This window comes from Rhizobium sp. FG96 (assembly GCF_057808655.1).
The window spans coordinates 57,027-113,083 of the sequence record NZ_JBMDIL010000002.1; the positions used below are offsets into that span (position 1 = coordinate 57,027).

General features: G+C 63.3%; 54 protein-coding genes and 1 pseudogene (2 of these 55 cut by a window edge). 29 read left to right on the forward strand and 26 right to left on the reverse strand.

The window, feature by feature from the left end; genetic code table 11:
- The 3 genes from treY to cueR form a co-directional block, all read left to right on the forward strand.
- Positions 1-551, forward strand: partial view of a malto-oligosyltrehalose synthase gene (treY, locus tag ACODR6_RS03535; protein WP_489020791.1) — the 3' end only. Its footprint begins 1,891 nt before the window's first position; 551 of the gene's 2,442 nt are visible here — the last part of the coding sequence; its start codon lies beyond the left edge, outside the window; it ends in the stop codon at positions 549-551.
- A gap of 95 nt (positions 552-646) precedes the next feature.
- A complete protein-coding gene (locus tag ACODR6_RS03540) occupies positions 647-3,166 on the forward strand; it encodes a heavy metal translocating P-type ATPase (protein WP_489020793.1) in 2,520 nt (839 codons plus the stop codon).
- A gap of 9 nt (positions 3,167-3,175) precedes the next feature.
- Positions 3,176-3,571 carry a Cu(I)-responsive transcriptional regulator gene (gene cueR, locus ACODR6_RS03545; RefSeq protein WP_130280131.1) on the forward strand — a complete coding sequence of 132 codons (396 nt, stop codon included), beginning with the start codon at positions 3,176-3,178 and terminating at the stop codon, positions 3,569-3,571.
- Positions 3,572-3,578: 7 nt separating this feature from the next.
- On the opposite strand, the gene ACODR6_RS03550 is transcribed toward cueR, so the two are convergent.
- Complete coding sequence (locus ACODR6_RS03550) at positions 3,579-3,851, reverse strand: type II toxin-antitoxin system RelE family toxin (RefSeq protein WP_489020795.1); 273 nt, start codon at positions 3,849-3,851, stop codon at positions 3,579-3,581.
- A complete protein-coding gene (gene relB, locus ACODR6_RS03555; RefSeq protein WP_489020797.1) occupies positions 3,835-4,059 on the reverse strand; it encodes a type II toxin-antitoxin system RelB family antitoxin in 225 nt (74 codons plus the stop codon). Before relB ends, ACODR6_RS03550 begins: the two co-directional genes overlap by 17 nt.
- 120 nt (positions 4,060-4,179) lie before the next feature.
- Here relB and ACODR6_RS03560 point away from each other — a divergent pair, with 120 nt between their 5' ends.
- The 3 genes from ACODR6_RS03560 to ACODR6_RS03570 are packed head-to-tail and all read left to right on the forward strand — an operon-like array spanning position 4,180 to position 6,211.
- Complete coding sequence (locus ACODR6_RS03560; protein WP_130280137.1) at positions 4,180-4,719, forward strand: sigma-70 family RNA polymerase sigma factor; 540 nt, start codon at positions 4,180-4,182, stop codon at positions 4,717-4,719.
- The gene (locus ACODR6_RS03565; RefSeq protein ID WP_130280139.1) at positions 4,706-5,473 is read left to right on the forward strand and encodes an anti-sigma factor family protein; all 768 of its coding nucleotides are present in this window, start codon (positions 4,706-4,708) and stop codon (positions 5,471-5,473) included. Before ACODR6_RS03560 ends, ACODR6_RS03565 begins: the two co-directional genes overlap by 14 nt.
- A 21-nt stretch (positions 5,474-5,494) precedes the next feature.
- Positions 5,495-6,211 (forward strand): Bax inhibitor-1/YccA family protein, encoded by a 717-nt coding sequence (locus tag ACODR6_RS03570; protein WP_489020800.1) that lies wholly within the window; start codon positions 5,495-5,497, stop codon positions 6,209-6,211.
- A gap of 148 nt (positions 6,212-6,359) precedes the next feature.
- On the opposite strand, the gene ACODR6_RS03575 is transcribed toward ACODR6_RS03570, so the two are convergent.
- The 3 genes from ACODR6_RS03575 to ACODR6_RS03585 all read right to left on the reverse strand — a co-directional run bounded on the left by ACODR6_RS03575 (position 6,360) and on the right by ACODR6_RS03585 (position 9,678).
- Positions 6,360-7,478: an RHE_PE00001 family protein gene (locus tag ACODR6_RS03575; RefSeq protein ID WP_489020802.1), complete on the reverse strand. Its 1,119-nt coding sequence runs from the start codon at positions 7,476-7,478 to the stop codon at positions 6,360-6,362.
- 77 nt (positions 7,479-7,555) lie between these two features.
- A complete protein-coding gene (hutC, locus tag ACODR6_RS03580) occupies positions 7,556-8,272 on the reverse strand; it encodes a histidine utilization transcriptional repressor HutC (protein ID WP_489020804.1) in 717 nt (238 codons plus the stop codon).
- A 59-nt stretch (positions 8,273-8,331) separates the two neighbouring features.
- Positions 8,332-9,678 carry a formimidoylglutamate deiminase gene (locus tag ACODR6_RS03585; protein WP_489020806.1) on the reverse strand — a complete coding sequence of 449 codons (1,347 nt, stop codon included), beginning with the start codon at positions 9,676-9,678 and terminating at the stop codon, positions 8,332-8,334.
- Positions 9,679-9,794: 116 nt separating this feature from the next.
- On the opposite strand from ACODR6_RS03585, the gene hutI reads away from it, so the two are divergent.
- From hutI to hutC (ACODR6_RS03625), 8 genes are all read left to right on the forward strand, one after another.
- The gene (hutI, locus tag ACODR6_RS03590; protein WP_489020808.1) at positions 9,795-11,045 is read left to right on the forward strand and encodes an imidazolonepropionase; all 1,251 of its coding nucleotides are present in this window, start codon (positions 9,795-9,797) and stop codon (positions 11,043-11,045) included.
- Positions 11,042-12,577, forward strand: a complete 1,536-nt coding sequence (gene hutH / locus ACODR6_RS03595; protein ID WP_489020810.1) for a histidine ammonia-lyase — start codon at positions 11,042-11,044, stop codon at positions 12,575-12,577. Before hutI ends, hutH begins: the two co-directional genes overlap by 4 nt.
- A gap of 1 nt (position 12,578) precedes the next feature.
- The gene (hutU, locus tag ACODR6_RS03600; protein WP_489020812.1) at positions 12,579-14,264 is read left to right on the forward strand and encodes a urocanate hydratase; all 1,686 of its coding nucleotides are present in this window, start codon (positions 12,579-12,581) and stop codon (positions 14,262-14,264) included.
- A 3-nt stretch (positions 14,265-14,267) separates the two neighbouring features.
- A complete protein-coding gene (locus tag ACODR6_RS03605; protein ID WP_489020814.1) occupies positions 14,268-14,843 on the forward strand; it encodes a HutD/Ves family protein in 576 nt (191 codons plus the stop codon).
- Between the two features lie 116 nt (positions 14,844-14,959).
- Positions 14,960-15,907, forward strand: a complete 948-nt coding sequence (locus ACODR6_RS03610; RefSeq protein WP_489020816.1) for an ABC transporter substrate-binding protein — start codon at positions 14,960-14,962, stop codon at positions 15,905-15,907.
- Between the two features lie 66 nt (positions 15,908-15,973).
- The gene (locus ACODR6_RS03615; protein ID WP_449097582.1) at positions 15,974-16,747 is read left to right on the forward strand and encodes an ABC transporter permease; all 774 of its coding nucleotides are present in this window, start codon (positions 15,974-15,976) and stop codon (positions 16,745-16,747) included.
- A complete protein-coding gene (locus tag ACODR6_RS03620; protein WP_489020818.1) occupies positions 16,744-17,529 on the forward strand; it encodes an ABC transporter ATP-binding protein in 786 nt (261 codons plus the stop codon). Before ACODR6_RS03615 ends, ACODR6_RS03620 begins: the two co-directional genes overlap by 4 nt.
- 20 nt (positions 17,530-17,549) lie before the next feature.
- Positions 17,550-18,251: a histidine utilization transcriptional repressor HutC gene (gene hutC, locus ACODR6_RS03625; protein ID WP_489020820.1), complete on the forward strand. Its 702-nt coding sequence runs from the start codon at positions 17,550-17,552 to the stop codon at positions 18,249-18,251.
- A gap of 2 nt (positions 18,252-18,253) precedes the next feature.
- Here the strand turns inward: hutC (ACODR6_RS03625) and ACODR6_RS03630 are convergent, their stop codons facing one another.
- Genes ACODR6_RS03630 through ACODR6_RS03645 form a run of 4 tightly spaced genes read right to left on the reverse strand, consistent with a single transcriptional unit; the run spans position 18,254 to position 21,740 of the window.
- The gene (locus tag ACODR6_RS03630) at positions 18,254-19,066 is read right to left on the reverse strand and encodes a 3-methyl-2-oxobutanoate hydroxymethyltransferase (RefSeq protein WP_489020822.1); all 813 of its coding nucleotides are present in this window, start codon (positions 19,064-19,066) and stop codon (positions 18,254-18,256) included.
- Positions 19,067-19,078: 12 nt separating this feature from the next.
- Positions 19,079-20,302 carry an NAD(P)/FAD-dependent oxidoreductase gene (locus tag ACODR6_RS03635; RefSeq protein ID WP_489020824.1) on the reverse strand — a complete coding sequence of 408 codons (1,224 nt, stop codon included), beginning with the start codon at positions 20,300-20,302 and terminating at the stop codon, positions 19,079-19,081.
- Positions 20,303-20,312: 10 nt separating this feature from the next.
- A complete protein-coding gene (locus ACODR6_RS03640; protein WP_130280165.1) occupies positions 20,313-20,627 on the reverse strand; it encodes a MocE family 2Fe-2S type ferredoxin in 315 nt (104 codons plus the stop codon).
- A 27-nt stretch (positions 20,628-20,654) separates the two neighbouring features.
- Positions 20,655-21,740: a fatty acid desaturase family protein gene (locus tag ACODR6_RS03645; RefSeq protein WP_489020826.1), complete on the reverse strand. Its 1,086-nt coding sequence runs from the start codon at positions 21,738-21,740 to the stop codon at positions 20,655-20,657.
- A 135-nt stretch (positions 21,741-21,875) separates the two neighbouring features.
- Here ACODR6_RS03645 and ACODR6_RS03650 point away from each other — a divergent pair, with 135 nt between their 5' ends.
- A complete protein-coding gene (locus tag ACODR6_RS03650) occupies positions 21,876-22,904 on the forward strand; it encodes a LacI family DNA-binding transcriptional regulator (protein ID WP_489020828.1) in 1,029 nt (342 codons plus the stop codon).
- Between the two features lie 152 nt (positions 22,905-23,056).
- On the forward strand, positions 23,057-23,869 hold the full coding sequence (locus tag ACODR6_RS03655; RefSeq protein ID WP_489020830.1) for a TIM barrel protein: 813 nt from the start codon (positions 23,057-23,059) through the stop codon (positions 23,867-23,869).
- A 1-nt stretch (position 23,870) separates the two neighbouring features.
- On the opposite strand, the gene cobM is transcribed toward ACODR6_RS03655, so the two are convergent.
- The gene (cobM, locus tag ACODR6_RS03660; protein ID WP_489020832.1) at positions 23,871-24,629 is read right to left on the reverse strand and encodes a precorrin-4 C(11)-methyltransferase; all 759 of its coding nucleotides are present in this window, start codon (positions 24,627-24,629) and stop codon (positions 23,871-23,873) included.
- On the reverse strand, positions 24,626-25,864 hold the full coding sequence (cbiE, locus tag ACODR6_RS03665; RefSeq protein ID WP_489020834.1) for a precorrin-6y C5,15-methyltransferase (decarboxylating) subunit CbiE: 1,239 nt from the start codon (positions 25,862-25,864) through the stop codon (positions 24,626-24,628). The genes cobM and cbiE overlap by 4 nt, the downstream gene beginning before the upstream one ends.
- On the opposite strand from cbiE, the gene ACODR6_RS03670 reads away from it, so the two are divergent.
- Positions 25,863-26,633 carry a cobalt-precorrin-6A reductase gene (locus tag ACODR6_RS03670; protein WP_489020836.1) on the forward strand — a complete coding sequence of 257 codons (771 nt, stop codon included), beginning with the start codon at positions 25,863-25,865 and terminating at the stop codon, positions 26,631-26,633. The two genes, cbiE and ACODR6_RS03670, sit on opposite strands and share 2 nt — an antisense overlap.
- On the opposite strand, the gene ACODR6_RS03675 is transcribed toward ACODR6_RS03670, so the two are convergent.
- Genes ACODR6_RS03675 through ACODR6_RS03700 form a run of 6 tightly spaced genes read right to left on the reverse strand, consistent with a single transcriptional unit; the run spans position 26,597 to position 31,379 of the window.
- Positions 26,597-27,361 (reverse strand): precorrin-3B C(17)-methyltransferase, encoded by a 765-nt coding sequence (locus ACODR6_RS03675; RefSeq protein ID WP_489020838.1) that lies wholly within the window; start codon positions 27,359-27,361, stop codon positions 26,597-26,599. The genes ACODR6_RS03670 and ACODR6_RS03675 overlap by 37 nt on opposite strands.
- Positions 27,358-28,089 carry a precorrin-2 C(20)-methyltransferase gene (locus ACODR6_RS03680; protein WP_489020840.1) on the reverse strand — a complete coding sequence of 244 codons (732 nt, stop codon included), beginning with the start codon at positions 28,087-28,089 and terminating at the stop codon, positions 27,358-27,360. Before ACODR6_RS03680 ends, ACODR6_RS03675 begins: the two co-directional genes overlap by 4 nt.
- Positions 28,086-28,718 carry a precorrin-8X methylmutase gene (locus ACODR6_RS03685; RefSeq protein ID WP_489020842.1) on the reverse strand — a complete coding sequence of 211 codons (633 nt, stop codon included), beginning with the start codon at positions 28,716-28,718 and terminating at the stop codon, positions 28,086-28,088. Before ACODR6_RS03685 ends, ACODR6_RS03680 begins: the two co-directional genes overlap by 4 nt.
- A 2-nt stretch (positions 28,719-28,720) precedes the next feature.
- Entirely contained in the window at positions 28,721-30,085 is a 1,365-nt protein-coding gene (gene cobG, locus ACODR6_RS03690) for a precorrin-3B synthase (protein WP_489020844.1), read from the reverse strand.
- Positions 30,086-30,126: 41 nt separating this feature from the next.
- On the reverse strand, positions 30,127-30,885 hold the full coding sequence (cobF, locus tag ACODR6_RS03695) for a precorrin-6A synthase (deacetylating) (protein WP_489020846.1): 759 nt from the start codon (positions 30,883-30,885) through the stop codon (positions 30,127-30,129).
- Between the two features lie 14 nt (positions 30,886-30,899).
- Positions 30,900-31,379, reverse strand: a complete 480-nt coding sequence (locus ACODR6_RS03700; RefSeq protein WP_489020848.1) for a DUF2938 domain-containing protein — start codon at positions 31,377-31,379, stop codon at positions 30,900-30,902.
- Between the two features lie 232 nt (positions 31,380-31,611).
- Between ACODR6_RS03700 and ACODR6_RS03705 the strand changes: the two genes are divergently transcribed.
- The 8 genes from ACODR6_RS03705 to ACODR6_RS03740 all read left to right on the forward strand — a co-directional run bounded on the left by ACODR6_RS03705 (position 31,612) and on the right by ACODR6_RS03740 (position 39,691).
- The gene (locus ACODR6_RS03705; protein ID WP_130280189.1) at positions 31,612-32,184 is read left to right on the forward strand and encodes a GbsR/MarR family transcriptional regulator; all 573 of its coding nucleotides are present in this window, start codon (positions 31,612-31,614) and stop codon (positions 32,182-32,184) included.
- A 4-nt stretch (positions 32,185-32,188) separates the two neighbouring features.
- Entirely contained in the window at positions 32,189-33,892 is a 1,704-nt protein-coding gene (gene cydD / locus ACODR6_RS03710) for a thiol reductant ABC exporter subunit CydD (RefSeq protein WP_489020850.1), read from the forward strand.
- Entirely contained in the window at positions 33,889-35,580 is a 1,692-nt protein-coding gene (locus tag ACODR6_RS03715; RefSeq protein ID WP_489020852.1) for an amino acid ABC transporter ATP-binding/permease protein, read from the forward strand. Before cydD ends, ACODR6_RS03715 begins: the two co-directional genes overlap by 4 nt.
- Positions 35,581-35,653: 73 nt before the next feature.
- Entirely contained in the window at positions 35,654-37,234 is a 1,581-nt protein-coding gene (locus tag ACODR6_RS03720) for a cytochrome ubiquinol oxidase subunit I (protein ID WP_489020854.1), read from the forward strand.
- Positions 37,235-37,239: 5 nt separating this feature from the next.
- Complete coding sequence (gene cydB / locus ACODR6_RS03725; RefSeq protein WP_203430174.1) at positions 37,240-38,391, forward strand: cytochrome d ubiquinol oxidase subunit II; 1,152 nt, start codon at positions 37,240-37,242, stop codon at positions 38,389-38,391.
- Positions 38,392-38,403: 12 nt separating this feature from the next.
- The gene (gene cydX / locus ACODR6_RS03730; protein ID WP_112388881.1) at positions 38,404-38,514 is read left to right on the forward strand and encodes a cytochrome bd-I oxidase subunit CydX; all 111 of its coding nucleotides are present in this window, start codon (positions 38,404-38,406) and stop codon (positions 38,512-38,514) included.
- Between the two features lie 118 nt (positions 38,515-38,632).
- Complete coding sequence (locus ACODR6_RS03735; protein WP_130280201.1) at positions 38,633-38,935, forward strand: hypothetical protein; 303 nt, start codon at positions 38,633-38,635, stop codon at positions 38,933-38,935.
- Between the two features lie 138 nt (positions 38,936-39,073).
- Positions 39,074-39,691, forward strand: a complete 618-nt coding sequence (locus tag ACODR6_RS03740) for a TerC family protein (RefSeq protein ID WP_112712605.1) — start codon at positions 39,074-39,076, stop codon at positions 39,689-39,691.
- Between the two features lie 51 nt (positions 39,692-39,742).
- Here the strand turns inward: ACODR6_RS03740 and ACODR6_RS03745 are convergent, their stop codons facing one another.
- The 6 genes from ACODR6_RS03745 to ACODR6_RS03770 form a co-directional block, all read right to left on the reverse strand.
- Positions 39,743-40,786, reverse strand: coding sequence for a DUF2218 domain-containing protein (locus ACODR6_RS03745; RefSeq protein WP_489020857.1), 1,044 nt, complete (start codon positions 40,784-40,786; stop codon positions 39,743-39,745).
- Positions 40,783-42,759 carry a Fe(3+)-hydroxamate ABC transporter permease FhuB gene (gene fhuB / locus ACODR6_RS03750; RefSeq protein ID WP_489021521.1) on the reverse strand — a complete coding sequence of 659 codons (1,977 nt, stop codon included), beginning with the start codon at positions 42,757-42,759 and terminating at the stop codon, positions 40,783-40,785. Before fhuB ends, ACODR6_RS03745 begins: the two co-directional genes overlap by 4 nt.
- Entirely contained in the window at positions 42,752-43,591 is an 840-nt protein-coding gene (locus ACODR6_RS03755; protein WP_199625887.1) for an ABC transporter substrate-binding protein, read from the reverse strand. Before ACODR6_RS03755 ends, fhuB begins: the two co-directional genes overlap by 8 nt.
- Positions 43,592-43,629: 38 nt before the next feature.
- Positions 43,630-44,409 carry an ABC transporter ATP-binding protein gene (locus tag ACODR6_RS03760; RefSeq protein WP_489020859.1) on the reverse strand — a complete coding sequence of 260 codons (780 nt, stop codon included), beginning with the start codon at positions 44,407-44,409 and terminating at the stop codon, positions 43,630-43,632.
- 82 nt (positions 44,410-44,491) lie between these two features.
- On the reverse strand, positions 44,492-46,657 hold the full coding sequence (locus ACODR6_RS03765; protein WP_489021524.1) for a TonB-dependent siderophore receptor: 2,166 nt from the start codon (positions 46,655-46,657) through the stop codon (positions 44,492-44,494).
- A gap of 165 nt (positions 46,658-46,822) precedes the next feature.
- Entirely contained in the window at positions 46,823-47,707 is an 885-nt protein-coding gene (locus ACODR6_RS03770) for a helix-turn-helix domain-containing protein (protein ID WP_130280211.1), read from the reverse strand.
- Positions 47,708-47,856: 149 nt separating this feature from the next.
- On the opposite strand from ACODR6_RS03770, the gene ACODR6_RS03775 reads away from it, so the two are divergent.
- Together ACODR6_RS03775 and ACODR6_RS03780 are read left to right on the forward strand one after the other, a co-directional pair.
- Positions 47,857-48,315 (forward strand): YbaK/EbsC family protein, encoded by a 459-nt coding sequence (locus ACODR6_RS03775; protein ID WP_112712681.1) that lies wholly within the window; start codon positions 47,857-47,859, stop codon positions 48,313-48,315.
- A gap of 79 nt (positions 48,316-48,394) precedes the next feature.
- Positions 48,395-49,396 (forward strand): Tim44 domain-containing protein, encoded by a 1,002-nt coding sequence (locus ACODR6_RS03780; RefSeq protein ID WP_489020862.1) that lies wholly within the window; start codon positions 48,395-48,397, stop codon positions 49,394-49,396.
- Between the two features lie 4 nt (positions 49,397-49,400).
- On the opposite strand, the gene ACODR6_RS03785 is transcribed toward ACODR6_RS03780, so the two are convergent.
- Together ACODR6_RS03785 and ACODR6_RS03790 are read right to left on the reverse strand one after the other, a co-directional pair.
- Positions 49,401-50,678, reverse strand: coding sequence for an L-fuconate dehydratase (locus ACODR6_RS03785; RefSeq protein ID WP_489020864.1), 1,278 nt, complete (start codon positions 50,676-50,678; stop codon positions 49,401-49,403).
- An 18-nt stretch (positions 50,679-50,696) separates the two neighbouring features.
- Positions 50,697-51,431, reverse strand: a complete 735-nt coding sequence (locus tag ACODR6_RS03790; protein ID WP_489020866.1) for an SDR family oxidoreductase — start codon at positions 51,429-51,431, stop codon at positions 50,697-50,699.
- Between the two features lie 311 nt (positions 51,432-51,742).
- Between ACODR6_RS03790 and ACODR6_RS03795 the strand changes: the two genes are divergently transcribed.
- Positions 51,743-52,072: a hypothetical protein gene (locus ACODR6_RS03795; RefSeq protein WP_413711956.1), complete on the forward strand. Its 330-nt coding sequence runs from the start codon at positions 51,743-51,745 to the stop codon at positions 52,070-52,072.
- 17 nt (positions 52,073-52,089) lie between these two features.
- Here the strand turns inward: ACODR6_RS03795 and ACODR6_RS03800 are convergent, their stop codons facing one another.
- A complete protein-coding gene (locus ACODR6_RS03800; protein ID WP_489020868.1) occupies positions 52,090-55,710 on the reverse strand; it encodes a hydantoinase B/oxoprolinase family protein in 3,621 nt (1,206 codons plus the stop codon).
- Positions 55,711-55,850: 140 nt separating this feature from the next.
- Between ACODR6_RS03800 and ACODR6_RS03805 the strand changes: the two are divergent.
- Positions 55,851-56,057 (forward strand): annotated as a pseudogene (locus ACODR6_RS03805) (winged helix DNA-binding protein) (its annotated part continues 300 nt past the right edge of the window); the annotation flags it as partial.

Consider the following 56,057-nt stretch of genomic DNA (forward strand, 5'->3'; position numbering starts at 1 on the left):
ATCTCAACAGCCTGTCGCAAACGCTGATCAAGCTGACCGCCCCCGGCATTCCCGATGTCTATCAGGGCGCCGAAGGCTTCGACTTCAGCCTTGTCGACCCTGACAATCGCCGCCCGGTGGATTTCAAGGCCTTGCGCAAGACGCTCTCGGCCCATGGCGAGATCGGCGAACTCACGGTGCCGGTGCTGAAACAGCGGATCGTCGAGATCGGCCTGCATCTTCGCCGCCGCCAGCCGAAGCTGTTTGCCGAGGGCCGCTATCTGCCGCTCAGCATCACCGGAAGCCGCCGGGATCATGCCGTCGCCTTCGCCCGCGCGCTTGACGGCGACTATGCGATCACGGTCGTGCCCCGGCTGATGCTCGGCTGGCTGGATCCCGGCGTGTTGTTTTCAGGGCCCGAATTCTGGGCCGATACGGCGATCGAAATCCCGCCTGGTCTCCAGGGCATCAAATGCGATCTGCTGACAGGACGCCATCTCGATCCCGGGGCGCGGTTGCCGCTTGGCGATATTCTCGGCGTTCAGCCGGTCGCCCTGATCGAGCCGGATTGATGATTTTCAGACGGGATGAAAATTCCCGCTTGACCTTCCAGTTGCTGGAAGGTTCATAAGCCTATCCACTGCCCGCTTGGGCAAAGGAGAAGCCTATGGATAATCACGACCATTCCCACCATCACGGCCACGGAGCGCATGATTGCTGCTCCGGCCATAGCCACGGCGCTGGTGCCGAGGCTCCGGTCACGCGCGATCCCGTCTGCGGCATGATGGTCGATCCGAACGCCGGCAAGCCGAGCCTCGTTCATGAAGGACACAGCTACCATTTCTGCTGCGACGGCTGCCGCACGAAGTTTGAAGCGGCGCCGCAGGATTATCTGACTGCCAAGGATCCTGTCTGCGGCATGGCGGTCGACCGCTCGACGGCAAAGCATTTCCTGAAGCATGAGGGCGAGAAGTTCTATTTCTGCTCCCCGGGCTGCAAGGCGAAATTCGAGGCGAACCCGGCGGATTACCGCGACGGAAACCGCCCGGCGCCGAAGCCCATGCCGAAAGGCACGCAATATACCTGCCCCATGCATCCCGAGGTGATCAGCGATCATCCCGGCGACTGCCCGAAATGCGGCATGGCGCTGGAACCGATGGGTATTCCCCCGGCAGACGAAGGCCCGAACCCGGAGCTTGTCGATTTCACCCGCCGCTTCTGGGTGAGCGCAGTGCTCGCCTTTCCGCTGCTGGCGCTGACCATGGGGCCGATGATCGGGCTGCCGCTGCGCGACATGATCGGCGAGGCGCGTGCCGTCTGGCTGGAGCTTGCGCTGGCGACACCCGTCGTGCTCTGGGCCGCCATTCCCTTCTTCCGCCGCGCCTGGGCGTCACTCGTCAACCGCAGCCCAAACATGTGGACGCTGATCGGCCTCGGCGTCGGCACCGCCTATCTCTACAGCGTCGTCGCGACATTGGCGCCCGGCCTGTTCCCGATGAGCATCCGCGGCCACGGCGATACCGTCCCTGTCTATTTCGAGGCCGCTGCTGTTATCGTGGCGCTGGTCTTCGTCGGCCAGCTGCTTGAGCTGAAGGCACGCGAGCGTACGGGATCGGCGATCCGCGCCCTGCTCGACCTTGCCCCGAAGACCGCGCGGCGCATCACGGCCGATGGCAGCGAGATCGATATCGAGGTCGACGACATCGCCAAGGGCGACTGCCTGCGGGTGCGCCCCGGCGAGCGCGTGCCGGTCGATGGACTGGTCAGCGAAGGACAGTCGACTGTCGATGAATCGATGATATCAGGCGAGCCGCTGCCGGTCGAAAAGACCAGGGGCGATGCCGTCACCGGCGGCACGATGAACCGCAACGGCAGCTTCATCATGACCGCCGAGCGCGTCGGCGCCGAGACGACCCTGTCGCAGATCGTCGATATGGTTGCCAAGGCACAGCGCTCCCGCGCGCCGATCCAGGGTGCCGTCGATCGCGTCTCAGCCGTCTTCGTGCCCGCAGTCGTCGCCGTCGCGATCATCGCCTTCGGCGCCTGGATGGCCTTCGGACCCGAGCCGCGACTTGCGCATGCACTGATCGCCGCCGTCGCCGTGCTGATCATCGCCTGCCCCTGCGCCCTCGGTCTTGCAACGCCGATGTCGATCATGATCGCCACGGGACGCGGCGCCCAGGAAGGCGTGCTGATCAAGGATGCGGAAGCGCTGGAGCGCTTCTCCAAGGTCGATACGCTGATCGTCGACAAGACCGGCACCCTGACCGAAGGCAAACCGCGCCTCACCGACGCCGTCGCTCTCGGCGGCATCGGCGAAAGCCGGCTGCTCGCCGCTGCGGCCAGTCTCGAACGCGGCTCGGAACATCCGCTCGCCGAGGCAATCGTTGCCGGTGCCGAAGAGCGCGGCATTGCAACCGCCGACGTCACGTCATTTGAAGCGGTCACCGGCAAGGGTGTGTCCGGCCTGGTCGGCGGCGCGAAGGTCGCGCTCGGAAATGCCGCGATGATGCAGGATCTCGGGATCGATACCTCGGCGCTCTATCAACAGATCATCGCGCTGCGCGAGGAGGGCAAGACCGTGATGTTTGTCACCATCGACGGCAGCCTCGCAGGCTTCGTCGCCGTCGCCGACCGGATCAAGCCGACGACGGCAGCCGCAATCCGGGCGCTGCACGAAAGCGGCCTGCGGATCATCATGGCAACCGGTGACAACGAGCGGACCGCCAAGGCCGTGGCAAGGCAACTCGGTATCGACGAAGTGCGCGCCGACGTCCTGCCAGAGGGCAAGAAGGCGCTGATCGACGAGCTGCATGCCAAGGGCGCCGTCGTCGCCATGGCCGGTGACGGCGTCAATGACGCTCCCGCGCTGGCCGCGGCCGATGTCGGCATTGCCATGGGCACCGGCGCCGATGTGGCGATGGAAAGCGCCGGGATTACCTTGGTGAAGGGCGATCTCAACGGTATCGTCCGCGCCCGCCGTCTGGCGGAAGCGACGATGCGCAACATCCGCCAGAACCTCGGCTTCGCCTTCGGCTATAATGCGCTCGGCGTTCCCGTTGCCGCAGGTATCCTCTATCCGGTGCTCGGCCTGCTGCTCTCGCCGATGATCGCGGCGGCGGCGATGAGCCTTTCCTCGGTTTCGGTCATCGCCAACGCGCTGCGACTGCGCGTGCAGAAACTTTAGGAGACTTCGATGAATATCGGCGAAGCATCCGATCGCTCCGGCCTTCCGGCAAAGACGATCCGCTATTACGAGGATATCGGCCTGATCCGCCCCGAAAGGGGCGGAAACGGCTATCGCGACTACGATATCTCTGACGTCCACAAGCTGCGCTTCCTGCAGCGCTCCCGCGGCCTCGGCTTTTCCGTCGAGGAATGCCGCCAGCTGCTTGCGCTCTATGAAGACAAGAGCCGCGCCAGCGCCGACGTCAAGGACATCGCCCAGACCAAGCTTACCGAGATCGACCAGAAGATCCGCGAGATGATGGAACTGCGCCGCACGCTGGAGCATCTCGTCCACGCCTGCCACGGCAACGACCGGCCGGATTGCCCGATACTGGAGGAGCTTTCGGAGGGGGCGAAGGTCTAGCTTCGCCTCAGCGACGGTAGATCTCTCGGCGATTGCCGATCCTGACAATCAATATCTCGACGATCCCGTCCTCGATATGTGCGATGATGCGGTAGTCGCCGACACGATATTTCCAGAAGCTGCCGAGCTCCGCCCCTTTCAGGGCTTCGCCGATCGAGCGCGGGTCGTCGAGTTTCGCCAGTCTGCCATGCAGGAAAACGAGAATTCGCTTGGCGGCGTCAGACCCAAGTTTGGAGAGCTCGCGCTCGGCGGAACGCTCTAATCTAATCTTCCAGGCCATAAGCCTTCATCAGCTCTTCGAGCGGGACACTGTCGCTCCTTCCGCTGCGGACGTCTTCCAGCCGCTTTTCGGCAAGATAGATGTCTTCGAGATCGTCAAGATATTCGCGAATGGCTTCGCGCGCGTAGAAGCTCTTGCTTCTACCCGTTCTCTTGGCAAGCTCATCGAGCCTTGCTTCGACATCCGCTGGCAATCTGAGGGCAAGCATCGGTGTTCTCCTTGCTATACATGTATAGCAAATTCGATGCCGAGCTTCAATCGAACGAAAAATATCAAGGCACCAAAAATTTTCGGGAATAAATCGCGACCAGCATCCGTATACTCAATCATGGAACGGAAAGAACGCCCATTCGATGTCATCGGACAGCTCGCAGCGCTCAGGCGCTATGCGCGTGCTCTGGTGCGCAATTCGGATGAGGCCGAGGATCTGGTGCATGATGCCCTGGTGCGTGCCTACGAGAAGCGTCAGAGCTTCCGCGGCGGCGGCAATCTTCGGACGTGGCTGCTTTCCATCGTTCACAATGCTCACATCGATCGTGTTCGTCAGAACCGGTCGCTGACACGCAGGCATGACGAAGCGGCCCTCGAGGCGGACCAGTCGCTGCCGGCAGGGCAGGAACACGCCGTGCGCCTCCAGCAGGTTCGCGACGCCTTCTTCAACCTGCCGGAAGAACAGCGAGAGGCGCTGCATCTCGTCGCCATCGAAGACCTGTCCTATCAGGAAGCCGCGGCATCGCTCGGCATTCCCGTGGGTACGCTGATGTCGCGCATCTCGCGTGCCCGCGCCCAGCTTCGGGAATTCGAGGAGAAGACACCGCGCGTTTCGCACCTGCGCTTAATCGGAGGGAACGGCAATGAAAGCAGTTGATCCGATCATCGATACCGATCTCGACGCCTACGTTGACGGCGAGCTCGATGTTGCGCGCCGCATTCAGGTGGAATCCTACCTCTCTGAGAACCCTGACATCGCCGCCAAGGTGATGGCCGATCTCAGCATGAAGGGTGAACTGCGCCTGGCGCTTGCCGGCGAGGATACATTCGGCCGGATCGAGACGCGCGATGCCGCACGCCGCCTGGAGCGTGGCCTTTCCTACGGCCGCATCCTGCATACTGTTCAGCGGATTGCCGCCGTCGCCGTGCTCGTAGCCGCCGGCTGGGTCGCTCATACCTCGTTCGGCGCCTTCACGGCAACGGAAGTGGCTGCTTCTACACCGGCCCCGGCCTATGTCGAAGACGCCGTTCGCGCCTACCAGACGGCGCAGTTGCGCCAGACCATGCCGTCGCAGACGGCACCACATTATAACGCCGACGAAATTCGCGCGGCGACCGCAATTACCATGCCCGAGCTGCCGAAGGGCTGGAAGGTCTCTGATGTTCAGATCTTCCCGTCGGAATTCGGCCCGAGCGTTGAGATGGCTATCCAGGAAGCGGACGGGAAGCAGCTTTCGCTGTTTGCCGTCAGGCCGGGGGCGTTTGCCGTGCAACCGGTTGGTCATCTCGCGCTCGACAATGCAGAAGCCGCCTACTGGCAAATCGGCGAAGTGGCCTATGCCCTCGTTGCCGGTGACGGTGGTTCCAACCTCGATAGGGCGGCCGAAGGCCTTGCCCGTTCGCTGTACTAGTTTGAAACCGAGGAGATCAGAATGAACCAGATCAACCCGCGTTACGGCTACGGCTCTGCCGCCGGCTCGCAGGCCCTCTTCGACGAGGGACTCCGCCAGCATATGCTGCGCGTTTACAATTACATGGGCATCGGCCTTGTCATCACCGGCATCGTCGCCTTCATCGTCGGCTCGACGCCGGCTCTCTACGTGCCGATCTTCCAGTCGCCGCTGAAGTGGGTGGTGATGCTCGCTCCGCTCGCCTTCGTCTTCTTCTTCTCGTTCAAGATCCAGACGATGTCGGCAAGTGCTGCGCAGATGACCTTTTGGGCCTTCTGTGCCGTCATGGGCCTGTCGCTTGCCTCGGTGTTCCTGGTGTTCACCGGCACGAGCATCGCCCGCACCTTCTTCATCGCCGCAACGATGTTCGGCACGACCAGCCTCTACGGCTATGTCACCAAGCGTGACCTGGCGAAGGTCGGCTCGTTCCTGATGATGGGCCTGATCGGCGTCGTCATCGCCAGCATCGTCAACATTTTCCTTGGCTCGTCTGCGCTGCAGTTCGCCATCTCGGTCATCGGTATCGTCGTCTTCGTCGGCCTGACCGCTTGGGACACGCAGAACATCAAGGAACAGTATTCCGAAAACCACGATCAGGAATCGAACCAGAAGCTTGCCGTCTTCGGCGCTCTGTCTCTCTACCTGAACTTCGTCAACATCTTCCAGCTGCTGCTCAACTTCACGGGCGAGCGGGAATAGGACTGCGCTTCTGGGGGCAATGGAAGCGCTAGAGCGCCCGGTCCGCAATCTGTGACAGGATGGCGGGCCGGGCGTTCACCCTTTAAAGGAAAAGGCCGGAGCGAAAGCTTCGGCCTTTTTGCATTCCGGATGGACTTTATAGTGCAGATCAGATGATGCCCCAGGCGCGGTAGCGGCCGCGGCCGGTGATCTCGCGAATGCCGATCTCGTTCAGCAGATTGAGCGCGCCGCGGCTGGTCACCTTCAGCTGCTTGGCGACCATCGCCGACGATACCATCGGCCGCGATAGCACGAACTCCGCCAGTTGCGGCAGGCTGCTGTTCGAGCGGCGATCCCTGAAGCGCAGTTCCATTTGCGTGCGGGCGAGCAGCAGGCGGTCCATTTCCTTGAGGCCGGTTGCAGCACTGTCGCTCATCGCTTCCAGGAAGGCGAGAAGACGGGTGAGCCGGTCACGCGAGCGGCGCCGCTCGTGGCGGACGCTCTTCAAGCCGGCATAGAAGGAAAAGAGGTGCGAGGACACCTTTCCCCGCGCCCGCAGATGGCTGGAGACCAGCAGGCCGCCGAGCCAGGATTGGCGTCGCAGCGGCTCGATCCGCTCCCAAGCGTCGAAAAGAACGGCGGCGGCGAGAACTGGCGGCAGCTCTCCCGCGAGCGGCAGCACGCCGCGCCAATCGGCAAGCCGCTGCCCCTCATCCCATTCGTCATCGCCGAAAAGCCCAAGCGGATCGTCGCTGCGCTTCTCCTTCGGCCGCTCTTCCTCGGCCTCGACGGGCTTGCCCATATGGGCATCGAGCAGCCGCTGCGAGCGGGCGAGTACCGCGTCGATTTCCGCAAGTTCGGCCGAAAGCAGCTGATCGGGCTCATCCGCCTCTTCTGTAGCAGGGACAAAACCCTTGGTCTCAGGTGCCGTGCCCTCGTCCAGCCCCGCCCCTGCCAGTGCGTTGAGACCGGCAGCGCTCAGCGCCCAGGCGGGGTCGGAAGTCCAGATGCGGCGCCGCGCGCGCAGCACGGCATGGGCGATCGTCAGCTCATGGCTCGGCGTGCGGCTGTCCATATGGGCGTCGTGGAGCACGAGATCCTCGACATGCACGAGCTCGCCCGCCACCCAAAGGGCGCCCGCGGCATCGAAGAAATGGCCACGTTCGGCAAAGCCTTCGCCAACCGGCGAGTGCGCCGCCCGTTCATCGACACGCGCCAGCATGTCCTCCGCCTGCACCACGGCAGGCAGAAGGCTTTTCAGAAGGGCATTGTCGATCTCGTAGCGCACGTCATTTTCCGGAAGTCATTTCGACCTTTACTTCCGCTATTTGACCCATGATTCGCAACCGGCGCGCCGATCAAATCTCAGGAAGCCGGGCTGAAACGGGCAACGAGCGCGTGGCGATCACCAGGATAGGTGAAGCGCACATGGGTGACGGGACCGGCATTGCTCCAGGTCCGGCGCTCGACGACGAGGCAGGCGGTGCCGCGGGGAATATCCAGCGCATCCGCCGCGTTGCTGCTGGCGGCCGAGGCGTGGATCTTGTGCTCGGCGGTCGTCCAGGGCACCTGTTTCACCAGCCACGGACCGGGCGCGGTTTCGGCGAAATCCGCGGTCGCCGCATCCGGCACTGTTTCGAGGTTGATCAGGCGTTCCTCAAGGCAGAAGGGGAGCGCGCCTGCGAAGTGAACGCAGGTGATTTCGCGAAGCGGCGTGCCGGGCGCAACGTCGGGAAGCTGCCCCTCGCCGGCCTTCGCCTTGCGGGCTTTCTGGGCGATGACCCGATAGCTGTAGGGCAGGTTCAGCGACTGAACCTCGGCCTTGATATCGTGGATCTCGAGCACGGCCGATTGCGCCTGCGGCTGGGTAACGAAGCTGCCGGATTTCTTGCGGCGTTCGATCAGCCCGGCCTTGGCAAGCTGGGTCAGCACCTTGTTGACCGTCATTCGCGAGCAGCCATATTGGGTGGCGAGATCGACCTCGAACGGAATGCGGTGGCCCGGCGGCCATTCGCCCGAAACGATGCGGCCTTCGATCTCGCTCAAGATGCTCTGATGCAGCGTGGCATCCTTGCTTGCCATATCAGGCTCCGGTTGACGTCCCTTCCCGCTCTATTGCGGATGCCGCAGAAGCGAAAGCCCTAGGCGGAGAGAAGTTCGCCCATTGCCGCCAGGAAACGGCGATTGATCGCCTCGCGCTTGCGATGGCGCCCGCCCTCGACCTGCTTGCGGCCAAGCGACCAGACGCTGTCGACACGCACGCCGCCGGCGAAGATCCAGTGGTCGAGGAGCTGGTCGCCGGCAAGATAGGGCACGGCGCCGCAATCCAGCGAGACGATATCGGCATCATTGCCTTCGCCTAGCCCGGCCTTGGCGGCGAGCGCCGCGCTGCCACCTTTCACGGCATTGTCGAACAGGTTGCGGCCGGTCGAGCCGCCGGTTTCGGCGATGACATTGCGGGCGCGGCGGCCGAGACGCTGCGAATATTCCAGCTGGCAGAGCTCGCCCGGCAGCGAGATCATCACATTCGAATCCGAACCGACGCCATACCGGCCACCCTCTTCCAGGAAGAGCGGCGCTGCGAACATGCCGTCACCAAGATTGGCTTCGGTAATCGGGCAGAGACCGGCGATCGCGCCGCTTCTTGCCATGCCGCGCGTCTCGTCATTGGTCATGTGGGTCGCGTGGATCAGGCACCAGCGGCTATCGACCGGCGCGTTTGCCAGCAACCACTCGACCGGCCGCGCGCCGGACCATGAGATGCAGTCCTCGACCTCCTTCACCTGCTCGGCGACATGGATATGAACCGGGCCATCGCCGGCCAGCGGCAGGATTGCCTTCAGCTCGTCCGGCGTCGCGGCGCGCAGGCTGTGCGGCGCGATCCCGAGATGCGCACCGTCGAGCTTACCGGTGATCGACGCGCAACGCTCCATCAGGCGGCCGAAGCCATCGATGGAGTTGATGAAACGGCGCTGGCCATCGATGGGCACCGCGCCGCCGAAGCCGGAATGGGCATAGAAGACCGGCAGCAGCGTCAGGCCGATCCCCGTCTCCGCGCTTGCCGCGCCGATCCGCCCGGCAAGCTCGGCGATATCGCCATAAGGGCTGCCGTCCTTATCGTGGTGCAGATAGTGGAACTCGCCGACGCGCGAGAAACCCGCTTCCAGCATCTCCATATAGAGCTGCGCCGCAACGGCCTCGACATGCTCGGGCGTCATCGACAAAGCGAACTTGTACATGACGGTGCGCCAGCTCCAGAAGCTGTCATCCGCGGGGCCGCGAACCTCGGCCAGTCCAGCCATGGCCCGCTGGAACGCGTGGCTGTGCAGGTTCGGCGTTGCCGGGATCAGCACCGCATGGCGCTCGTCAGCGGCGTCAGCCGCGACGCCGGTCTCGATCTTGGCAATCCGGCCGCCTTCCAACGTCAGCCGCACATCGCTCTGCCAGCCGTTTTGCAGCAGGGCATTCTTTGCATGGAGGGTCGTCATCGCTTGCTCCCTTTGAAGGCGTCCATCTTTCTTTTCCATGGAAGCGCCCAAAATTCCACTTGTCACCCGGTTATTATGTATATACATGTTTCGACATAAGGAAAGGCGTAAAGCTGATGACAGGGGATAATCTTCATAGCGAAATGGAGCGGCCGAGCCTTTGGCGCAATGCCAGACTGGCGACGCTCAATCCGGCGCAATCCGGACTCGGGATCATCGAGAAGGGCGCCATCGTCACCGAAAACGGCCGGATCACTTATGCCGGCCCGGAAGGCGAACTGCCAGTTTCGATGATCGAACGTGCCGAGATCACCGATCTCGAGGGACGCTGGGTCACCCCCGGCCTCGTCGATTGCCACACGCACATCGTCTATGGCGGCAATCGCGCCCGCGAATTCGAAATGCGCCTCGAAGGCGCGACCTACGAAGAGATCGCCCGCGCCGGCGGCGGCATCGTTTCCTCGGTGAAGGCGACCAACGCGCTCTCCGTCGACGACCTCGTTCAGGCGTCGATCCGACGGCTGGACACGCTGCTTTCCGAAGGCGTCACGACCATCGAGATCAAGTCCGGCTACGGGCTGACGAGCGACGGCGAACTGAAGATGCTGGAAGCTGCCCGCGCGCTCGGCACCATCAGACCGGTTCGCGTCAAGACCAGCTATCTCGGCGCCCATGCGACGCCCGCCCACTACAAGGGCCGCAACGGCGATTATATCAGCGACGTCGTACTGCCGACGCTGGATGAAGCGCACAAGCGCGGCCTTGCCGACGCCGTCGATGGTTTCTGTGAAGGCATCGCCTTCTCGACCGAGGAAATCGCCCGCGTCTTCGATCGCGCCAAGGCGCTTGGCCTGCCGGTCAAGCTCCATGCCGAGCAGCTTTCCAATCTCGGCGGCGCCAAGCTCGCGGCCGGTTACGGCGCCCTCTCCGCCGATCATCTCGAGTATCTCGATGACGAAGGCATCGCGGCCATGGCCGCGGCCGGAACCGTCGCCGTGCTGCTTCCGGGTGCTTTCTACGCCATCAACGAGAAGCAGAAGCCGCCGGTGAAGGCGCTGCGCGCCGCAGGCGTGCCGATCGCTGTCGCGACCGATTGCAATCCCGGCACCTCGCCGCTGACCTCGCTGCTGCTGACGATGAACATGTCGGCGACGCTCTTCGGCCTGACCGTCGAGGAATGCATTGCCGGTGCCACCCGCGAAGGTGCGCGCGCCCTTGGTCTTCTCGGCGAGACCGGAACGCTGGAAACCGGAAAGTCCGCGGATCTGGCGATCTGGGACATCGAGAGCCCGGCCGAGCTCGTCTACCGCATCGGCTTCAATCCACTTCATGCACGTGTTTTCAAGGGCGAAAGGATCGACCGTTGACCATCACCCTCCATCCAGGCTCCGTTTCTCTGAAGCAGCTGGAAACCATCTACTGGACCGGCGAACCGGCCAGGCTCGACCCCTCCTTCGATGTCGGCATCCGCAAGGCTGCGGCCCGCATCGCCGAGATCGCAGCCGGCAATGCGCCCGTCTACGGCATCAATACCGGCTTCGGTAAACTTGCCTCGATCAAGATCGACGCCGCTGATGTCGCAACGCTGCAGCGCAATCTCATCCTGTCGCATTGCTGCGGCATCGGCGCGCCGCTGCCTGAGAATGTCGTTCGGCTGATCATGGCTCTCAAGCTGGTCTCGCTCGGCCGCGGCGCTTCCGGCGTGCGCATCGAGCTGGTGCGGCTGATCGAAGGCATGCTTGAGAAGGGCGTCATCCCGGTGATCCCCGAAAAGGGTTCCGTTGGCGCATCCGGCGACCTGGCGCCGCTGGCGCATATGGCTGCCGTGATGATGGGCGAGGCCGAAGCCTTCTTCGCCGGTGAACGTCTTTCCGGCGCCGCAGCGCTGAAGAAGGCCGGGCTTGAGCCTGTGGTGCTCGCCGCCAAGGAAGGCCTGGCGCTGATCAACGGCACGCAGACCTCCACGGCGCTGGCGCTGGCAGGCCTCTTCCGCGCCCACCGGGCGGCACAATCGGCGCTGATCACCGGGGCGATGTCGACCGATGCGGCGATGGGTTCCTCGGCTCCGTTCCATCCGGACATTCACACCCTGCGCGGCCATCGCGGCCAGATCGATACGGCAGCGGCGCTGCGCGCCCTGCTGGACAACTCGGTCATCCGCCAGAGCCATATCGAAGGCGACGAGCGCGTGCAGGACCCCTATTGCATCCGCTGCCAGCCGCAGGTCGATGGCGCCTGCCTCGATCTTCTGCGCTCGGTCGCCCGTACGCTTGAGATCGAAGCCAATGCGGTGACCGACAATCCGCTGGTTCTGTCCGACAACTCCGTCGTTTCGGGTGGAAACTTCCACGCCGAGCCGGTTGCGTTCGCTGCCGATCAGATCGCCATTGCCGTCTGCGAAATAGGCGCGATCGCCCAGCGCCGAATCGCGCTTCTGGTCGATCCGGCCCTCTCCTACGGCCTTCCGGCCTTCCTCGCCAAGAAGCCCGGCCTGAATTCCGGCCTGATGATCGCCGAAGTCACCTCTGCGGCGCTGATGAGCGAAAACAAGCAGATGTCGCATCCGGCATCGGTCGACTCGACGCCGACATCGGCCAACCAGGAAGACCATGTTTCCATGGCCTGCCACGGCGCCCGCCGCCTGCTGCAGATGACCGAAAACCTCTTCGGCATCGTCGGCATCGAGGCGTTGACGGCCGCCCAGGGCGTCGAATTCCGCGCGCCGCTTGCCACCAGCTCCGAGCTGCAGAAGGCGATCGACGCGATCCGTACCGTCGTGCCAACACTCGAAATCGACCGCTACATGGCCAATGACCTTGAGGCTGCCAGCAGCCTGATCGCTACCGGCGCGCTGAACGCGTCCGTATCCGCTAACATCCTTCCTTCCCTGGAGATCTGAGATGAGCAATCCGCGTCACAACATCCGCGAAATCCGTGCGCCGCGCGGCGACCAGCTAAATACCAAGAGCTGGATGACCGAAGCGCCGCTGCGCATGCTGATGAACAATCTCGATCCCGATGTGGCCGAGAACCCGAACGAGCTCGTCGTCTACGGCGGTATCGGCCGCGCCACCCGCACCTGGGATGATTTCGACCGCATCACCGCGACGCTGAAGACGCTGAACGAGGACGAGACGCTGCTGGTTCAATCCGGCAAGCCGGTGGGCGTATTCCGCACCCACAAGGATGCGCCACGCGTTCTGATCGCCAACTCCAACCTCGTGCCGCATTGGGCGACCTGGGATCACTTCAACGAACTCGACAAGAAGGGCCTTGCCATGTACGGCCAGATGACGGCCGGTTCGTGGATCTATATCGGTACCCAGGGCATCGTGCAGGGCACCTACGAAACCTTCGTGGAAGCCGGCCGCCAGCACTATGACGGCAATCTCAAGGGTAAGTGGATTCTTACCGGCGGTCTCGGCGGCATGGGCGGCGCGCAGCCGCTCGCGGCCGTCATGGCCGGCGCCTGCTGCCTTGCCGTCGAATGCGACGAAACCCGCATCGATTTCCGTATCCGCACCCGCTATGTCGATGAAAAGGCAAAGACGCTGGATGAGGCGCTGGCGCTGATCGACAAGTGGACCAAGGCCGGCGAAGCCAAGTCCGTCGGCCTGCTCGGCAATGCCGCCGAAATCTTCCCCGAGCTCGTCAGGCGTATGAAGGCCGGCGGCGCGCGCCCCGACATCGTCACCGACCAGACCTCGGCACACGATCCCCGCAACGGCTACCTGCCGGTCGGCTGGAGCGTCGAGGAAGCCAAGGCGAAGCGCGAAACCGATCCGAAATCCGTTGAAGACGCCGCCCGCGCCTCGATGCGCCAGCATGTCGAAGCCATGGTCGCCTTCTGGGATGCCGGCGTTCCGACACTCGACTACGGCAACAACATCCGCCAGGTCGCCAAGGACGAAGGCCTCGAAAATGCTTTCGCCTTCCCGGGCTTCGTTCCGGCCTATATCCGCCCGCTGTTCTGCCGCGGCATCGGTCCGTTCCGCTGGGCAGCGCTCTCTGGCGACCCGGACGATATCTACAAGACCGACGCGAAGGTGAAGGAGCTGCTGCCTGACAACAAGCACCTGCACAACTGGCTGGACATGGCCAGGGAGCGCATCGCCTTCCAGGGTCTGCCGGCGCGCATCTGCTGGGTCGGCCTCGGCGACCGCCACAAGCTCGGTCTCGCCTTCAACGAGATGGTGAAGAACGGCGAGCTCAAGGCCCCGATCGTCATCGGCCGCGACCACCTCGATTCCGGCTCCGTCGCCTCGCCGAACCGCGAGACGGAAGCGATGAAGGACGGCTCAGACGCCGTTTCCGACTGGCCGCTGCTGAATGCGCTGCTCAACACCGCATCAGGCGCCACCTGGGTATCGCTCCACCACGGCGGCGGCGTCGGCATGGGCTTCTCGCAGCATTCCGGCATGGTCATCTGCGCCGACGGCACCGATGACGCCGCCCGTCGCCTCGGAAACGTCCTCTGGAACGACCCGGCCACCGGCGTCATGCGCCATGCCGACGCAGGCTACGACATCGCGATCGATTGCGCCAAGGAGAAGGGCCTGCGGTTGCCTGGGATTCTGGGGAACTGACGAATGAAAATCCTCCGCGCCGCCACTCACAAACGCATGCCGTGGAAGAACGGCGGCGGGGAGACCGTCGAGATCGCTGTCTTTCCCGAGAATGCTGCGCTTGGCGATTTCGATTGGCGGGTGAGCATGGCAACTGTCGCGACCGACGGGCCGTTCTCGATCTTCGAAGGCATCGACCGGACGCTGTCGATCCTTTCCGGCGACGGCATGGCGCTCGCCATCGACGGCCGCGAACCGGTACTTCTGACCAAGATAAGCACGCCGCTCGCCTTCCCGGCCGATGTGCCTGTCATGGCGACGCTTGCCGGTGGGGCGATCACCGATCTCAACGTCATGACCCGGCGTGGAGGCCTTGATCACACTGTCGAGCGCCTTGCTGTCGATGGCATGCTTGAGGAAACCGTCCAGACCGGGACAGTGCTGCTCGTCAGCCGCGATGGAACCGTCAGCTGCACATATGATGGTATGCAGATCGCTCTCGATCATGACGATACCCTGTTATTGCAGCTGGATTCGCCTTCCGCGCTCAAACTCCACGGGTCGGGAACCGCCTATCTGATCCACATCCACGCGCTGTGATGCCACTCTGAAATTCCCTCTACTTTTGTATAGACAAGACAAAACCGGCGTGCCTAATATGCCAATAAACAGGCACACCGAACGCATGCCTAAACAAAGAGCAGGGAACGTCAGACATGAAAAAAGCATCTGTTATTGCTGCGGCTCTTGCCGCGCTTCTCGCCGGTAGCGCGGCTCATGCAGCCGAAACCAAGGTTTCGATCGGCATCTCGGGCTGGACCGGTTTCGCGCCGCTGACGCTGGCCAAGGAAGCCGGCATCTTCAAGAAGCACGGCCTCGACGTATCGATTGTCAAGGTTCCGCAGGCAAGCCGCCATCTGGCGCTGGCATCCGGCGACATCCAGTGTGCGGCGACCACCGTCGAGACCTGGATCGTCTGGAATGCCGCCGGCGTTGCGACGACGCAGATCTTCCAGCTCGATGTTTCTCATGGCGCTGATGGCATTGCCGCGAAGCCCGGAATCGAGAAGATCACCGATCTCAAGGGCAAGTCCGTGGCCGCTTCGGCGCCGGGCACCTCGCCCTACTTCCTGCTCGCCTTCATCCTCGCCAAGAACGGCATGAGCATGAAGGACGTGAAGGTCGTCAACATGGAGCCGGGTCCGGCGGCGCAGGCACTGCTCGCCGGCCAGAACGATGCGGCCGTGACCTACGAACCCTACCTCTCCAGCGTCCGCGCCGCGCCTGACAAGGGCAAGATCATCGCCACGACGCTCGATTATCCGGCAGTCATGGACACGTTCGGCTGCACCACCGCCTTCCTGAAGGACAATCCGGAAGCCGCCAAAGCGCTGGCGGCCAGCTATTACGACGCGCTGGAGATGATCAAGACCGACAAGGACAAGTCCTTCGAGATCATGGGCAAGGACGTGAAGCAGTCCGGCAAGGAATTCGGCGAATCCGCCGCCTATCTGGAATGGCAGGACAAGGCCGCCGCCCAGAAATTCTTCGAGACCACCTTCAAGAGTTTCAACGAGGAAGCCGCCGACCTGCTGCTGCAGGCAGGCGTGATCAAGAAGAAGCCTGATCTGACGACGCTCGCCGATCCGTCCTTCATCAAGTAATCCCTGAACGCCACGGGAGCGCGCGGACAAAAACTGCGCGCTTCCGAGACATCGAGAAGGCGCGGCATGCATCCACTACAACCCATCGGAGCCCGCAGCAGACTGCTCTACGGCCTGCTGTTTTTCGTGATTTTCTTTGCGGGCTGGGGCTATGCGACGCTCGGCGGCTTCGTTTCCAAGACCTTCCTCGCCGATCCGATCACCATGGTGCAGGACGGCTACGACCTTCTCGTCAATCAGGGTTTCCTCTTCGACATCGGCATGACCATCTGGCGCGTTGTCGGCGGCTTCATCCTGTCGGCGCTGGTTGCCGTTCCGCTCGGCATCCTTATGGGCGCCTACAAGCCGGTCGAGGCTCTGCTCGAGCCCTTCGTCTCCTTCGCCCGCTATCTGCCGGCCTCCGCTTTCGTGCCGCTCTTGATCCTCTGGGCCGGCATCGGCGAGACTCAGAAGCTGCTGGTGATCTTCATCGGCGCCGTCTTCCAGATCGTGCTGATGGTCGCCGTCTCGGTTTCCAACACGCGCCGCGATCTGGTCGAGGCCGCCTATACACTCGGCGCCGGAGACAGCGGCGTTGTCCGCCGCGTCCTCATTCCCGCTAGCGCGCCCGATATCGCCGAGACGCTGCGCCTCGTTCTCGGCTGGGCCTGGACCTATGTCATCGTCGCCGAGCTGATCGGCGCGTCCTCGGGCATCGGCTACATGATCATCAACAGCCAGGCACTGCTCGCCACCGGCCAGATCATCTTCGGCATCATCGTCATCGGCCTGATCGGCCTCGTCTCGGATTTCGCCTTCAAGTGGGCCAATCGCCGGCTCTTTGCCTGGAGGCTCGCATGAGCGAACTCGTCATCAAGGGCGTCAGCCGCACCTTTCCGGGCGTTCATGGCGGCCAGCCGACGCTGGCATTGCAGCCGACCGATCTCGATATTCCCCGCAACGACTTCGTGACCATCCTCGGACCCTCGGGCTGCGGAAAGTCGACCCTGCTGCGCATCATCGCCGGCCTCGACAAGCCGACGGCCGGGACCGTCACGCTCGAAGGCAAGGCGGTGACCGGACCGGGCGCCGACCGCGGCATGGTCTTCCAGTCCTATACGCTGTTTCCCTGGCTGACGATCCGCGACAACGTCGCCTTCGGCCTGCGCGAGAAGGGCGTGCCGGACAAGGAAAAGAACGAGATCGTCGCCAGCTATATCGACAAGGTCGGGTTGCGTGGCTTCGAGAACCACTGGCCGAAGCAGCTTTCCGGCGGCATGCAGCAGCGCACGGCGATTGCCCGCGCGCTCGCAAACAATCCGAAGATCCTGCTGCTCGACGAGCCCTTCGGCGCGCTGGACAACCAGACCCGCGGACTGATGCAGGAGCTGCTGCTCGGCATCTGGGAGCGCGAGCAGAAGACCGTGATCTTCGTCACCCACGATATCGAGGAAGCCGTGTTCATGGCCTCGCGCGTGGTGACGATGACGGCACGGCCCGGGCGTATCAAGTCGATCACGCCGGTCGATCTGCCGCATCCCCGGCATTACACGGTCAAGGCCAGCCCGGAATTTTCGGCACTGCGCCTGAAGCTCACCGAAGAAATCCGCAGCGAGGCGATCGCCGCGGCGGCGCACGGATAGGGAAGCAGGCCATGGGGGACATGCCGCTTCACCTTCGCATCCAGAACGACGTCGAGCGCAGCATTCTCTCCGGAGAATGGCCGCCCGGCCATCGCATTCCCTTCGAGCATGAACTGACCGTGCAATATGGCTGCTCGCGGATGACGGTGAACAAGGCGCTGACCGACCTCGTCAAGCGCGGGCTGATCGAGCGGCGGCGCAAAGCCGGAACCTACGTCCGCTTCCCGCATGCGCAATCGGCGGTGATGGAAATCCACGATCTCAGGCGCGAAGTGCAGGCCCTCGGCCTCCCCTATCGCTATACGATCGCCAGCCTGAAGGTCCGCCGCGCCAAGCGCGAGGACAGCTCGCGCCTCGATCTCGAAGCAGGAACTTCGGTGCTCGACATCGTCTGCGACCACTTCGCCGGCGACCGCCCCTTCTGCCACGAGCAGCGGCTGATCAATCTCGCCGCCGTTCCCGAGGCCGCCGACGAACCCTTCGAGGATAGTCCGCCCGGCACATGGCTGCTCGGCAAGGTACCCTGGAGCTCAGCGGAACACCGCATCCGCGCCGAACCTGCCAAGGCCGACATCGCCGCAGCACTGGCGATCCCTGCGGGCAGCGCCTGCCTCGTTATCGAACGCAAGACGCAGAGCGGCGATGTGCATGTCACCCATGTAAAGCTCACCTACCCGGGCGACAGCCACGAACTCGTGGCGCAATTCGCCCATGGCGGCTAGCCTTAAGCCTGATCCAGTTCGCTCCTCAGCCGCTGCAGGAACAGCTTCAGCTGCTCCTCGTCGACGCCGACGACATGCCGCTTTTCGGGATAGGCGCCGTTTTTCACGTCATCAGCGAATTCGGTGAAGGCGGCGATCCGTTCGCGCTGCAGCCGGTCATATTCGGCTGCGAAGTTGCGGTAGACCTTGGCGTGGCGCGGGTAGTGATCGCGGTTGGCGCCGAGCACGTCGTCGGCGAAGAGATATTGCGCATCGCAGCCGGTACCGGCGCCCATCGAGATCATCAGCATCGAGGTGTTCTGGCTGATCGCTGCGGCGACCTCGCCGGGCACGACCTCGATCTCGGCTGCGAAGGCGCCTGCCCCTTCCAGCGCCTTGGTCTGCCGCCAGATTTCGAAGGCGCTGGCAGCCGTCTTGCCCACAGCGCGGAAGCCGCCGGTCCAGGTCGCCTTGGAAGGGATGAGGCCGACATGGCCGCAGACTGGAATGCCTTCCTCGCGCATGCGCCGGATGGTCGAGAGGCCAGCAGCACAGTAGACGGCGTCGCCCCCGGCCTTCAGCGCCTTGAAGGCTTCGCGCAGGTACTCTTCGGCGCTGACATAATCGCCATATTCGAGGCCGGGAACGGCAAATGGGCTCGGCGCCGCCTCACGGAAGACCGGGCCGAGCAGCGCCGGAGGAACGGAGACCATGTCGATCTTCGCCTTCTCCGCTGCTTCGGCCTCCTCAAGCGTGGTGACGCGCAGCATCGTAAGCTGACGCTTACCTTTCATCGACAGGAGGTCGGCAACGGTCGGCCGGCTATGCTTCTTCATCTTGTTCTCCGTTCAGGCCGCGAGCAGCGACTTCAGTTTGACATTGCTGGCGGTCAGCGCCGCCGGATCGGGATGGGCACGCGCGGCGATCAGCATTTCCGCAAGGCGGATATCGCGGGCGACGGCATTGCCGGTGCCGATGCCGCTGGCGGCCAGCAGCCGCCCTTCGCCATCGAGGTGAAAGAGGATGAAGGCGCCATCGCCGAGGTCGCGCCGCAGATGCGTGACGGCGCCATCGGCAAGTCCGGCGATCTGCAGCGTCAGGTCATATTGATCCGACCAGAACCACGGAACGGCCGAAACAGCCTCGTTCGCGCCCATCATATTGGCTGCGGCGAGGTTGCCCTGCTCCTGGGCATTGCGCCACGACTCAAGCCGCACGCGTTTACCGCCGTAAATTTCAAGGGGAAAAGAGCAGCAGTCGCCAGCGGCATAAACGTCCGGCGATGAGGTCTGCAAATGCCCGTCGACGGCGATGCCGTTCTCGATCGCAAGGCCTGCCGCTTCGGCGAGTTCGACATTCGGCTGCGCGCCAATTCCGACCAGGATAAGATCGGCCTCCAGCCTCTCGCCCCCAATCTTGATGAAGGCGTGGCCGGTCTCTTCGCCGACAGCCTCGATGGCGGCGCCGCAGCGCAGATCGATGCCTTCGCCGCGATGACGTTCGGAAAGCGCCAGCGCGATCTCCTCCGGCACGCCGCGTTTCAGGACACGCTCCAGCCCCTCGACGAGGGTGACGCGGGCGCCGAGCTTGATCGCGGTGGCGGCAACCTCGAGGCCGATAAAGCCACCGCCGATAATGGCTATGTGCCTGCCGGGCTTCATGACATCGCGGAGCGAAACAGCGTCGTGATGCGTGCGCAATGCGCGGATCCGGGCGCTGACGGCCGGTGCACCCGGAAAGGCACGCGGGCTGGCGCCCGTTGCAAGCAACAGCTTGTCATAGGAGAGGACAGAGCCATCCGAGAGAACGACGCGCTTGGCTTCCGCATCGAGGCTCTTTGCCGATACGCCGGTCATCAGGCGGATGCCAACTTCCGCATAGCGCTCGGAGGCGGCAATCAGCTTCGGCTCGAGGGCTTCGCTGATGCTCGCTTTCGACAAAGGCGGGCGCTCGTAAGGCAACAGCGTCTCGGTGCCGACAAGGGTGATCTCGCCGTCAAAGCCCTTTTCACGCAAAGCAAAGGCGGCCCGGGCGCCGCATTCGCCGGCCCCGATAATGACGAAGTGAGACATGGAAGCCTCCTCAGATGGAGATGAAGACAGAGCCGCCTTCGACCTTGACCGGATAGGTCTTCAGGTTGACGCAGACGGGTGCGCCCTTGGCCTCGCCGGTTTTGTAGTTGAAGCGGCCGTTATGTTTCGGACATTCGATGATGTCTTCCATCACCAGGCCATCGGCGAGATGGATGCGCTCGTGGGTGCAGAGCCCGTCGGTTGCGAAGAATTCATCGTCGGGGCTGCGATAGACGGCGAAGGTCTTGCCGTCATGGTCAAAGCGCATGACATCCTCTTCGTCGATATCATCCTTGGCGCAGACTTCGATCCAGTTTCCGCTCATATCTTCCTCCCAGAATTATCGTTGGTCTTACTGAGCCGCCGGGGCGAGCTCGGCGTGGAACTCCTCGCGATACGGCCGCGCCGTCTGCGGCAGTTCGCGCTTCAGGAAATAGTCCTCGTTTCGCAACTGGCGAAGAAAAGCCGGGATCATTTCCTTGTAGCCCGACCACATCGACGGGTTCGGCGCCGGAAGGTCGTGCTTGATCATCGCATGCAGCTGCGGCAGCGCATGGTACGGCACCATCGGGAACATGTGATGCTCGACGTGGTAGTTCATGTTCCAGTAGATGAAGCGGCTGATCGGGTTCATGTAGACCGTGCGGCTGTTCAGCCGGTGGTCGATGACGTTGTCGGCGAGGCCGCCATGCTGCAGCAGGCCGGTCATGACATGGTGCCAGGCGCCGTAGAGGCGCGGCGGGCCGATCAACATCAGCGGCAGGAACGAGCCCATATAGATCGCTAGCGCGATGGTCGCGACATAGATCGCCAGCCAGATGCGGGCGACGCGGATCGTCTTTGGCTGCTCCATCTCGGGAATGAAGGTCTTCTCGGCCTCGCTGACGACGCCGGAGGCGTTGCGCAGCATGTCGATCACAGCATAGCCGGCATCGAGGATGCCGAAGAAATTGAGGATCAGCCGGAAGAGGTCCGGCGGGCGCATGACGGCAATTTCCGGATCGCGGCCGACAATGACGGTGTCCGTGTGATGACGGGTATGGCTCCAGCGCCAGGTCACCGGGTTGCGCATGATCATGAAGCAGGCGATCTGATAGACGGCATCGTTCATCCAGCGCGTCTTGAAGGCCGTGCCGTGGCCGCATTCGTGCCAGCGGCTATCGGACGCCGAGCCGTAGAGAACACCATAGGCGAGGAAGAACGGAACGCAGATCCACGAACCCCAGAAATAGATACCGAGACCGGCGAAAACCAGCATGCTGCCGAGCCAGATGATCGTGTCGCGGATCGCAGGCGCATCCGAGCGCTGCATCAGCGCCTTCATCTCCTTGCGCGCTACGTCGGTGTGATACCATTGCGCTGCCGCAAGCCCGGTCTCAACCGCCCGGCGGCTGCTCTCCCCCAGCAGGCTGTAGTCGCGTTTCATCGTCTCGGTCATCTTTGCCTCCCGCCAATCCCTGGCTGATATGAAGGTTAAGTTGACTTTGCCCAGGGCTCAATGCAGTCTTGATATATTCTATCAAAAACCATCACACATGGCTTTCATCTGTGATGGATTATATCAGGAACCGTCATGCGCCGACCGACGATATCAGACCTTGCCCATGCGTCCGGCGTCAGTGTGGCGACTGTCGACCGCGTGCTCAACGGGCGCCACAAGGTTCGCGAGGAAACGGCGCGGCGTGTCTATGACGCGGCGCAATCGATCGGCTACCACGCTGTCGGCCTGATCCGGCAGCGCGTCTTCGAGGACCTGCCGCGCTATCAGCTGGCCTTCCTGCTGCAGAAGCCGACGCAATCCTTCTACCAGGCCTTTAGCCGCGAGATCGAGATCGCGGCAGCGGCCTGCACCACCGCGCGTCTGCAAATCCAGATCGATTATCCGGCGGCCTCCACGCCTGCCGCCATTACCGAGAAGCTCCGGACGCTGACGGCCCGCAACCAGGCGGTGGCCATGGTGGCCCCGGATTACCCCGCCGTCACGGCCGCGGTGGAAGATTTGAAGCTCAAGGGCATTCCGGTCTTCACCGTGCTTTCCGATTTCGCCGAGGGCGTGCGCGCCGGCTATCTCGGCCTCGATAACCGCAAGGTCGGCCGCTCAGCAGCCTGGACGATCGCTCGGACCGCCCCAAAGCCCGGCAAGGTCGCCTGCTTCGTCGGCAGTCATCGTTTTCTCGGTCACGAGCTTCGCGAGATAAGCTTCCGCTCGTATTTCCGCGAGGAGGCGCCGCAATTCAAGCTGCTGGAAACGTTGATCAATCTCGATACCGTCGAAATCACCCACGAGGCGACATCGACGCTGCTGCAGAAACATCCCGATCTTGTCGGCCTCTATGTCTGCGGCGGCGGCATGGAGGGGGCGATCGCGGCAATCCGCGAGGAAAAACGCACCGGAGAGATCGCGCTGATCGTCAACGAACTGGTGCCCGAAAGCAAGGAAGGGCTGATGGATGGCACCGTGACCATGGCGATCAGCACGCCCCTTCCCGCGCTCTGCCGGGAGCTGATCAACCAGATGACCTCTACCATCGCGAATGGTGATGCCGGGACTGCGGCCCAGACCTTCCTGCCATTCGATATCTATATTCCAGAGAATATCTAGAATGATGGAATTCCATCATTCTTCATGAAAATCTCTCACGGATGATAGGATGGACAGGTGTCTGCCTGCTGGCGCCTTTGCAATTTTCGGATAGAGATTCCCCGGGCTAGATTTGCGCTCCAGACCGGGGCGCCCTTGGGAGGACTTTTGAAATGACATCTGTTCGCTACGCGCTGAACCACATGGCAGCGCCCGCACTTGGGATTGACAGCTTCTTCGCGCTCGCAAAGTCGCTCGGCATCGACTCCGTCGAAATCCGCAACGACCTCAGCGGCAACGCGATCCTCGACGGCACCAAGCCGGCGGAGATCAAGGCGGCCGCCGAGCGCCATGGCGTGACGACTATCTCGATCAACGCCCTGCAGCGTTTCAACGAGTGGAACGAGACCCGCGCCGCCGAAGCCAAGGAACTGATCGACTACGCCGCCGCCTGCGGCGCCAAGGCGCTGGTGCTGGTTCCGAAGAACGACGGCACCGGCCGTGAAGACGGCGCACGCCAGGCCAATCTGCGCCAGTCGCTGATTGCCTTGAAGCCGATGCTTGACACTGCCGGCATCATCGGTCTGGTCGAGCCGCTCGGCTTCGAAATCTGCTCGCTGAGCTCCAAGACGGAAGCCGCCGATGCGATCCGCGAGCTGGGCGCCGAAAGCACCTTCAAGCTCGTCCACGACACGTTCCACCACCATCTCGCCGGCGAGGCCGCGATCTTCCCTGACATGACCGGCCTGATCCATATTTCGGGCGTCGATGACAAGGATGTTTCCGTTTCTGACATGCGCGACCCGCACCGCGTTCTGGTGACATCCGCTGACCGGCTCGACAATGCCGGCCAAGTGCGCGCGCTGCTTCAGGCCGGTTACAAGGGTCCCGCATCCTTCGAGCCATTCTCGACGGAAGTCCATGCGCTGAAGGATCCGGCAGCCGCGCTGCGCCAGAGCATGGATTACCTCTCTTCTGCGGTCTGAGCTATTCGCGGCCGCGGAAGCGGCGCTGATAGGCAGGATCGTAGAGCGAGCTCTCGCGGAAATCGCTGGCAGCAAGGGATGGACCGACGAAGATGATCGCGGTCCGTTCGATCGGTTCTGCCGCAACCTTCGCCTCGATATCGCCGAGCGTGCCGCGGACGATCCGCTCATCTGGCCACGAGGCCTTGACGACGATGGCGACAGGGCAATCGGCGCCGTAAAGCGGCGTCAGCTCGCTGACCACCTGGCCGAGCGCATGGATCGCCAGATGAATGGCGAGCGTCGAGCCGGTGGCTCCGAATTTCTCCAGCGTCTCTTCATTCGGCATCGGCGATGCACGGCCGGAAACGCGGGTCAGCACCAAGCTCTGCGCCACGACCGGGATCGTCAGCTCGCGCCCGAGCGCCGAGGCCGCAGCTGCAAAGGCCGGAACGCCGGGGGTCATGGTAAAATCGATGCCATGCTTTTCGAGGCGGCGGATCTGCTCGGCGACCGCGCTCCAGACCGAGAGATCGCCGGAATGCAGCCGCGCCACATCCTGACCGGCATTGGCGGCCTTCAGATATTCGGCTTCGATCTCATCGAGCGACATCGGCGCGGTATCGACGATGCGCGCGCCCGGCGGACAATATTGCAGAAGCTCCGGCGAGACGATCGAGCCGGCATAGAGGCAGACCGGGCATTTCGCGATCAAGTCGCGGCCGCGAACGGTGATGAGGTCGGCAGCGCCCGGGCCGGCGCCGATGAAATGTACGGTCATGTCAGATCCTTGATCCAGCGCCATTGCGTCACCGGCATTGCCGGGCGCCAGCCGCTCATCGTGCCGACGGGGGCGGCACGGGAAACTTCGAGGCGCGTCAGCGTTCCGCCGCGCTTCGCATATTCGGAAAGCAGCAGCGCTTCCATTTCCAGCGTCACGGCATTGGCAACGAGACGCCCGCCCGGCTTGAGCGCTGCAATCGCCGCCTCAAGCACGCCGGGCTCGCTGCCGCCACCGCCGATGAAGATCGCGTCCGGCTGCGCGAGATCGCGGAGCGCCGAGGGCGCGGTGCCTTCGACCAGCGCGAGGCTTGGCACACCGAGAGCGGTTGCATTGCGGGCGATGCGCGCGGCGCGCTCCGGCGATTGCTCGATGGCGATCGCCTTCAGCGAGGGATCGCAGAGCATCCATTCGATGCCGATGGAGCCGGAGCCTGCGCCGATATCCCACAGCAATTCGCCGTAGCGCGGCGAAAGCGCCGACAGCGTCAGAGCACGGATCTCGCGCTTGGTAATCTGCCCGTCATGTTCGAAGAACCCGTCGTCCAGGCCATTGGTGAAAGGCAGGATGCGGGCATTTTCATCAGCCACGACTTCGACTGTGCAGACATTGAGCGGATCGATAGCTCCGAGCGCGAACTCCGCCGCGAGCGCTGAGCGAACCGTCTCGCGATCACCGCCCAGCGCTTCCAGCACTGTCAGACGCGAACGGCCAAAACCGTAATTGGTCAGCAGCCTGGCGAGTTCCGCTGGTCCCTTCTGATCCGATGTCAGCGCAATGATGCGCCGCCCATCATGCAGATGCGGCATGATCAGTTCGATCGGACGCCCATGCAGCGATACCGTCGCAACATCCTGCAGCGGCCAGCCGAGGCGCGAGGAGGCGAGGCTGAAGGCCGAAGGGGCCGGAATCGTGCGCATCTCGTCCGCCGCGATCCGCCGCGAAAGCGTGGCGCCGACGCCATAGAGGAAGGGATCGCCGGAGGCGAGAACCACGACAGGCGTGCCGCGGCGGGAAACGATATCGTCCACCGACGTCTCGAACGGGCTTTGCCATATCCGCCGCTCGCCAGAAATGAGACGATCGAGCAGCGCATGATGCCGGGCGCCGCCGAACACGACCGGGGCCGAAGCAATCAGCCGGCTGGCCTCTTCGCCGAGACCGTCTGGACCATCTTCACCGATGCCGATAATGGTCAGCCAGGTTTTTTCGGATCGGGACGGCAGATCAGACATGGCAGAATTCCGCGTTCTGATACTGGGCGGCACGAGCGAGGCGCGCCAGCTGGCGGCCGCGCTGCGGAAGCGCTCCGACGCAGATATCCTGCTGTCGCTTGCCGGACGTACGGAAAAACCGTCCGAACAGCCGGTTTCCGTGAGGATTGGTGGTTTCGGCGGCGTCGAAGGACTTTCGCGTTTCCTTCGCGAAGGCGAATTTGACCTGCTCGTCGATGCCACGCATCCCTTTGCCGCCAGAATTTCCGCGAATGCCGCGGAGGCTGCAGAAATGACCGGCATTCGGTCCATCGCCTTGCGCCGCCCGCTCTGGAGCGAGGAACACGGCGACCGCTGGACGCATGCCGCGACCATTCCCGAAGCGATAGAGGCACTTGGAGCTGCGCCGCGCCGCGTCTTCCTGGCGACCGGCCGGCAGGAGGCGCATGCGGCAGAGGCGGCTCCGCAGCATTTCTATCTGGTCCGCAGTGTCGATCCCGTCACGCCGCCATTGAAGCTCGATCATGCCGTTTTCATTCTCGACCGCGGCCCCTTCGCGCTGGATGCCGAGCTGGCGCTCCTGCGGGACCATCGCATCGACGCCGTGATCGCCAAGAACAGCGGCGGCGACGCCACTTATGCTAAGATCGAAGCGGCGCGCATGCTCGGCATCGAAGTCTTCATGATCGGCCGCGCCGTGGCGCCCGCCATGAAAACGGTCGAGACTGTCGAGGACGCGCTGGCGGCGATCGATCACCTCGTCCCTCCGGCGATGAAACGCGGCGTATAGATCAGATCCGGCTTGCCATCCCGCGCCACGATCCGGGTTTCCGGCGAGCCGATGATGACACAGGTCGCCATATCCGCAACGGCAGCATCGGCCGTCTCCAGCGGCTGAACCGTAATGCGCTCATCCGGGCGTCCCGCGGCACGGCCGAAGATGACGGGCGTCGCGCCCGGCAATTCATTGCGCAAAAGCTCGAAGGCACGGCCGAGCTGCCAGGGGCGCGCCTTGCTGATCGGATTATAGAGCGCGATGACGAAACCCGCCTGCGCTGCAAGCGCCAGCCGCTTCTCGATCACATCCCAGGGCTTCAGATTGTCCGAAAGCGACATGGCGCAGAAATCGTGGCCCAGCGGCGCGCCGGTGCGCGCAGCAACCGCGAGCATCGCCGTGATGCCGGGCAACACGACGAGATCGACACCGCGCCATTCGGCCGGTCCTTTGTCGATCGCCTCGCAGATCGCCGCCGCCATGGCAAAGACGCCGGGATCGCCGCCCGAGACGACGCAGACGGTGCGTCCTTCGGCAGCCATCTTCAGCGCCGCATTGGCACGGTCCAGTTCCTCGCGATTATCGGAGGCATGACGGCTCTGATGTGGCTGGAAATCGATGCGGTCGAGATAGGGGCCGTAGCCGAAGAAATCGGTCGACGCGGAAACGGCGCGCGCCGCCTCCGGCGTCATCTGGTCGGGATTGCCCGGGCCGGTGCCGATGACATAGAGCGTACCGCTCATCGGCTGGCCTCCCAGCCGGGAACGAGCACCAGCGAGAAATAAGGCGCATCACCATCCGGCCGCTCGGCGAGCTTGATCATCGCCGCATTCGCCATCGTGCCGCGCTCGACATAGACGGCCTCCTTCAGGCGTCCGGCGCTTTCCAGCGCCCGGCGGATCTTCGGCAGATTGCGGCCGACTTTCATGATCACCGCCGCCTGCGTATCGGCCAGCCTGCGGGTCAGTTCAGCTTCCGCCATCGTGCCCGGCAACACGGAGAGCACGTCGTCCCCCTGGACGATCGGCATTCCCGCAACCGACCAGCAGCCGGACATGGCGCTGATGCCGGGGATGACCTCGGTCGGATAGCGATGCGCAAGACGGACATGCAGATGCATGTAGGAGCCGTAGAACATCGGATCGCCCTCGCTGAGGATAGCGACCGTCTTCCCGGCATCGAGGCGTTCGGCAACGGCAGCGGCCGAGGCATCGTAGAAAGCGGTGATCTGGCTCTGATAGGCCGTCTCGCCCTTATCGATCTCCGTCGTCACCGGATAATAGAGCGGCAGCAGCTCGGCGCGGTCAGAGATCAGATGCTGGACGATGGCGCGGCCATTGCCGCTCCGCCCCTGCTTGGCGAAGAAAGCGATGACATCGGCGCTCTCGATCGCCTTCGCTGCCTTGATGGTCAGAAGCTCAGGATCACCCGGCCCGGTGCCGACGCCGATCAGACGGCCTTGCGCGTTCATAGACCCGGCCTCGCAAGTGCATTGACCGCGGCCGCCGTCATCGCGCTACCGCCGAGGCGGCCGCGGACGATGGCATAGGGAACGCCGTAGGAATTTTCCGCCAGGGCATCCTTGGATTCCGCCGCGCCGACAAAGCCGACGGGCATGCCGAGGATCGCCGCAGGCTTGGGACCACCATCGCGCAGCAATTCGAGCAGATAGAAAAGAGCGGTCGGCGCATTGCCGATCGCCACGACGCTGCCGGCCAGCCGCTCGCGCCAGAGCTCGATTGCCGCCGCAGAGCGTGTATTGCCCTTCGCCTTGGCGAGCTCGGGCGTGCGCGGATCGCGCAGCGTGCAGATCACGTCATTTCCGGCCGGGAGCCGTGCGCGGGTGATGCCATGCGAGACCATCTCGGCATCGCAGAAAACAGGCGCGCCTGATTTCAGCGCCTCGCGCGCCGCCGTGACGACACCGGGAGCGAATTCGAAGTGAGCAGCAGCCTCGACGAGGCCGCAGGCATGGATCATGCGCACGGCGACATCGGCCTCTTCAGGCGAGAAGCGCGAAAGATCGGCTTCGCTGCGGATGATCGCAAAGGAGCGCTCGTAGATGGCGTCGCCTTCGCGGATGTAATCGTAGTCTGGCATCCCTAGTCCTGTCGCAGCGCTTTCGCGATCGTTGCGGCGCCAAGCCGTTTCAGACAGGCGGCCGCCGATTCACCAGCCTGACGCTGCGGTCCGGCAAGCTGGGCGAGCTTCTCTATAGCGGATTCGATCCCGCCGCCAGCAATCGTTGTGTCAGGCGCGTCACCTGCCTTGCCATCAAGCGAAAATCCGTAGCCATCGGCCGATCCGACGAGCGTCAGCGCCGCTGCCGGATGAGCGCAGCCCTTGGCGCAGCCGGAGAGATGGACGGTCAGCGAGCCGTCCAGCAATTCCGGCGCATGTTCGATAATCCGGGCGGCGAGCCGCCGCGTTTCATAGAAGCCCGACATGCAGAAGCCGGCACCGGCACAGGCGGCGATATTGGCTGCGGGGTCCTGCGGATCGGCGCTCAGGCCGTAACCGCCGGCGATCATCGTCAGGCGTTCCGCCTCCGCGTGAGAAAGGCCGGTGATCAGAAACTGGCGATCGGGCGCAAGCCGGATCTCCGCTGACGCATCGAGATTGGCAAGAAACGCGATCAGCTCGCTCGACTGCATCTGGCCGAATTGCGGGCGGAGACCAAGCGCAGCCTTTTGCGTGGAAAGCGTCAATGTGCCGGGTTGCGGCTCGGCAGAGGGCGAAAGCGCTAACTCGGCCAAGGGCTGCACGAATGCGGTTGCCAGTGCCTGATCATCAAGCTCCCTCGCCCGGCTGTGCTTGCCTCTGGCAATCAGCAGATCGAGAATTCGGCCAACGGCGGCAACGGCCTCTCCGGCATCGCCGCAGAAAAGCGGATGCGCGGTTTTCGCCGTCCCTGCGATCGCCACCATCCAGCGCGTGTCATCGACCGCCACGATGCGGATATCGGCGCTCATCTCATCAAGGCAAAAATGCCCGCGGCCATCGACGAGGATCGCAAGCTTCGGCGCCAGCAGCGGTGAGGAGAGCGTCTCGTGCAGGCGCTCGCGCAGCATCTGCTCGAAAGCGGATGGATCCGATACTTCGGCCGGATCGAGCCCATGCAGCGGCGAGAGCTCGATGGCCGGATTGGCCGGGACAATGATACCGGCAGCATCGATATCGGCCGCCAAGGCCTCGACGCTCTCTGCCCGCAAGCCACGGACCTGCAGATTGCCGCGCGCCGTGATCTCGACTATGCCGTTGCCATGCGCGGTCGCCGAGACGGCGAGCGACCGTAGCTGCGCCACAGTCAGCGCGCCACCGGCAGGGCGCAAGCGCACCAGCAATCCGTCGCCTGTCAGCATCGGTGCGGCGAGCGTCGGACAGGCGCCGCGGCGCAGGCCCGGTACGCAGTAATCGCCCGTCTCGATCTGTCTGTCAGTGGCCGCGGCCATGGCTGAACCTTTCATGCCCTGTCCTTACAGGATGACGGCACGCTCGGCAAAGGCGGCTATTCCTCGAAATCGCGGCCCTTGCGCAGCAGGTAGATATCCATGATCCAGCCATGCCGCTCGCGGGCTTCGGCCCGCATCTTCACGATGTCATCGGCGACGTCGTCGAGGCGGCCGGAATGGGTGATCTCGTCTTCGGTACCAAGATAGGCGCCCCAGAAGATCTCGGCATCGGGATCGTCTATCTTCGAAAAGGCCTGGATGCCATCGAGCATGACGACGGTGCTGTCGGCCTGCAGACCCGTCTCCGCGAGCCGCCGCCCGGTGGTGATCTCCACCGGCTTGCCGACGAGGTTGACCGGAATCCGGTGGCTCGCCGCCAATGCCTGGATGCTGGTAATCCCGGGAATGACCGATACTGAGAACTCGACCTTGTCACGAATGCGCTCGAGAATCCGCAGCGTGCTATCATAGAGGCTGGGATCGCCCCACACGAGGAACGCCGCCTTTTCATCCGGCTTCAATCCGGCGATCAGCCCGGCATAGGTCGCGGCGATTGCCGCGTGCCACTCGTCGACGCTCCCGGTGTAGCTCCGGCCCTCGATCTCGCGCTGGGGAACGGCGAATTCGATCGTCTTCGTCTTACCAGTGTCGAGGTAGCGCTCGTAGATCTCGCGGCGCACGCTCGCAAGCTCCTCCTTCTTCGCTCCCTTGGTGGGGATGAAGACGCAGTCCGCTCCCTTCATGGCGTTGATCGCCTGAATGGTGACATGATCGGGATTGCCGGTCCCGATGCCGATGACGAAGATTTCTCTCATTGCGGTCTCCCGCCTCAACGGATCAGCAGCGCCGTTCCGTAAAGCCCGAGCGCAAACACCGTATGGGCAATCAGGTTCATGGCGCGCACCTTGTTCGGGTTCGCCGTCTTCGATGCCGCCCAGCCGATGCCGAGGCCCGGCTGCAACAGGAACCAGCCGGCGCCGACGGTAACGATACCGAGAATCCAGGCCGGAATGAAGGTCGGCGCCGCCAGCCAGGGCTGCCCCATGATGAGCGCCAGCGCCAGGCCATAGACGATGCCGGTGACGTAATGGCTGATCCAGCCGAGCGCCAGCTCATGCTCGTAAGGTACGGCATTGCCGATGCTGTCGTGGAACACCTTGCCGTTCTTCAGATGATAGAACCAGCGCCCGACCGGCGCCCAGTTGGCCGGCGCCTGCCCGAAGAAGCGATTGAGAACGATCGCCCAGATGTCCATGAGAACAGTCGCGCCGATGCCGATCACGATGCCGCGCCAGAGAATATCGAACATGTGAGAATATCCAGATGTGAAACCCCTCACCGTCTTAATGGCGGCGGGGCTCCTCTGCAACAGAGCGAGACATCATTGCTGCGCCTAAACGATTGTTTGGGTGGGCCCCACCGAGCTCATGGGCTACTGACCAAATTGCCGCAGACGGCGATCGCCGATTGTGCAGCGCGAAAACGAGAATATAGTCATTTCAGAAATTTCTGAAATCACAGACATTACGGAAACAACCGTCATGAACCTTCCGCCGCTTGTCCAATCCTTCGTGCTGCATTTCGGTGAAATGGGCTCCCGTTGGGGCATCAACCGCACCGTCGGCCAGATCTACGCCCTGCTCTATGTCTCGCCGGAGCCGCTCTGCGCCGAGGAGATCGTCGATGCGCTCGGCATCTCGCGCTCGAACGTATCGATGAGCCTGCGCGAGCTGCAGGCCTGGAACCTCGTGCTGATGAAACACAAGCCGGACGACCGTCGCGACTTCTTTTCGACGCCCGACGACGTCTGGCTGATCCTGCGCACGCTCGCCGAGGAGCGGAAGAAGCGCGAGGTCGATCCGACCCTTTCGGTGCTGCGGGAAATCCTGATGCAGAAGCCTGCGAGCGAGCATGAGCAATATGCACAGCAGCGCATGGGCGAGATGCACGGGCTAATCGAACAGCTGACGCATTGGTATGAAGACGTAAAACAACTTGAAACCGAACGTCTCGCAACATTACTATCTCTGGGGGCAAAAGTTACGAAGCTTCTGGAAGCCAAGGACCGGGTGATTTCGCTCGGCCGCGGCCGCCGTCCTGCGAACAAGAGTTAGCGCTATGGGGAGTGCTTTCTTAGACGCGAATGACGAGCCAGAACCGGGCGCGCAAGGGCGCGGCCGTCGCAGAAGCCGCGTTGCCAAAAACAGGCCGGGATCCAAGGCTGCCGCGCTGCTGCAGACCGCGGGCGCCCTGTTCTTCATTCCGCAGGCCGCCCTCATCGCTCTTTCCGTCGGCCGTATCGCCAATGGCGGCGGGCTCAACGCCGTTTTCTGGCCTGCAATCTTCATCGTCATCCTCGGCATTGCCAAGAGCTGTCTCGAGGCGGCAGGCGGCCGCCTGGCGTTCAAGGTCGCCCGCGCCGAACTCAGCAAACGCCGCGCGGCCGCCGTCGGGGCCCTTGCGCGCCGCTCGCCTGTCGATCCCTCGCGGCCGGCCTCCGGCGAAGCGGCGAGCGTCATCGGCGAACAGGCCGAACTGATCGTGCCCTATATCGCCCGGTTCCAGCCCGCCCGCTTCAAGGCGACAGCTGTGCCTCTGGTGATGCTTGTCTGCATCTTTCCGATCTCCTGGATTGCTGCGCTGATCCTGCTGATCGCCATGCCGCTGATCCCGGTCTTCATGGCGCTGATCGGCTGGCGTGCCCAGGCCGCCAGTGAAAAGCAGCTGGCCGCGACCGGCGGGCTGAACGGCTTCCTGCTCGACCGTTTGCGCGGGTTGACGACGATCCGCGCGCTCGGTGCCGTCGATCAGACGGCAACGCGCCTGCGCGCCGATGCCGACGACCTGAAGAACCGGACGATGGCAGTCCTCAGGATCGCCTTCCTCTCCTCCGCCGTGCTCGAACTCTTTGCCGCGCTCGGCGTGGCCCTGCTCGCAGTCTATGTCGGCTTCAGCCTGCTCGGCGAAATCACTTTCGGCGCCTGGACCGGCGGCCTTGACCTGACGGCCGGCCTCTTCCTGCTCTTGCTTGCTCCGGCCTTTTTCGAGCCGCTGCGGGACCTCTCGTCTATCTGGCACGATCGCGCCAGCGGCGAAGCGGCGCTCCTGGCGCTGGATGGAATTGCAACCGGTGGCCTCGATATCGTCAAGGAAGCGGACGGCCGACAGACAGCGCGTTTCGATATCGAACTTGACGATGCCGGTTTCCGCTACGCCGCCGACAAGCCGCTGGCGATCGACGCGTTCAACTGTCGCATCATGCACGGCGAGCATGTGGCCCTGCTCGGCGCCAGCGGCAGCGGAAAGTCGACTTTGCTTACGCTGATCGCCGGGCTTGCTCCAGTTTCGGAAGGTGCTGTCCGCATCGGCGGTCTGCCGCTCGGCGAGGCCGGTAGCTGGCGCCGCCATGTCGCCTGGATCGGCCAGAAGCCGCATATCTTTGCGGGTTCGCTTACAGGCAACATCACGCTCGGCCGCGCAGGCACGATGGCGGATGACGCGCTCCACTCCGCCAGGCTCGACCAGGTTGCTGCCGCATATGGCAAGCGCCCGCTCGGCGAAGGCGGGCTCGGGCTTTCGGGCGGCGAGGCCTTGCGGCTCGCGATCGCTCGCGCTGCCTGCAACCCCGAAATCCGCATCATCCTGGCCGACGAGCCGACTGCGCATCTCGATGCCGCGACAGCCGCTGAGATCACCGACAGCCTGATCCATCTCGCCAAGGGCAAGACGCTTGTCGTCGCCACCCACGATCCGCGGCTTGCCGCCCGCATGCAGCGGGTGATCGCCATCGGCGCGGAAAATCTTCAGGAGGCTGCGGAATGAGCACGCGTTTCAGCGACCTCAAACCCGTCATCGCCGTGTTTCTTGCCGAGCGCCGCCGTGGCCTGCTGATCGGCGCGCTGATGTCGGCGCTGACGGTTCTGGCCGGTATCGCGCTTCTCGGCCTTTCCGGCTGGTTCATCACCGCCGCCTCGATTGCCGGTCTCTCCGTCGCCACCGCCGTCACCTTCGACGTTTTCGCACCGTCGGCCGGTATCCGCCTGCTGGCGATCGGGCGCACCTTCTCGCGTTACGGCGAGCGGATGACGACGCATGACGCGACGCTGTCGGTGCTTGCCGCTCTCCGCGAACGCCTGTTTCGCGGCTGGGCGAAGGGCGGCGCGGCGCGCCATCTCGCGGCCCGGCCTTCAAGTCTTCTGTTCCGGCTGACCGCTGACATCGATGCGCTCGACGGGCTCTATCTGCGCGTCCTCGTTCCTGCCGCCGTCGCAATCTGCGCCGCGATCGCGGCAAGCGTGGCGCTCGGCCTGATCCATCCGCTGCTTGGCGCCTCGACAGGGCTGCTCCTGCTGCTCGCCGGTCTCGGCATCCCCTATGCCGCCGGCCGCGCCGCTGCAAAATCCGCACGCCGCCGCATGCACGGCGTCGAGGCAGTCCGCGGCCGCGTCATCGATCTCGTCGCCGGCCAGACGGACCTGCTGATGGCCGGGCGCCTGCACGCCCAATGCGCCGCAATCGTCACCGCCGACACCTATACATCGGCAGCCCACGATCGTCTGAACCGCATCGAAACCGGCGTCGCGCTCGGCTTCGGCCTGACATCCTCGCTGCTTCTCGGGGGATCGCTGCTCGCGGTCGCTGCGCTGGCAGGCGCAGGCGCCATCGGGGCGCCGGTCGCAGCGCTCGGCATGCTGGTCGCCTTCGCCGCCATAGAACCTTTTGCTGCGCTGCGCCGCGGCGCCATCGAGCTTGGGCGCACGCTGATCGCGGCGCGCCGCGTCGGGGGACGTCTGACGGCTCCGGACCGGGTGACTGGACACGTCGCACCAGCACCCGGCATCGCCTTTGCGCTGACGGATGTTGCAGCCGCTCATGACGGCGCCGAGAGGCTTGCCATAAGTAAGCTATCGCTTACTTTAAAAGCTGATGAGAAGCTTGCTCTCATCGGCGCCAGCGGAGCCGGAAAGTCTTCATTCCTGGCACTGCTCGCAGGCGAGTTACGGCCGCAGAGCGGAACTGCCGCAATAACGGATTCGACGCTGCTGACGCAGCGCACCGAACTCTTTGCCGACAGCATCCGCGGCAATCTTCTGATCGCCGACCCTGCAGCGAGCGAGGAGCGCCTGCGCGACGCGCTCGATGCTGCCGGACTGCTGACTGCAATCGACGCCCTGCCGAAAGGGCTCGACACGAAACTCGGAGAAGGCGGGCTTGGCCTGTCTGGCGGGCAATCGCGCCGCCTGGCGCTTGCGCGGCTGTTTCTCCGCAACGCATCCCTCTGGCTGCTCGATGAGCCGACGGAGGGTCTGGATGGCGATACTGCCCGCGACGTCATGGACCGCCTTGCCGAACGGGCAGACGGCCGCGCCGTGGTCATCGCCAGCCACATCCGCCGCGAGGCGGCGATCGCCGATCTGCTCGCCGTGATCGAGGATGGACGCATCACAGACATCGCGCGCCGCGGAGAAGCGGCGTTCGAAAGGGCACTCGACCGGCTCCGGCCGGACTGAATTTTAACGACCGCAGACGCCAGCCGGCGCCGGTGGACTTCTTGATATCCCGTGGGACCGTGGGAGAAAGACAATGGAACTCGACATAGTCGCGCTATCGCGCTTTCAATTTGCGCTGACCGCGCTTTATCACTTTCTTTTTGTACCGCTGACGCTTGGTCTTTCCGTGCTGCTCGCCATTATGGAAACGACCTATGTCATGACCGGCCGCCAGATATGGCGGCAGATGACGAAGTTCTGGGGCACGCTGTTCGGCATCAATTTCGTGCTCGGCGTCGCCACCGGCATCGTCATGGAATTCCAGTTCGGCATGAACTGGAGCTATTACAGCTATTATGTCGGCGATATCTTCGGTGCGCCGCTCGCCATCGAAGGGCTGATGGCCTTCTTCCTGGAGGCAACCTTCGTCGGCCTGTTCTTCTTTGGCTGGGACAAGCTCTCCAAGGTCGGACACCTGGCCGCCACCTGGGCGGTGGCGCTAGGCTCGAATTTTTCGGCTCTCTGGATCCTGATCGCCAATGGCTGGATGCAGAACCCGGTCGGCTCGGCGCTCAATCCGCAGACCATGCGCATGGAGATCACCAGCTTCTTCGACGTGGTCTTCAACCCGGTCGCCCAGGCGAAGTTCGTCCACACGGTTTCGGCCGGCTATGTCTGCGCCTCGGTCTTCGTTCTCGGCGTCTCGGCCTGGTACCTGTTGAAGGGCCGGCATATCGAGATCGCGAAACGCTCGATGACGGTCGCCGCCTCGTTCGGCCTCGCGTCGTCGCTCTCCGTCGTCGTCCTCGGTGACGAAAGCGGCTATCTCGCCACTGAAAACCAGAAGATGAAGCTCGCCGCGATCGAAGCGATGTGGAAGACGGAACCGGCGCCCGCGCCTTTCACCGCTTTCGGCTTCCCGGATCAGGAAGCCCGCGAAACGCATTTCGCCGTCCACATCCCCTGGGCGATGGGCCTGATCGGTACGCGCTCGCTGACGACCGAAATTCCCGGCATCGACAAGCTGGAGAAGGAAGCCGAAGTCCGCATCCGCGACGGCATCAAGGCCTATGATGCGCTGACCAAAATCCGGGCGGTCCGCCCACCGGATCAGGTTCCCGCAGATGTCCAGGCCACCTTCGAGGACCTCGGCCACGATCTCGGCTATGCGCTGCTTCTGAAGCGCTATGTCGACGATCCGCGCCAGGCAACCGACGCGCAGATCGTCCAGGCGGCGCATGACACCATTCCGCATGTGCCGACGCTGTTCTGGTCGTTCCGCATCATGGTCGGCCTCGGCATGTTCTTCATCGTGCTGACGGCAACCTTCTTCTGGCTGTCGGCGCGCCGCCATCTCGACAAGTATCCGCTGCTGCTCAGGGTCGCCGTCTTCGCGATCCCGCTGCCGTGGGTGGCGATCGAGGTTGGCTGGATCGTTGCCGAGTTCGGCCGCCAGCCCTGGGTGATCGAAGGCGTGCTGCCGACGGCAGCGGCTGTCTCCAGCCTCGGCGCCAGCACCGTGCTGCTGACGATCATCGGCTTTGCGGCGCTCTATACGACGCTGATCATCATCGAGATGAGCCTGATGATCAAGGCGATCAAGAATGGCCCCGAGCCCGATGACGAGCCGGAAGCCGAGCTGATCTCCGAAACCCTCGTTCCCGCTGCGGAGTGATTGTCATGATCCTTCACGAACTTCTCGACTACGACACGCTGCGCGTCATCTGGTGGGTGCTGCTCGGCGTCCTGCTGATCGCTTTCGCCACCACCGGCGGCTTCGATCTCGGCGTCGGTACTCTCCTGCCCTTCGTTGCGAAAACCGATACCGAGCGGCGCGTCGCCATCAACAGCGTCGGCGCCACCTGGGAAGGCAACCAGGTCTGGCTGATCCTCGGCGGCGGCGCCATTTTCGCCGCCTGGCCGCCGCTCTACGCGGTCTCGTTCTCGGGCTTCTACCTGGCGATGTTCGCGACGCTGTTTGCGCTCATCCTGCGTCCCGTCGGCTTCAAGTACCGCTCCAAGCGGGAGAGCCCTCGCTGGCGCAACAACTGGGACTGGGCACTCTTCGTCGGCGGCTTCGTGCCCTCGCTGATCTTCGGCGTCGCCGTCGGCAACGTCCTGCAGGGTGTGCCCTTCCGCTTCGCCGACGATATGCGGATCTTCTACGAAGGCACCTTCTTCGGTCTCCTCAACCCCTATGCCCTGCTCTGCGGACTGCTGTCCGTCGCCATGCTGGTCATGCATGGCGCGGCCTGGCTGATCCTGAAGACCGAAGGCCCGGTTGCCGAACGCGCCCGGCACTATGGCAGCCTTGCCGCCTTTGCCGCGATCCTGCTCTTTGCGCTCGGCGGCATCTTCCTCGCCGCCGGCGTCGATGGATACCGCATCACCAGCGAGATCAACACGGTCGGTCCGTCCAATCCGCTGTTCAAGACGGCGGAACATGCCGGCACCTGGTTTGCCAATTACGGCACCTATCCGTGGCTACTGATCGCACCGGCGCTCGGCTTCATCGGTGCCGCGCTGGCGCTGCTCAGCATGCGGGCGAAGCTTGAGGTGACGACACTGCTGTTCAGCAAGCTGTCGATCTTCGGCATCATCTCGACGGTCGGCGTCTCGATGTTCCCGTTCATCCTGCCGTCCTCGCTCGATCCGCGGGCGAGCCTCACGGTCTGGGATGCCTCGTCGAGCCATATGACGCTGTTCATCATGCTCGTCGTCTCGGCGATCTTCCTGCCGCTGATCTTTCTCTACACCGCCTGGGTCTACAAGGTTCTGTGGGGCAAGGTGGACGAGAAGGCCATCACCGACAAAAGCGGCCACGCCTATTAAAGGAGAAAGACGATGTGGTATTTCGCATGGATCCTCGGCCTGCCGCTCGCAGCCGCCTTCGCCGTTCTCAACGCCATGTGGTACGAGCTGATGGACGACGAAGCCAAGAAGAAGAAATCCTGAGCTTCATGAGTTGAGACGATACCGGGCGGAGCACCGCCGCCCGGTATCCGCAAATCTGGCACAAGCCTTGCTTCGTATTATTCAGGCGGAATATGCCCGCCGGTAGAAGAGGGGTAGCATGGTGTCAGTCACGGATATGATCGGTGCAACGTGGCGTCTTGAAGATGCGATCCGGGAAGTGATCGCGGAAAACCTGATTTTCTCCAACAATTCCAATCCGATGAAGAACAAGGCGCGCATGCTGCCGCATCTTCTCGTGCAGAAATATCCGCAGCTCTCGGATATCGAGCATGAGCTGCGTGGCGTCTTCGAGACCTGCCGCATCGCAATTGACCATAAATCCATCAGTCCTGTCGTTGCGAAGGCAGCCATCGCGATCGCCGATGAGTATCGCGAGCTGATCATCAAGCTCAAACATTAGGCGATGGTCTCCCCGCGCGTTTCCGGCGTGGGACTGCCAGGACACACATCCGGGACATTTGCGTGGACCGGGGTGATTGCCGGTTGACGTAACGTTTTGCGGGCTCTAGTCCGGCTTCCGAACATCGGGGGACGTTTCATGGAAATCTTTACTGCCGCGGGGCTGACTGCGCTTTTGCAGGTCATCGCGATCGATCTTGTTCTTGCCGGCGATAACGCCGTCGTCATCGGCCTTGCCGCCGCCGGCCTCCCGGCCGATCAGCGCAAGAAGGCCATTCTGGTCGGTATTCTGGCCGCCACCGTTCTGCGCATCATCTTCGCGTCGATCACTGTCCAGCTGCTCGCCATCGTCGGCCTGCTGCTCGCCGGTGGCCTGCTGCTTCTCTGGGTCTGCTGGAAGATGTGGCGCGAGCTGCGCGCCCAGCATGGCGCGGAAGGCGAGGAAGCGCTCGACGGCGCCGAGGGCAAGCCGAGGAAGACCTTCTGGCAGGCCGCCAGCCAGATCGTCATTGCCGACGTCTCGATGTCGCTCGACAACGTTCTGGCGGTTGCCGGTGCGGCCCGCGAACACCCGACCGTCCTCGTTGCCGGTCTGGCACTGTCGATCGCCATGATGGGTATCGCCGCAAACTTCATCGCGCGCCTGCTGAACAAGCACCGCTGGATCGCCTATGTCGGTCTGGCGATCATTCTCTACGTCGCGCTCGACATGATGTATCGCGGCACGCTCGAAGTCTGGCCGTATCTGGCTGGCTGATAGCCTTCTCAGGCAAGAAACAGGGCGGACCGGCGAAAGCCGGGCCGCCCTTTACTTTTCCCAGTAGCTGCCGACCCGCATGCACTGCCGGTCATATTGCAGCTCGTCCTTCAGATATTCGCGGATCGCCACGGCCTCCGCCTTCTCGCAGCCGACCCAGATAAAGGTCGGTGCGCCGCATTGCGGTGCCAGTTCATGGATCATCCGCTGCAGCCTGCCCGTCGTGCCGGCGGCCGCACCGTTGCGATGCAGCCAGACAGTCTCGACCTGGGCGGCGGACGAAACCGCCTGCTCTTCGGCAGCGCTATCCACCTCGCCGAAGAAGCGGATCCTGGCTCCGGCAGGCGCCGCCTCGATGATCCGCAGCATGGCCGGCAGGGCCGTCTCGTCTCCGGCCAGGATGAGGTCGGCAGCCTCCGGCATCCAGCCGCCGCCCGGTCCCATGATGCCGATCAGATCGCCTGCGGCAGCCGTCGCGCCGAAGGTGGCACCCGGCATTGTCTCGCCCTCATGCAGCACGAAGTCGATATCGACTTCGTCACGCTCTGCATCGACATTGCGGATCGTATAGATGCGCACGGCGGTGATCGTCTCGTCAGGCCACTGGATGCGGCCATCGTCGCCAACCGTCGGCCAGACCGGTGCCTCGCCATTCTGCGGCAGCACCAGACGGACATGCAGGCCGCCCTTCTCGAAGTCCTGCACATCGGGGCAGGTGAAGGTGACGCGGCGCATATGCGGGGTGATGTTGCGGCCGCCTGTCACGGTCGCGAGACGCATATTGCCAGGCAGCGCCGGCTTCGGCTTCTCCGACCAGGTGAGCTCGAACTTCTCCTCACCGGCGAAGTGGAAGAGATGCTCGGCAAGCACGGTGCGGATCATCGTCAGCTCGTCCTCGCTGTTCGAGGCAAGTTCGATGGCGAGCTTGCCCTCAGCGATGCGGATATCGGCGGCGCCGATCTCATGCTCAAGATGCACGGTTTCGCCAACGCGGGTTACCGATGCGTGCTCGGCGAAATGTTCGGCGATCTCCTCCAGCATCCGCTTCGCGCCCGTCGGAATGGCCGTGCCCGAAAGCCTGAACTGCGCCGTCATGCCGCTTCCTTCCGCGTCAGGAGCCAGATGAGGTAGGGACCGCCGATCAGCGCCGCGAAGAGGCCGACCGGAACCTGATAGGGATAGATCACCACGCGCGACAGCCAATCGGCCGAAACGAGCACGCCGGCGCCGATCAGGATGCTGGCGGCGAGCTGCTGGCCAGGCCGGTGGAAACCGCTGAGCCGCGCCAGATGCGGCGCGATCAATCCGGTCAGGCTGAGCGGTCCAACGAGGAAGGAGGCGACCGCCGTCATCAACGCGGCGATGGTCGCCAGTGCCAGACGGCTGGCGCCGACCGGCAGGCCGAGGCTGCGCGCCGACGGGCCGCCAAGCGGCAGGATGGTGAGCCAGCGGCTGAGGAAGGGCAGCGGCGCGGCCAGCACCGCAAGCGAGATGACAGCCGTCCAGGCCTCGAAACTGCCCGCCCTATTGGTGGAGCCCGAGAGCCAGGTGAGCAGCACGTAGCCGCGCATATCGCCCTGCGCCAAGACCATCGTGACGATCGCCATCGAGAAGGCGCCGATGGCGATACCGGCGAGCAACAGCCGCTCTGGCGCGAACTGGGCGCGGGCAGCAATGGCGATCATGATGAGAAACGCGACAAGCGCGCCGATCGCCATCGAGGCCAGCATGACGAAGGGCGGCGGGAAGCCGAAGATGAACAGCGCAACCGTCAAGCCCGCGCCGCCGCCGGTGCTGACGCCGAGCACTTCCGGGCTGGCGATCGGATTGCCGGTGACCCGCTGCATGATGAAGCCCGCAGCCGCCAGCATTGCGCCTGCGCCCGCAGCAACGATGGTGCGCGGCAGGCGCAACGGCAGGAGATCGCTGAACAGTGCGCCGGTCGCGATATGCCAGCCGTCATTGGCAGGCGCCGTCGTCAGCACCAGTGCGACGACCAGCGCGAGGGCGACGAGGAGCATCAGGAAGACGCGGGCTGGGCTGTGGAGCCGCTTGATCGCCGATGTGGTCTGCGCCGTGACGGCGGCAAAGGAATGCACGCGCGGCAGAAGATAAAGAAGCAGCGGACCACCGAGCAGCGCCGTTGCCGCTCCCGCAGGTGCGATATCGGTAAAGCCGGGGCCGAGCAGCTGTGTCAGGCAATCGGTGAAGAACAACAGTGCGGCGCCGGTCAGCGGTGCGGCGATGACCAGCTGCCTTGTCGTGCGGGCTCCGGCGAAACGGGCGATCGCCGGGGCGGCGAGGCCGAGAAAGCCGATGATGCCGACATTGGCGGTGACCGAGGCCGAGAGCCAGACGGCAAGCAGTAATACCGCAAACCGGGTCGCATGCAGCGCGACGCCGAGGCTTTTTGCGCCCGCATCGTCAAGCGAGAGAACCTGCAGCGGCCGCAGCAGCAGAACGGCGGCGGCGAAGCCCGCGAGCAGCCGCGGTGCAAGCGAGAGAACGCCGCTCCAATCCTGCTGGCTGAGCGAACCCGCGCCCCAGATATAGATCGACATCGCGTATTCGCCGCGGGCAAGGATGATCGTGACGCTGAGCGCCGAGGCGATCAATGTCACGATCATGCCCGACAGGGCAACCGTCACCGGATCGAGGCTGCGCCGCCAGCTCAATCCCAACACGATCGCCACTGCAACCAGTCCGCCGGCGAAGGCGATGAATTCACGCGAAAGCCCGAGCAGCAGCGGCGAGAAGCTCAGGCCGATGCTCATCGCAAGCTGCGCGCCCGAGGCAATGCCGAGTGTCGAGGCATCGGCGATCGGATTGCGCAGCACGCGCTGCAGGAGAAAGCCGGAAAGGCCGAGCGCGGCACCGGCGATCAGCGAAAGCGCGGCGCGCGGCATCATGCTCTGCCAGAGGAGGGCCGCGTCGAGCACCGCCTCGCTGGCCGGCAGCCGCGGCCGGAACGCCAAGAGCAGTGCAAAGATCAGCGCGCAGGCACAGACCGAGACGGCAATGCTCAGCTGCGGCTTGCCCCAGCGGCTTGCCGGTTTGCGGCTAACCATTCCATGCATCGGTCAGCCCTTTCGCAAGCAGATCGGCAAAGCGCGATGCGGCAGGCAAGGCGCCATAGGGATTGATGGAGCCGATGGTCAGCACGCGCTTTTCCCTGACGGCCGGCAGCGCCTGCCAGAAGGCGCCGTTCTGCAGCGCGACCAGCGCATCCGGCGGATGCGGCGGAATGAAAACGATCCAGGCATCCGGCATCGAGGCCAGCGTCTCGATGCCGATCGGCGCCATGGCCGTGTAACTGGTCTTGCCTTCCCAGGCATTCTTCAGGCCGGTGCGCGCCAGAACCTCGCCAAACATGCTGTCGCTGCCGAACACGCGGTAGTGACGGGCATCGCCGAGATTGATCGGCAGGATCGTCCGGCCATCGCCCACCGAAAGAACGGTCCGGTAGCGATCAAGCCGTGCCGAGAGATCGTCCGCATAGCGCTTGCCGCTCGCAAGCCCGAGCTCGTCCGCTATCGCGAGCGTCACGTCTTGGGCGCGCTGGAAGGGGCTGTCGCCCATGCGGTAGATCGACTGGCTCTTGACCGGCGCAATGCGGCTCATCGGGCCGTCGGCCCAGCCGTAAAAATTCGAATTGAAGATCAGGTCGGGTCTGGCGAAGCGCAGCACCTCGAAATTCGGCGTGCCGCGCAGACCGAGATCGGCGACACTCTCTGGAACGGTGGGCTCGACGGCGATCTTGCGGAAGCCGACCAGCTCGGTGCCCGCCACCACATCGGCGCCGAGCGCCAGCAGCGTTTCGAGCAGCGCCCAATCAAGCGTTGCGACGCGCGGTGACGCAGCCGCCCTCGATAGGGACGGCGCCGCAAGGGCAGCAGCCATGGCGAGAAGGCCGCGGCGGGTGAATGTCGGTGCCGGCGTCACAGCAGGTAGCTCACAGGCTCGCCGCGCGCCGGATGCGTGAAGACGCCCATGCCGACGCCGAAGATCGACTGCAGGCGCTCGGCCTGCATGATCTCCTCAGGCGTGCCCTTGGCGCTGATCCGGCCGCGATTGAGCGCAATGATCTCATCGCAATGGCGGGCGGCGAGATTGATGTCGTGGAGCACAATGACGACGGTCAGCCCGCGCTCGTGGCTGAGCGACTCCACCAGCGACAGCATCGACGCCTGATGGGCAAGATCGAGCGCCGAGGTCGGCTCGTCGAGCAGCAGGCAACTGGCATTCTGCGCCAGCATCATCGCGATCCAGGCGCGCTGACGCTCACCGCCCGACATGTTGGCGACCGGCCTGTCGGCGAAATCCTCAAGATCGGTGCGGGCAATGGCATCGTCCACGAGTGCATGGTCTGCCTTGCCGAAACGGCCGAGCGTGCCATGCCAGGGAAAACGCCCGAGCGCCACCAACTCGCGCACCGTCATGCCATCAGTGGCAGGCGTGAATTGCGGCATATAGGCGATCTTGCGGGCAAACTCCCGCGCGCCCCAAGCCGCCGCATCCTTGCCTTCGAGCGCCAGCTTCCCGCCCGTCGCCGCATGCTGCCGGGCGATGATCTTCATCAGCGTCGACTTGCCCGACCCGTTCGGCCCCACCAGCCCATAGATCCGCCCGCTCTCAAGCGACAGATCGATGCCGGAAAGAATGGTGCGCTCGCCCGCCGCAAAGCGGACATCCGACATCGTCAGGAAGGGGGTGGGCATCAGCGAACTCCGGAAGCTCAAATTGCAAGAGCGGGAAAAATTTCCCGCCCTCGCTTTGCAAAACTAAACTGCAATTGTCAACTTACCAGGAGACGCTGACGCGGCCCATCACAGTCCGGCCGTCACCGTAGTAGCAACCGAAGCTGCCGCAGTTGGAGACATATTCCTTGTCGGCGAGGTTCTGGAAGTTCAGCGATGCCTTTAGGTTGTCTTTCTGGTAGTGGATGGAGGCGTCGAAGAGGGTTACGCCGGAAAGATCGTAGGTATTCGCCAGATCTCCGTATCGCTGGCCGATGTAACGAACGCCGCCGCCAACACCGAAGCCCTGCAGGGCCGTATCTTCCTTGAACGTATAGTCCAGCCACAGGCTCGCGGTGTGATTCGGAACATTGTCCGGGCGGTTGCCATCGTTGTCGCCACCGACGACCTCGGCATTCATGTAGGTGTATGCCGCACGCAGATCCAAGCCATCCGCGATACTCGCAACACCTTCGAGTTCAACGCCTTGGACGTGAACTTCACCGATCTGCGCACTCACGGTGTATGGAACAGCCGGGGGCAGAGGCGTCACGGTGGTCGTCGTGAGGACGTTTTTCTGTCGCAGATCGAAGGCTGCAACACTGAAGAAACCATCGAAGTCTGTCGGCTGATATTTCACGCCGATTTCGTACTGCTCGCCGGTCGTGGGCACGAGCGGATTGCCAGCAGCATCGGAGCCAGATACCGGGTCGAATGACGTCGCATAGCTCGCATAGGGCGCAATGCCATTGTCAAACAGATAGCTGAGGCCGGCGCGCCAAGTCAGCTTGTGATCGGTTTGATCAAGCGACGAGGTCGTGGTGCCGCCGAAAACAGTCTCCTGCTCGCCGTTGGTACCAGCCCAATCCTGGCGCAATCCCAATGTTGCGCGCCAGTTTTCGTACTTGATCTCGTCTTGCAGATAGACGCCAGCCTGCCACAGCTCGGAGTTGACGTCCTGACTGTACCAAACGCTCTTGGGTACCGAGACGCCGTATTGCGGGTTGGCGCTATCGAGCGAAGGAGCGAGGCCGAATTCGGTCAACGCGCTGTTGTTGAAATACCTGAGATCGACGCCCATAACCGCCTTGTGATCGACTTCGCCTGTCGAAAACTCGGCTTGAAGCTGGTTATCAAGATTGTAGGTGTTGAGATTTTCGTCCTGATAGATCGCCCCGCGATTCAGGGTATGTCCATCGGCATCAAGGCTGGAGAAATACAGCGACTGGTATTTCCAGTCGAAGTTCGAATACCGCATGTTCTGACGGAAGGTCCAAACATCGTTGAGGCGGTGTTCGATTTCATAGCCGATATTCGTGAGCGTCCGATTCGACTTGTCGAAGCTGTCGTCGCCAACGGAGAAGCTACGGGGCAGCTTGTTGTCACCACCATAAAGCGTCAAGGCAGCGGGCAACCCCGAGGGCGCATCGGGATTGTCATGCTGAACACTGGTCAGCAGCGTGATCTTCGTGTCCTCATCCGGCTGCCAGGTAAAGGCCGGTGCAATGAAGTAGCGATCGTTGTTGAGATCGTCCGTCTGCTCGCCCGCGGTCTTGACCAGACCCGTCAAGCGATAGGCGAAGTCCGAACCGTCCGAAACCGGACCGCCCACATCAAAAAACGCTCCGTAGTAATCGTAGGTGCCGATCTGGAGGCCGATCTCGCGGATGGGCTCGAACTGCGGGCGCTTGCTGACCATGTTGATCAGACCACCGGGATTGCCCTGACCGTACAAAACGGAAGCCGGGCCACGAAGGACTTCGAGCCGCTCAAGGCCGTATATTTCGACCGCCGGAGCACCTGCGGTACGCATCATCTTCAGGCCGTTCAGATACTGGCTTTGGCGGCCATCGAAACCGCGAATATTCGGCGAGTCGAAACGTGCGTCCGAACCATAGGGCTCGCCTACAACGCCAGGCGTGTAACCAATCGCCTCGCCCAGCGTATCGGCGCCTTGAGCCCTGATCTCATCCGATGTCACGACCGAAATCGACTGCTGCGTCTCAACGAGCGGCGTGCCCGTCTTCGTGGCCGTGGCGCTGGTCTTTGCCACATAGCCCTTTACCGGCGCGGTCGGGTCCTGTTGCTGCCCGCCATCACCCTGCACCGTGATCGGTTTCAGCTCGGTTGCCTCCTGCGCCAGAACAGGCATGGCGGCCGCGATGCCGATGGCGGCGGCGCCGGTCAGGAGATTGGCCTTGAAGATGAGAGCCTTGGTCCGCTCACGCATTGTCTTACCCCACTCGCGCCGGCTTGAAAGATGCCCGGCTAACAGCTTGTCGATAAGCTGAGCGTTTAACTCAAATTTAAGGGAGGGGATTGTCGCAATCCGGGGAATTTGAACGTTCTTGGGCAAATTTCCGCATTCTAAACAAATGCTCGTGAAGCGTGGTTTTCAGGCAACGTTGGCCTTCTTCCAGAGCGCCGGCGTGGCGCCGGTCACCTTGCGGAAGACGCGGGTGAAATGCGCCTGGTCGGAAAAGCCGGTCTCGGCGGCGATGACAGGCAGCGTGAATTCGCCCTGCAGAAGCAGATGCTTGGCGCGATCGACGCGGGCATTGGTCTGCCACTGGTGCGGGGCGATCCCGGTCGAGGCCTTGAAGGCGTGGCTGAAATGCGATTGCGACAGGCCGGTGAGCGAGGCGAGCTCTTCCAGGCGGATATTGCGAAGGCAATTCTGTTCAATGAAATCCTGGGCCCGCCGCAGCTGCCAGCTCGCCAGCTTGCTGCGCTTGCGCACCGGTGCCCTAGAGAGTTTCAGCACATCGATGATCAGCGCCAGCGCCAGACCGTCGCCATAGAGGTCATGCAGCGGCTGCGGGCTGACGCATTCGGCAGCGATCAGATTGGCAAGCGCCATCACCCGCTCGTCGTGAAACAGCAGCCGGGCATCGGCAAGCCGCGAGGGATCGATATCCTCCATCAGCCGCCGCCCGACAATCTCGGCATCGAAGTGAATGTCGAGATGGCGCACGAACTGCACATCGACGAGATCGGCCCAGAGCTCCATGCCGGCAGGCACGTAGGAGATCGGCCGGCGCACCGTGTCCTGGACGGCACCGGCGCTTTTCGGCGTCAGCTTGACGCGGCTGTCGCCGGGGCCGCGCATATCGAGCAGGATGAAGAGGCGCGGATCGTTCGCCACGTAATAGCCGCCGGCATAAGGCGCGCATTCGACGTCCCAGACATCGGCGACGATGCCATTCCAGTTGCGGCGGTTCATGCCGCCGACGACGGAAAAGCCTTCGATCCTGTTCTGCATGCGCGGCTGAAAGGTCATGGGGGCGCTGAATTAAACCTTCATTTTATAATCAAGTTTTCTCTAGCGAATATGGGAAGAATTGGCAACCGGCATTCGCTGCAGCGCAAAAAAAGGTCCGCGTCGAAGGCCTCTTCATTTCTTGGGACGCCTGTTCTAGCATCGCCGCCATGAGCCTCGAATCCGTCCGCGCCTTCTTCAGCGCCCATGCACCCGATATCGAAATCATCGAAACCGAAGCCAGCTCTTCGACCGTGACGCTGGCCGCCGAAGCCCATGGCGTAGAGCCGGCGCAGATCGCCAAGACGATCTGCCTGCGCGTCGGCGACGAGACCATGCTGGTGGTCGCAAGCGGCACGGCGCGGCTGGATAACCGGAAATTCAAGGACACGTTCGGCGGCAAGGGCCGCATGCTCGGCGCTGAGGAAGTTCTGGAAGTGACCAGCCATCCGGTGGGCGGCGTCTGCCCCTTCGGCCTGCCGGCGGCACTGCCAATCTATTGCGATGCCTCGCTGAAACGCTTCGACGAGGTGCTCCCGGCTGCCGGTTCGCCCAACTCGGCGGTGCGCATTCCGACTGGGCGTCTCGCGGCCATCACCGGCGCCAAATGGGTCGATGTCTGCCAATAGACTTTCGGCTGGCTTCAAATCGGCGCGGCGATCCCTATATTAGGTCCCGACATCGACAATGACCCCGATAGGAGAAGAGATGCCACGTGCCGTTTCGCGTTTTGCCAAGATTGCGGCGATTGCCGTTCTGACAAGCGCCACCGTTTTTGCTGCCTATGGAGACGCCGAAGCCCGCCGGGCCAGCGGCGGTTTCGGCAGCCGCGGAACGCGCACCTTCCAGGCGCCGCCGGTGACCAATACCGCGCCGCAGACCGTCTCTCCGATCGACCGCACGATGGCCCCGCGTCCGCAGACAACGGCGCCGTCGACCGCTCAGCAGCCCTTCAACACCCGGCGCCCCGGTGGCCTGTTCGGCGGCTTCGGCCGCTCGATGGTCGGCGGCCTGATTGCCGGTGGCCTGCTCGGCATGCTGCTCGGCCATGGTTTCGGCGGCGGCTTCGGCTTCCTCGGCATGCTGCTGCAGATCGCCCTGATCTTCGGCGCGATCACCCTCGCCATGCGCTTCTTCGCCAATCGCCGCCAGCCGTCCTACGGTTCGGCGGGCGGGCCGTCCTACAGCAACATGTCGTCGAACAACAATTCGTCCTTCAGCATCCCGAAGATCGGTTCGGGCGCTGCGGGCTACCAGCAACAGCAGCCGCGCGGCCAGCGCCCGAGCGATGAAATCGGTCTGGCGCAGGCCGATCTCGACCAGTTCGAGGAACTGCTGACCAAGGTGCAGACCGCCTATGGCGCGGAGGATTACGGCACGCTGCGCACGCTGACGACACCCGAGGCCATGTCCTATCTTGCCGAAGAGCTCGGTGAAAACGCCACCAACGGCGTGCGCAACCGCGTCTCCGACGTCAAGCTGTTGCAGGGCGATATCGCCGAAGCCTGGCGCGAAGATGGGCTGGAATATGCAACGCTCGCGATGCGCTATTCGTCGATCGATGCGATGGTCGAGCGCGACAGCGGCAAAGTCGTCTCGGGCGACGACCGCCGCCCGAGCGAAAGCACCGAAGTCTGGACCTTCGTGCGCAAGCACGGCGCCGACTGGAAGCTTGCCGCCATCCAGGGCACCGGCCAGTGGGCCGCCTAAATCTCTAGCGCTTGAAGGTGTAGTCGGCGATCGACTGCGCCTTCATCTCGATCGAGAAGCCCGGCTTCGACGGCGGCATATAGGCGGCGTTGCGGATATCGCAGGGATCGAGGAAGTGTTCGTGCAGGTGGTCGACATATTCGATCACCCGTCCGTCCTTCGTGCCTGACACGGCGATATAGTCGATCATCGACAGGTGCTGCACATATTCGCAGAGCCCGACGCCGCCTGCATGCGGCCAGACCGGCAAGCCGTATTTGGCAGCGATCAGCAGCACCGACAGCACCTCGTTCAGCCCGCCCATGCGGCAGGAATCGATCTGCACGATATCGATCGCGCCCTCGGCGATGAATTGCTTGAACATGATGCGGTTCTGGCACATCTCGCCGGTCGCGACCTTCACCGGCGCGATCGCCTGGCGGATCTTGCGATGGCCGGCCACGTCATCTGGGCTCGTCGGCTCCTCGATGAAGAACGGCTTGGCGAAGGCGAGCTGCTTCACCCAGTCGATCGCCTGCGGCACTTCCCAGACCTGATTGGCGTCGATCATCAGGTAGCGATCGGGACCCATGACCTCGCGGGCGATCCGCAGGCGGCGGATATCGTCTTCGAGATCGCGGCCGACCTTCATCTTCACATGGTTGAAACCGGCATCGATCGCTTCCTGGCAAAGGCGGCGCAGCTTCTCGTCGTCGTAGCCGAGCCAGCCGGCAGAGGTCGTATAGCAGGCGTAGCCTTCGGCCTTGAGCGTCGCGATCCGGTCCGCCTTGCCGGTTTCCGCCTTCTTCAGGATCGCCACCGCCTCGTCGCGCGTCAGCACGTCGGTCAGATAGCGGTAATCGACGATATCGGCGATTTCCTCTGCCGACAGTTCCGAGACCAGCTGCCAGACCGGCTTGCCTTCCTTCTTGGCCAGCAGATCCCAGAAAGCATTGACGACGGCACCGGTCGCGAGATGCATCGCGCCCTTGTCGGGGCCGATCCAGCGCAGCTGGCTGTCGCCGGTCAGATGCCGCCAGAACTTGCCCGGCGCGTTGCGGAAGCTCTCCAGATCCTGGCCGACGACCAGATGATCCATCGCTTTGATCGCCATGCAGCAGATGTCGTTGCCGCGGCCGATCGTGAAGGTCAGGCCGTGGCCCTCAAGCCCGGCCTCGTCGGTATCGAGGATCACATAGGCGGCGGAATAATCCGGATCCGGGTTCATCGCATCGGAGCCATCGAGGCTCTGCGAAGTCGGGAAGCGGAGATCGAAAACGCGAAGGCCGGTAATGCAGGTCATTGTCTTTCCTCCCGCGCCTCAGATCGTCCAGCCGCCATCGATGGCATAGGCCTGGCCCGACGTGTAGGTGGCGCCGGCGAGATAGACGGCGAGCTCGGCGATCTCTTCCGGCGACCCGAGGCGGCCCATCGGCTGGCGGGAGATGAAGGCGGCGCGCGCCGTCTCATAGTCACCCTGCGCCTTCATGCGGTCCTGCAGCGACGGGCTCTCGACAGTGCCGGGGCAAATCGCGTTGCAGCGGATGCCCTGGGCGACATAGTCGGCGGCGACCGACTTGGTCAGCCCGATGACGGCAGCCTTGGTGACGCCATAGGCGAAGCGGTTAGGCACGCCCTTGATGCTGGAGGCGACCGAAGCCATGTTGATGATCGAGCCGTCCTTGCGCTCCAGCATCCCGGGTAACACCGCACGGATGGTGCGGATCATTGCCTTGACGTTGAGGTCGAGGGCGAACTCCAGATCGCTGTCCTTCATCTCCAGGATCGATCCCGCATGGACGAAGCCGGCGCAATTGAAGAGCACATCAACCCGGTCGATTTCGGCGACCAAGGCATTCACCGCGCCCTCGTCGAGGACGTTGAGCTTGTGGGTCGCAATCCCGGTCTCCGCAGCAAGCTGGGCCAGCGTCTCGGTGTTGATATCGGTCGCGTGCACCGTGGCGCCGGCCTGATGGAAGGCAATCGCCGAGGCGCGGCCGATCCCCTGCCCTGCAGCGGTGATCAGAACGGTCTTGCCGGAAAGTGAGATGGTCATGCTAGGGCCTCCCTTGATGTCGCGCATGGAACGGAGCGAAGGCGGTCTTCGCCGCCCTTCAATTCGCATTGTCATATTATCGATAAAAAACAGAACAGCAAAATGCAATGCCGAAGTTTGCGATTGCTGGCCTTGACAGGCGCGGCATGCCGGGCCGCCGGCCAGGCGATATTTTCCGGCGGCTATATATTCTATTAATTTAGACGCCCTATGATTGCGGCTACAAATATCCATAACCCATTATTTAGACATCATTAAAAAACTTTCGCTTTCCTGATGAACGACAAAATGAACGACAAATTGAGCGCCCGATGAGCGAATATCAGAACCGAGCCGTCGAACTCATGCAGACGCTGATCGGCAACCAATCGACAGCAGATATCAACGACCGCCGCAATGCCTTCATCTTCCGGGCCATCGGGCTCTATCAGGCTCTGGGTGGCGACCCGGAGTCCGTTCAGGGCGTCGTCGAAAAGGTCTATTCCGTCCGCGCACCGCGGATCGATGCTGCAGTCGGCGATCTGATGTACAATCTGGCAGGCGTCGGCCATGCCTCGGATCTCGACATCATCCAGGCGGCCTATAACAAGCTCGATCAGGCCGTGCCGTCAGCCGTTCCGCTGAAGCGCGCCCGGACCTGATCTAGAGTCAACCAAACTCAGGCCTTCCCGTAGCCACCGCCTGTCGGCGTGGTAACGATGAAGGCTTCGCCGGCTTCGAGTTGCGTGTGAGCGCTTCCGATCAGCACATCGAGCGCGCCGGAATTGCGCCGCACGGCGTTGCGGCCGAGCTCGCCCGGCTCCCCGCCTTCAAGCCCGAACGGCGCGACGCGGCGATGGCCGGAGAGGATCGCGAATTCCAGCTTTTCCCGCGCGCGGATCGTCCGCTCGGTACCGTCGCCCGCCGACCACTTGCCGCGGCCGCCCGAGCCCTTGCGGATATGGAAATCTTCCAGCACCACAGGGAAGCGGGTTTCGAGAATTTCGGGATCGGTGAGCCGCGAATTGGTCATGTGGGTATGGACGGCATCGGCGCCGTTGAAGCCCGGACCGGCCGGCGCGCCTGAGCAGATCGTCTCGTAATACTGATAGGCATCGTTGCCGAAGGTCAGGTTGTTCATCGTGCCCTGCGCCGCCGCCATCGCGCCGACGGCGCCGAACAGGCAGTTGGTGACCGCCTGACTGACCTCGACATTACCGGCGACGACGGCCGCCGGGTATTCCGGCGTCAGCATCGTGCCCTTCGGGATGATGATCCGGATCGGCCGCAGGCAGCCGGCATTCATCGGGATGTCGGCCTCGACGAGAACCCGGAAGACATAGAGAACGGCGGCACGGGTGACCGGCTGCGGCGCGTTGAAATTATCGGCGCGTTGCGCTGACGTGCCGGTGAAATCGACCGTCGCCTCGCGCTTGTCCTTGTCGACCGTCACCTTGACGACGATCCTGCAGCCCTGGTCCATCTCGTAGCTGAACTCGCCATCCTTCAGACGGTCGAGAACGCGGCGCACGCTTTCGGCGGCGTTATCCTGGACGTGGCCCATATAGGCGTCGACGACATCTTCGCCGAAGAGCGCGATCATCTTGGCAAGCTCGGCGACGCCCTTTTCATTGGCGGCGACCTGGGCCTTGAGATCATTGACGTTCTGGGCCAGCTGGCGCACCGGATAGCGGGCGCCGGTCAAAAGGGATGCGAGCTCGTCTTCGCGGAATCGACCGCGATCGAGGAGCTTGAAGTTGTCGATATAGACGCCCTCTTCCTCGATATGGGTTGCGAGCGGCGACATAGAGCCGGGCGCGATGCCGCCGATATCGGCATGGTGGCCGCGGCTGGCCACCCAGAAGCGGATGCGCGTTCCCTCGGCATCGAAGACAGGCGTGCAGACCGTCAGGTCGGGCAGATGTGTGCCGCCATTATAGGGCGCGTTGATCAGGAACACGTCGCCCGGATGGATGACCGGGTTCTCACGGATGGCGGTCGCGACCGAGGCATCCATCGATCCGAGATGCACGGGCATATGCGGCGCATTGGCGACGAGGTTGCCCTCGGCATCGAAGACGGCGCAGGAGAAATCGAGGCGTTCCTTGATATTGACCGAATAGGCGGTGTTCTGAAGCGTCACACCCATCTGCTCGGCAATCGACATGAACAGATTATTGAAAATCTCCAGCATGACGGGATCGGCTTTCGTGCCGATCGCGGTTCGTTCCGGCAGCGCCTTGATGCGGGTCAGCACGATATGGTCATGGGCCGTCAGCTTCGCCTGCCAGCCATCCTCGATGACGATGGTCTGGTTCGGCTCGATGACAATTGCCGGACCGGTGACGGTCTGGCCTACTTGTAGCGAGGCGCGCAGCACCACGGCTGCGTCATGCACGTCGCCCTGCGAATGGAAGCGCGTGCGGCGCGTCGCTTTCGCCTCGCCACCGGCACCTTCTTCGCTTGTGACGTCGATCTGCGCGGCAGCGCCGCCGATCGTCTCCACCTCGATCGCCTCGACCACCAGCGGCTTTCCCTCGGCAATGAAGCCGAAGCGGCGCTTGTGGAGGATTTCGAACTCGGCGCGCAGACGATCCGCATTGTCCTCGGCCGGGAACCGGGTTTCGACGGCAAGAAGAGTATCGGTACCGGCATAGCGGACATGGGCGCGGGCAACGGTCTGGATCGCAGCCGCGGTAACGCCCTGCGCCTCCAGTTCCGGCTTGCATTCGCCCTGAAGCTCGACGGCGAGACCAGAGATTGCGGCGGGTGCGGCCGCATCCAGCGGCACGCCGAGCGCCTTCTGGCGGGTGGCGCGGATATCGGCGAGGCCCATGCCATATGCCGAGAGAAGACCGGACATCGGGTGCAGGAGGATGCTCTTCATCCCCAGCGAATCGGCGACCAGGCAGGCATGCTGACCACCGGCGCCGCCGAAGCAGTTCAGCGCATAGCGGGTGACATCGTAGCCGCGCTGGACGGAAATCTTCTTGATCGCCTCGACCATATTGGCAACCGCGATACGGATGAAGCCGTCTGCCACCTCTTCGGGGCTTCTGTTATCACCGATCCGCGCGGCAAGTTCGGCGAATTTCGTCCGGACGGTATCGACATCAAGCGGCTGGTCCTGGTTCGGGCCGAAGATGGCGGGGAAGAATTCGGGCAGCAGCTTGCCGGTCATGACGTTGGCATCGGTGACCGCAAGCGGCCCGCCGTTGCGGTAGCAAGCCGGACCGGGATGGGCACTAGCCGAATCCGGACCGACACGAAAACGGTTATCCTCGAAATGCAGGATCGAGCCGCCGCCTGCAGCGACCGTATGGATCAGCATCATCGGCGCCCGGACGCGCACACCGGCGACTTCGGTCTCGAAGGCGCGCTCATATTCGCCATCGAAATGCGCGACGTCGGTGGAGGTACCCCCCATGTCGAAGCCGATAACGCGGGAAAAGCCCGCCTGCTCGCCGGTCTTGGCGAGGCCGACGACACCACCGGCAGGACCGGAGAGAATGGCATCCTTGCCTTGGAACATATCGGCAGCCGTCAAGCCGCCCGAGGACATCATGAACATGACGCGGGCGCCAGTGCGCTTGACGTCGAGCTCGTCGGAAACCTGCGCCACATAGCGGCCAAGCACCGGCGACAGATAGGCATCGACGACAGTCGTATCGCCGCGGCCGACAAGCTTGATCAGCGGCGAGACTTCGTGGCTCACGGAGACCTGCTCGAAGCCGAGCTCGCGGGCGATGCGGGCAACGGCCGCCTCGTGGGCCGGAAACTTATAGGCATGCATGAAGACGATGGCGACCGAGCGATAGCCTTCCGCGCGCAAAGCCTCCAGCGCGCGGCGCGCCTCGTCTTCATCGAGATCAAGCTCGACCGTGCCATCGGCCAGCACACGCTCGCCGATTTCGGTGACGGTGTCGTAGAGCGCATCGGGCTTGATGATCTCGGTCGCGAAGATCTTCTTGCGCTCCTGATAGCCGATGCGCAGCGCGTCGCGGAAACCCTTGGTGGTCACCAGCGCCAGCCGTTCGCCCTTGCGCTCCAGCAGCGCATTGGTCGCGACCGTCGTTCCCATGCGAACCTCGCCGATCAAGCCGGCCGGGATCGCTTCGCCCGCTGTCAATCCGAGATGCAGCCGGATGCCGTGGACCGCAGCGTCGCGATAGGCGGCCGGGTTTTCGGAGAGCACCTTGCGGGCATGTAATTCGCCTTGCGGGTCGCGGGCGACGATATCGGTGAACGTGCCGCCGCGATCGATCCAGAAATCCCAGCTCTTGGTATCCGTCGTTTGCATGGCCCCGTCCTCGGATTGGATTGCGGAATTGCACGTTGATAAAATATCGATAAAATGACGACATATTCTCGTCAAGACAGGAGAGCGAAATGGCTAACGGCAAAAACAGGGATCAGGATGCTAATGTCTTTCCCGGCCCCGCCTCGTTCGGCCCGATCGTCTCCTCCGCCCATCTCGCCGAAGGCGGGTCTCCCGGTCTTTCGGAGATCGAGTATGGCCTGATCCTCGCCTCCCATGCCTTCGACCGCTGGATCGTCCGCTGCATGGCGGCGGCCGGATTTCCCGGGCTATCGCCGATGGAAATCCTCATCCTGCACTCGATCCGCCACCGCGACCGGGAAAAGAAA

Coding starts and splice junctions, on each gene's coding strand:
- hutC (WP_489020820.1), top strand. CDS start 17,550: ATGCCGCTTCACCTTCGCATCCAGAACGACGTCGAGCGCAGCATTCTC.
- cydX (WP_112388881.1), top strand. CDS start 38,404: ATGTGGTATTTCGCATGGATCCTCGGCCTGCCGCTCGCAGCCGCCTTC.
- ACODR6_RS03705 (WP_130280189.1), top strand. CDS start 31,612: ATGAACCTTCCGCCGCTTGTCCAATCCTTCGTGCTGCATTTCGGTGAA.
- hutU (WP_489020812.1), top strand. CDS start 12,579: ATGAGCAATCCGCGTCACAACATCCGCGAAATCCGTGCGCCGCGCGGC.
- fhuB (WP_489021521.1), bottom strand. CDS start 42,759: ATGGTTAGCCGCAAACCGGCAAGCCGCTGGGGCAAGCCGCAGCTGAGC.
- ACODR6_RS03685 (WP_489020842.1), bottom strand. CDS start 28,718: ATGCCAGACTACGATTACATCCGCGAAGGCGACGCCATCTACGAGCGC.
- hutI (WP_489020808.1), top strand. CDS start 9,795: ATGACAGGGGATAATCTTCATAGCGAAATGGAGCGGCCGAGCCTTTGG.
- ACODR6_RS03630 (WP_489020822.1), bottom strand. CDS start 19,066: ATGAAGAAGCATAGCCGGCCGACCGTTGCCGACCTCCTGTCGATGAAA.
- relB (WP_489020797.1), bottom strand. CDS start 4,059: ATGCTTGCCCTCAGATTGCCAGCGGATGTCGAAGCAAGGCTCGATGAG.
- cobG (WP_489020844.1), bottom strand. CDS start 30,085: ATGAAAGGTTCAGCCATGGCCGCGGCCACTGACAGACAGATCGAGACG.
- ACODR6_RS03760 (WP_489020859.1), bottom strand. CDS start 44,409: ATGCCCACCCCCTTCCTGACGATGTCGGATGTCCGCTTTGCGGCGGGC.
- ACODR6_RS03780 (WP_489020862.1), top strand. CDS start 48,395: ATGCCACGTGCCGTTTCGCGTTTTGCCAAGATTGCGGCGATTGCCGTT.
- ACODR6_RS03800 (WP_489020868.1), bottom strand. CDS start 55,710: ATGCAAACGACGGATACCAAGAGCTGGGATTTCTGGATCGATCGCGGC.
- ACODR6_RS03550 (WP_489020795.1), bottom strand. CDS start 3,851: ATGGCCTGGAAGATTAGATTAGAGCGTTCCGCCGAGCGCGAGCTCTCC.
- cbiE (WP_489020834.1), bottom strand. CDS start 25,864: ATGTCTGATCTGCCGTCCCGATCCGAAAAAACCTGGCTGACCATTATC.
- ACODR6_RS03610 (WP_489020816.1), top strand. CDS start 14,960: ATGAAAAAAGCATCTGTTATTGCTGCGGCTCTTGCCGCGCTTCTCGCC.
- ACODR6_RS03615 (WP_449097582.1), top strand. CDS start 15,974: ATGCATCCACTACAACCCATCGGAGCCCGCAGCAGACTGCTCTACGGC.
- ACODR6_RS03635 (WP_489020824.1), bottom strand. CDS start 20,302: ATGTCTCACTTCGTCATTATCGGGGCCGGCGAATGCGGCGCCCGGGCC.
- ACODR6_RS03770 (WP_130280211.1), bottom strand. CDS start 47,707: ATGACCTTTCAGCCGCGCATGCAGAACAGGATCGAAGGCTTTTCCGTC.
- cydD (WP_489020850.1), top strand. CDS start 32,189: ATGGGGAGTGCTTTCTTAGACGCGAATGACGAGCCAGAACCGGGCGCG.
- ACODR6_RS03680 (WP_489020840.1), bottom strand. CDS start 28,089: ATGAACGCGCAAGGCCGTCTGATCGGCGTCGGCACCGGGCCGGGTGAT.
- ACODR6_RS03795 (WP_413711956.1), top strand. CDS start 51,743: ATGAGCGAATATCAGAACCGAGCCGTCGAACTCATGCAGACGCTGATC.
- ACODR6_RS03645 (WP_489020826.1), bottom strand. CDS start 21,740: ATGACCGAGACGATGAAACGCGACTACAGCCTGCTGGGGGAGAGCAGC.
- ACODR6_RS03700 (WP_489020848.1), bottom strand. CDS start 31,379: ATGTTCGATATTCTCTGGCGCGGCATCGTGATCGGCATCGGCGCGACT.
- ACODR6_RS03605 (WP_489020814.1), top strand. CDS start 14,268: ATGAAAATCCTCCGCGCCGCCACTCACAAACGCATGCCGTGGAAGAAC.
- ACODR6_RS03650 (WP_489020828.1), top strand. CDS start 21,876: ATGCGCCGACCGACGATATCAGACCTTGCCCATGCGTCCGGCGTCAGT.
- ACODR6_RS03765 (WP_489021524.1), bottom strand. CDS start 46,657: ATGCGTGAGCGGACCAAGGCTCTCATCTTCAAGGCCAATCTCCTGACC.
- ACODR6_RS03670 (WP_489020836.1), top strand. CDS start 25,863: ATGGCAGAATTCCGCGTTCTGATACTGGGCGGCACGAGCGAGGCGCGC.
- ACODR6_RS03585 (WP_489020806.1), bottom strand. CDS start 9,678: ATGACGACCCTCCATGCAAAGAATGCCCTGCTGCAAAACGGCTGGCAG.
- ACODR6_RS03540 (WP_489020793.1), top strand. CDS start 647: ATGGATAATCACGACCATTCCCACCATCACGGCCACGGAGCGCATGAT.
- ACODR6_RS03775 (WP_112712681.1), top strand. CDS start 47,857: ATGAGCCTCGAATCCGTCCGCGCCTTCTTCAGCGCCCATGCACCCGAT.
- ACODR6_RS03755 (WP_199625887.1), bottom strand. CDS start 43,591: ATGGCTGCTGCCCTTGCGGCGCCGTCCCTATCGAGGGCGGCTGCGTCA.
- ACODR6_RS03675 (WP_489020838.1), bottom strand. CDS start 27,361: ATGAGCGGTACGCTCTATGTCATCGGCACCGGCCCGGGCAATCCCGAC.
- cueR (WP_130280131.1), top strand. CDS start 3,176: ATGAATATCGGCGAAGCATCCGATCGCTCCGGCCTTCCGGCAAAGACG.
- ACODR6_RS03620 (WP_489020818.1), top strand. CDS start 16,744: ATGAGCGAACTCGTCATCAAGGGCGTCAGCCGCACCTTTCCGGGCGTT.
- cydB (WP_203430174.1), top strand. CDS start 37,240: ATGATCCTTCACGAACTTCTCGACTACGACACGCTGCGCGTCATCTGG.
- ACODR6_RS03655 (WP_489020830.1), top strand. CDS start 23,057: ATGACATCTGTTCGCTACGCGCTGAACCACATGGCAGCGCCCGCACTT.
- ACODR6_RS03560 (WP_130280137.1), top strand. CDS start 4,180: ATGGAACGGAAAGAACGCCCATTCGATGTCATCGGACAGCTCGCAGCG.
- ACODR6_RS03565 (WP_130280139.1), top strand. CDS start 4,706: ATGAAAGCAGTTGATCCGATCATCGATACCGATCTCGACGCCTACGTT.
- cobF (WP_489020846.1), bottom strand. CDS start 30,885: ATGAGAGAAATCTTCGTCATCGGCATCGGGACCGGCAATCCCGATCAT.
- ACODR6_RS03745 (WP_489020857.1), bottom strand. CDS start 40,786: ATGACGGCGCAGTTCAGGCTTTCGGGCACGGCCATTCCGACGGGCGCG.
- cobM (WP_489020832.1), bottom strand. CDS start 24,629: ATGACCGTACATTTCATCGGCGCCGGCCCGGGCGCTGCCGACCTCATC.
- ACODR6_RS03735 (WP_130280201.1), top strand. CDS start 38,633: ATGGTGTCAGTCACGGATATGATCGGTGCAACGTGGCGTCTTGAAGAT.
- ACODR6_RS03790 (WP_489020866.1), bottom strand. CDS start 51,431: ATGACCATCTCACTTTCCGGCAAGACCGTTCTGATCACCGCTGCAGGG.
- ACODR6_RS03640 (WP_130280165.1), bottom strand. CDS start 20,627: ATGAGCGGAAACTGGATCGAAGTCTGCGCCAAGGATGATATCGACGAA.
- ACODR6_RS03720 (WP_489020854.1), top strand. CDS start 35,654: ATGGAACTCGACATAGTCGCGCTATCGCGCTTTCAATTTGCGCTGACC.
- ACODR6_RS03570 (WP_489020800.1), top strand. CDS start 5,495: ATGAACCAGATCAACCCGCGTTACGGCTACGGCTCTGCCGCCGGCTCG.
- ACODR6_RS03785 (WP_489020864.1), bottom strand. CDS start 50,678: ATGACCTGCATTACCGGCCTTCGCGTTTTCGATCTCCGCTTCCCGACT.
- ACODR6_RS03740 (WP_112712605.1), top strand. CDS start 39,074: ATGGAAATCTTTACTGCCGCGGGGCTGACTGCGCTTTTGCAGGTCATC.
- ACODR6_RS03715 (WP_489020852.1), top strand. CDS start 33,889: ATGAGCACGCGTTTCAGCGACCTCAAACCCGTCATCGCCGTGTTTCTT.
- hutC (WP_489020804.1), bottom strand. CDS start 8,272: ATGGCAAGCAAGGATGCCACGCTGCATCAGAGCATCTTGAGCGAGATC.